The sequence below is a fragment of the Lacihabitans sp. CS3-21 genome, assembly GCF_024343675.1.
In the GTDB taxonomy this organism is placed as follows: Bacteria; Bacteroidota; Bacteroidia; order Cytophagales; family Spirosomataceae; genus Leadbetterella.
This window is the reverse complement of record NZ_RJUD01000114.1, coordinates 1-57,671: the sequence shown is the minus strand read 5'-3', so window position 1 is coordinate 57,671 and position 57,671 is coordinate 1. Positions and strand designations below refer to the sequence as shown.

Here is a 57,671-nt window from a genome sequence, read left to right as displayed (position 1 = left end):
TGCCCGGAAGAGTAATTGTACAAAAATATATGGTAAATGCATTTCCAACTTATCTTTTTTTTAGTCCAACTGGTGAATTGGTAAACAGACTAGAAGGTGTATTTCCTCCAAAACTATTGATGGACGAAGCCGATTATACGAAAGGATTACTGAAAAAGTAGGTTTCAAATGTTTAGTTTGTACCTAAAAAATGAAATGTGAATTCAATTTAAAAAATTGAACCACCCTAAAACAAATCCTCCGCCCTTTCTAAAAGCAAAATGGAGGCCTGCGGAACTATTACATATTTCTCCCCTTCATATTGAATTTCGATGGCGTGACGTTGTAAATAAATGGCTAAATCGCCCTCTTCAGCTTGCAGTGGCATATATTTTACTTTTTCTTCGGTTGCTTTCCAAGGTTCTTCCTCGGCTGTGTTGGGCAGTGGATAGCCAGGGCCAACTTTTACCACATAGCCAGATTGTACGTCTTCTTTTTCAGTAATTGTTGGGGGCAAATATAGTCCGGAGTTTGTCTTATCTTTTGGGTTTTTGGGCTTGATCAAAACCTTATCGCCCACCACCATCAATTTCTTCAGTTTGTTGTCTTTTGATACGCCTATCATATTGTTATTTTCCTTTTTCTAGCTTCTATTTTCCAAGTGTCTATCCACTTATCGTTTTCTAAAACGTGTGCTTCGTCGTAAAGATTTACTGTTGGACAAACGTGGTACGGAACACCCAAAAGGATATCTCCGACTTTATAATCATCCCAGTTTGAGGTTTCTATCACGCCATGTTCTTCACTCTGTGAAACCAATTTGAGGTCGTCATGGTTCAAAAATCTGATACGTTTGTCAATCGGATTCTCAGAAGAAATGGCTTTGTGGCCCATATCTGTGGTCAAAATCCCCCGTTTTGGTTTTGAAATGATTCTACTCATCACCAAAGCCGCAAACTCAAAGTTTTGTTCGGCAAATTTATCACCATAACCCCAATCCCACAACACACAAGTGCCAGGACTGAGTGTGCGAGAAGTTTCAGAAGCATGTGATGTAAACGCTGGAGTTCCACCAGCGATGACTTCTAAATCACCAATTTCAGGTTTTAATTCCGCAAGAATCTCGTAAACCTTTTTCATTCCAGCTTCTATTTTGGCTTTTCTATCACCGAAAGCATCGTCACGAATGTGGCCATCATAAACGTGTAATCCTGAAAGTTTTATGTGAGATTTTGACGAGGCATAAGTTAAATCATCTGCCAATTGGTCATCAATTTCGTGGCCCGACCTGTCCATACCATTGTTGATGTCGTAGTAGATTTTTGCTATTAGTTTTTTTAAGGAAAATTTCTCTGAAAGTTCGTCAACTACAGCATTGCAGTCTGCCAATGAGGCAAACTTTGTGTTTGGATACTTTTCAATTAAACTTAATAATCTTTCTATTTTTGGACCTAAAAGTTGGTGCGATATCAGTACTTTTTCTGCTCCTGCCATGGCAGCAAGTTCAGCTTCAGCAATGGTTGCGGCCTTGAATTTTTTAATGTCTTTGCTTATCATCATTCGCACCACATTTTCCATTTTGTTGGTCTTAATATGCGGCATCAATCGGCTGGAATCTCCACCAGCAATTGCTATCATTTTGTCAATATTGCCCTCAACTTTTTCTTTTAAGATGAGTAGGGATGGGGAGTCGATTTGGGTTAAGTTTGAGAATATCATTTTGGTTTTCGAATTACTATTTCTTTGAAAGAATTAAGAAGTTGTTTTAATAATATTGGGTTAAATATAATCTGAGAGTTACCTTTATTCGAACTTATCATTTAAGTCCATACTTTTATGCAAAATTCTAATTATTTCTATAATCCCAGAGTCTGATAAAAGATAAAATACAACATGTGATTTTACTCTTGAAGCACGATATTTTCTTTTAAGTTTCTTGTATTCTTTGTTTTTGAGGGGATCCTCGGAAATTAACTCTATGGCTGCGAAAATTATTTCCAAATACAAATTGGCTTGCTGCCTAGACCATTGTTTATCGGTGTATTCCCAAATGTTTTCTAAATCTTCAAGTGCTTTTTCGGAAATGTAATAATTATGCATTTTTTTTATTCAAATACTCCAAAAAACTCGTAGGATTGAAATCTTTTATCAATGGGCTATTTTTTCCAGTCTCCAATGCTGTATTTAGGTTTTCAATTTTATTATCCTCCAATTCTAATAATCTTAAACCTTCTTGAACTATTGATAATGGAGAATCAAAGGATCCTTTATTTAGTTTTTCGCTGATAAATTCCTCAAAATGTCCTTCTAATGAAACTGAAATGCTTTTTCCCATGAGATTTAAATTTTGATAAAAATACAAAAAAAGTTTAGATGCAAAAAATTATCAAATGCTCACCCCTCATAAATCTCCAATGGTAAACCATCAGGGTCTTCAAAGAACGTGAATTTTTTGCCAGTAAATTCATCAATTCTAATAGGTTCTGAAACGATACCTTTACCTTCTAATTCAGATTTAACTTTTTCTACATGCTCAACCGTAAAGGCTAAATGGCGTAAACCGCGAGCTTCAGGTCGACTAGGCCGAGCGGGTGGATTGGGAAATGAAAACAATTCGATGACATATTCGCCATTGAGTGCTAAATCGAGTTTGTAAGAATCCCTTTCTTTTCGGTAAAATTCGGCTAATATCTCTAATCCCAATTTGTTGACATAAAAATCTTTCGATTTTTCATAATCAGAGCAAATGATAGCGATATGGTGTGTTTTTTTTAACATTTTTATCTCAAATTTTCAATTATATCACTGGCAATCATTGAACGTTCAGAACGCATTTTGGCAGCCTGGTCTCCTGCTAAACCATGTTCATAAACTCCCTGGATAGCGGCTTGTTCTGGTGAATAACCTTGGGCTAAAAAGCCTAAAATGATTCCTGTTAAAACATCTCCACTACCAGCAGTAGCCATGCCCGAGTTACCCGTAGAATTAAAGTGAATTTCCCCATTAGGCAAGGCCACCGCTGTGTTTTTTCCTTTTAAACAAATGATTGCTTTATTTGAAATTGCAAATTCAGAAAGAATTTCTAATTTTTCAAAATCGTTTTTCCAATCTCTGCCTATCAAAGTCTTAAATTCCTTTGGATGAGGTGTAAGAATGGTATTTACAGGCAATAGCTTCAATAAATCTGGAGAATTCCCTAGCAAGGTTATTCCATCAGCATCTATGATTAACTTTTTGTTTTTTGCTTTTTCTAGAAATACCCTAAATCCAGTAAGGTTATTTAAGCCAATCCCTGGCCCGATTCCGACAGCATTGTATTTTTCCAAATCACCGTTTGTCGAAAAATGTTCATCATTTTGACTGATTTCCACAATTGCTTCCGGAACAGAAATTTGTAGAATATCTACACATTTCTTTGGTACTTGGCAAGTGATTTTTCCTATACCTGACCGCAGACAAGCTTTGGTTGCCAAAATTGACGCACCCATCATGCCATAACTTCCTGCTACCAAATATGCATGCCCAAAAGTGCCTTTGTGCGAAAAACTGGAACGATGAAATGGTTGGATTTCTTTTTCAGTAGTATAATAGAATTTGGAATCAATAGATTTTATGAATTCCTGGGAAAGTCCAATTTCTACCACTTCCCATTTACCCACAAAAAGCTCGTTTTCGGGCAAAAAAAAGGACAATTTTGGGTATTGAAAAGTGATGGTGTAGGTTGGTTGTATGATATTATTTTGTTCGGAATTAGTGTCTGAAAACAATCCAGAGGCAATATCTATGGACACTATAGGTAATTTTGAAGAATTTATTTTCTGAATTATTTCCGCTGGAAATCCCTCAATTTTTCGATTTAGCCCTGAGCCAAATAGTGCATCTATAATTACCGTATTTTGTTCTAAATGCCATTTTATTTGCCCTGAATCAGTTATGGTTTCATAAGTATTTTGATTTTTGAGTCTATCTAAATTTACTAAAAAATCATCTGAACCATTTTCGATATTGCCTAAAACAAAAGTTTCGATATCGTAGCCCAATTGATGCAATTTTCTCGACACCGCCAATCCATCTCCACCGTTGTTACCAATCCCGCAGAAAATCAATGTTTTATGTGTATTGTTGAATTTTGACACAAAAGAATTTACAAAAGCCTGAGCGGCTCTTTCCATTAAATCAATAGAAAGAATGGGTTCATTTTTGATTGTAAATACATCCAAAGCCTTTGTTTTTTTCGTAGATAGAATTTTCATTGTATCTTTTTTTTCAAAAATAGCGACATTGTAGTTATATTCAATAAATTATTCTTTTCCGATGACCATCAGTATTATTGTTCCTACATATAATGAATCCAAACATATTCACCGTTGCATGTCCTCTATTTTGAAGAGTAAAACTGCTGATATTGTGGAGGTTTTGGTTATTGATTCTCTGAATTCTACAGATAATTTAAATGATTTTTTGTCAGAAAATGGTGCCAAATACATCAAATCGAATTTTTGCACCCGGGCCAGTCAAATGAACTTTGGAGCAAGTATTGCCAAGGGCGAGGTTCTTTTTTTTGTACATGCCGACACCATTCTGCCACATAGTTATGCCCATGATATTCAAAACCAGCTTACAACTTGTGATTTAGGTTGTTTTAGAGCTAAAATTGATTCACCAAAGTTTCTTCTAAAAATCAATAGTTTCTTTACCCGATTCCCATTTTTATGGTGTCGAGGTGGAGATCAAACGCTCTTTATAACAAAAAAAGTCTTTCAAGATATAGGTACTTACGACGAAAGCTTTGTAATCATGGAAGAATATGATTTTTTAAGGAGAGCTTTGAGAAATTATAAGTTCGGTATTGCTAAAGAATCAGTAATTGTATCAGCTCGAAAATACGAAAATAATAAATTTTGGAAAATTCAATTGGCCAATTTGATGGCCATGAGAATGTTTTTTAAAGGCAGCTGTACTCCCAAAGAAATAAAAGCCAAATACACACAGATTTTAGATTTGGAGTACTAAATGCTCGAAAATATGAATCTAATGTAACAAAATAGGTATTCCACCTCTTCGATTATCCAAAACTCAGATTAATCTATTAATTTTAGGCCAAATTTTAATCTTCTCGATATGTCTAAAAACGAAAACTTGATTTCTGGTATTCAACAAGTGGGTATTGGTGTAGTGGATGCCGGCGAATCATTTAAATGGTACAATAAAAATCTTGGACTTGATGTGCCTGTTTTTGACGATATCGCGGATGCCAAATTGATGGTCAGGTACACAAATGGCAATATCAGAAAGCGTCGGGCCATTCTTGCCGTAAATATGGCTGGAGGCGGTGGAGCCGAAATTTGGGAGTCAAAAAATCCATTGCCTCTTGCTTGTTCTTTTGAACCCAAATTGGGTGATTTGGGTATTTTTGCTTTGAAAATCAAAAGTCAAGACCTATTGGCATTTTCAAAATCTACACCCATTCCACTTTTTAGAACTCCAGAAAACAAACCAACAGCTTGGTTGAAAGATAATTATGGTAATCAATTGCAATTGGTAGAAGATGACTCATGGTTTATAAACTCGTTATCAAACACCGGAGGCGTCTTGGGTGTTATTTTGGGGGTAAGCGATATGGAAAAAGCACTGAAGCTATACAAAGATGTGCTTGGACTTGAAACCATTGTTTATGACAAAACTGGATGTTTTGAAGATTTTTCAGGTTTGAATGCCGATAATAAACAATTTAGAAGAGTATTGTTAAGAAAAAGTCAATCTGATGAAGGAGCATTTTCAAGACTTTTTGGAAATATTGAGTTGGAGTTGGTACAAGCTCTTGAAATTTCTGACCGAAAAACCATCATGGAAGGACGGAGTTGGGGTGACTTGGGCTTTATCCATCTTTGTTTTGATGCCTTGAATATGGACAAACTTGGAGAAAAATTACTCGCTAATGGTTATACTTTTGTGGTAGATAGTGCCAATTCATTCGACATGGGCGATGCTGCTGGTAGATTTACCTATATTGAGGATCCCGACGGCACACTTATAGAATTTGTAGAAACACACAAAGTGCCAGTTTTGAAAAAAATTGGTTGGTATATCAATCTCAAAAAACGGAAAACACAAAATCCGCTTCCAAACTGGATGGTAAAGACTTTGGGATGGGGAAGGGTGAAATTGTAAAATAAATGCCCGAAATACGTAAAGTAAATATCACCCGATATGTAACACCACTTCGCGAGGGTGGTTCATTGCCAGCTATTGTGGAGGCCGATGACGGATTTTTGTATGTGCTAAAATTTAGAGGTGCTGGACAAGGAACAAAAGCACTGATTGCAGATCTAATAGGAGCAGAAATTGCTCGGAAGTTAGGTCTTTTGGTTCCAGAATTGGTTTTTGCAGAGCTAGCCGAAGGATTTGGACGTACCGAGCCCGACGAAGAAATTCAAGATTTATTGAAGTTTAGTACGGGCTTAAATCTTGGCTTACATTATCTTTCTGGTTCTATTACTTTTGATGCTGTAGTGAATACAGTTGATGCTGAAATAGCCTCAAAAATAGTATGGTTAGATGCTTTTTTAATGAATATTGACCGTACTGCTCGTAATACCAATATGCTTTTTTGGAACAAAAAACTTTGGGTGATTGATCATGGGGCGTCGCTATATTTTCATCATAATCCCGAAGCTTGGGAAGAACAATCCATTAAGCCTTTTATTCAAATTAAAGACCACGTGTTGCTTTCAAAAGTTATTGATTTGGAGGAAATAAAAGACAAGTCCAAATTCCTTATCTCAAAGGATTTTTTGGTAGAAATAGTAAATCTGATTCCAGATAGTTGGATTGCTGAGGGAGAAATAGCCAACAAGAAAATGTATATAGATTTCCTTCTTAAAAGATTAGAAAACGCCCATATTTTTGAAACTCAAATAGAAAATGCAAGAAAAGCACTTATATGAGTATGCGGTAATTAGGCTCGTTCCAAGGGTCGAAAGAGGCGAATATATCAATATTGGTGTGGTTTTATATTGCAAAAGCCTCAAAACACTCGACTTTGTTTTTCAAATAAACAAAAGTCGAATTTTGTCTTTGTTTCCCGAAGTTGATTTAGAAGAAGTTGAGAGTCATCTTTTATCTTTTCAAAAAATTTGCCAGGGTACTCCAGATTCAGGTTTGATAGGAAGTCAAGATTTGGCTTCAAGGTTCAGGTGGCTAACCGCACGCCGGAGCACCATCATTCAGGCCTCTGAAATTCATCCGGGTTATTGCCAGCAACCTACTGCTGCTTTAAATAAGATTTTTGAAGAAATGGTTTTAATGTAAGATAGATTACATTTTTATAAAATTTTATTTTTTTTCTTTGTCCGATAATCCGTTTCAAGTTTGTTTTCGTTAGTCTTTTAATAATTACTCAAACTCCTTATAATTTGTACCAATCGGTTGCCATATTGATTTTTGCTCGTGAACTCTCAAAGGAGGCATCGCTCAAAGTGTTGGCACCTAAAAATCAATTGGCGAATAAGCAGATTTTTCAAAATTTAAATATTCTTACTAAACAAAAAACACGGTCAACCCAAATTCCGGTTTTTATTTCTAATGATCTTAATCTAGATTCAAAAGCAAGTTTTGGTCAGAACATTACGGCCGCCATTTCTACTGTTTTTGATAAAGGATTTGAAAACTTAATCTGTATCGGCAACGACTGTCCGGCACTTAAAACTGAGCATATTCTCACTGCAGCTGAAGCCCTAAATACTTCTGATGCTGTTTTTGGCCCTGATTTTAGAGGAGGAACTTATCTTATAGGATTAACAAAAAAAGCCTACGATAATGTTGATTTTCAAGCTTTACCTTGGCAGACTCCTAACTTATTTCAAAGTATTTTGGCCAGTTTTTCTGAAAAGAAAATTCAAATATTAGATCAGCTTCAAGATATTAATACTTTTAAGGATTTAGTTTTATATTCAGGTGAAAGACATATTGTATCATTTTTACTAAAATTCACTAGCAGCTTTCAGTTTCTTACATTTTCATGGATTAATATTGCAAAATCTGAAGTTCTCCTATTTTCTTGCAGTTTCCGTGGTCCTCCTATTTTTGGATATTAATTTTTAGACTTCATTTTATTTTAAAGTAGATTCTTCAATTGCATTGAGGGACCTAATTGTTTTTTATTGTTTTAATTTTTACACTTTCATTTTTCTATGAAAAAATTATTACTGATTATATCGATATTTTATTCTTTTTCGAGTTTTGCTCAAAGTCAAATTGAGGTTAATGTAATTGACTTATTGACCAATAAACCCGTAAAAAGCGTTGAAGTTTATCTTGAAACGTATGGTGAAAAAACTATTTTCGGGCTTTCCGACAAAGCAGGAAAGGTAGTTTTTAAAGATCTTCAAACTACTAAAACATACAAGGCTTTTACATTTGCCAACGATAAATATGCAGAAGCATTTGTAGGTAGTATTACGCCGAAAGTGGGAGAGATAAGTGTTTTTAATCTAGAATTGCCAACAATCAGGGTTGAACTTTTGGAAGAAGTCAGAATAACCAATTCAAAAAGAGCAAAAATGAATACCCAAAACGCGGAGGTTTCTTACATCATTCCGAAAGAGGAGATTCAGGCACTGCCCGTGGAAGGTAGAGATATTACCCGAACCCTTATCAGATTACCCAATCTTACGGTTGCCACTTTGGGATACGCCGAAGCACCAAATGTTTCGATAAACGGACTTGGTGGTACTTTTACAAACTACCTTATTGATGGTATGGACAACAACGAGCGTTTTCTTGGAAACGCCAAATTCAACACGCCTATCGGATTTGCGGATGGTATTTCGGTTCTAACTAACAATTACTCGGTGGAATTTGGAAATACAAGTAATGGATTGGTTAATGTTACCACTAGATCTGGCTCAAACAAACTCACAGGCGAGGCTTTTTATTTGACACGTCCGGGTTCTATAATTGATTCTAAATCACCATTCGCAACTTTGGATCTTTCAGGAAATCAGGTAAAGGACGGTTTTCAAAGAAATCAGGCTGGTTTTGGATTGGGTGGTGCTTTGAAAAAAGACAAAACGTTTTTCTACCTAAATTTTGAACAAACGATTGATAAGAAAGACAACTTGCTGAATGTTCCGCAATTAGGTGTCAACGAAACCGTTACAGGCTTCAATAATTTCACTTACAGTTCGGCAAAAATAGATCAAGTTTGGAACCAAAGATTCAAGTCTTCTTTCAGAGTAAATCATGGAATTTTCGACATTGACCGTCAAGGTGGTGGCTTAGAAGGAGGAACACTTTTCCCTTCAGCAGCTTCCGCTCAGAAAAACAGAACCTATTTGGTAGCATTGAAAAATGCATACGTTTTTAGTTCATATCTTACGGGTGAAACTAATTTCCAAACTTCTTATTTCAGATGGAACTATCGTGAACCTGTAAATATCAATAGTCCTTCGGTAACCGTTCAAGACCCTAGCGGTGCGGTTATTGCTACTGTGGGCCAAAGCGGTGCTATTTTTGATAATAAAGAATATACCAATCAGCTTCAGCAAAAACTATTTTATAGACAAGGCAAGCACTCTCTCAAGTTTGGAGTGGAGTTTATAACTTCTGACTATGCCTTGCTTGGTGGAGGAAATTCTTTTGGTACTTACACCGTAAGGCTAAACCAAGCTCAGCTGGATGCTCTCAAAGCCAAAGGTATTAATTCAAGTTTGGATGTGAATGATATTCCAGTAGATGTACGAGTGATCAATTATGACGTAGAGCTTCAGCCCAATACTTTTGGAGCCAGACAAAATGTATTTAGTACCTATCTCGAAGATATTTTTGCGGTAAACAACAAATTAAACCTTATCATGGGTATAAGATATGACTATGACAATCTTACCAAAGGTGGTGGAAGTCGTGGTGACTTAAACAATTTTGCCCCACGGTTGGCTTTCAATTATAAAATTGATGATAGAAGTACTTTACGAGGAGGTTACGGAATTTTTACAGACAAAATAAAATATTCTATTCATAGTGACGCACTGCAGTTCAGCAGTACCTCTGCTGATTTTAAGAAACAGTTGAAAGAGTTACAAAAATTAGGAAAACTTGATCCAAACGCAGATATCGATAAGATTACATTTCCTGGAAATATCAGAGCAACTGCTTCTAACGTTACTTATCTTAATGGTCCGAGTTACACCGATTTGCAATCACGTCGAGATAGACAATTCGTGAACAATATGCGAATTCTAAATCCAAATGGTTTCCAAAATCCTTACTCTCACCAAGTTTCGTTAGGCTATCAGCACAAGTCAGACGAGGATCATTTGTTTTCTCTCGACTTAAATTATGTAGCAACCAACAATTTGTATTATATCAGAAACCTAAATGCACCATCAGCTTATCCTTTAAATGACCCTAAAAATGTAGTGGTAAGAAAAGTTGCGGAGGCAGATTTAACTAGACCTGTTCCGTTAAAATCGGACAGCCGTGGCCAATATGCAGTAGCAGGAAGCGACACCCTCAGAGGATTTGCAAGAAACGTTTTGATGAACGAAACCGACGGTAAAGCAAGATATTGGGCCATGAACATGGTTTATCAAAAACTGAAAGGGGAAGGGAAGTTTGCTTATAGAATGAGTTACTCTTTGGCCTTGATAAAAAGTAATACCAGCAGTATTAATACCAGAGCCAATGATGCTAATAATTATGATGTAGAATATACTTATGATGAAAACGACCGTCGTCATGTGGCCAGCTTTATGTTTTTCTGGTATCCAATCAAAAACCTTATTGTTTCACCAGCATTCCTAGTGCAAAGCGGTCAACCGATTACGCGAATTGCTGATGCCCGCATTTTTGGTACAACCGACCTCAATGGTGATAATGATTTTTTCAATCCTGGAGATTACAGTCCAGGGAATATCAGAAACAGCGACAGATTACCTTGGGCAAATACGCTTGACCTTTCTTTAAAATACACATTAATGAAGCATTTCGAGCTTTCGGCTGATATATTTAACCTTTTAAATGCCGTTAACTATTCGGGGTTCAATGTGGTAAGAGGTAACAGTAATCAGTTTATGGTAGGCGATAAAAGCACAAACACCTATACATGGAAAGCTGCTTCTGCTCCACGTCAGTTTCAGTTTGGAGCCCGTTACGTTTTTTAATATTTAATTCAGTTTGAAATGATTCTAAGTTTTGATAAAATTGATGAGCTCGAGGTTTATCTCAAATCCAAAGGATGGTTAGAGACGAATGAGGTTCTGATGAAGGTTGAAAAGCCCGGTGAAGGCAACATGAATTTTACAATGAGAGCATATACTTCTTTTGGTAGAACTTTCATTGTAAAGCAGTCGAGAGATTATGTAGAAAAATATCCTTCTATTCCTGCTCCTGCAAATCGGGCTGTAATAGAGGGTCGTTTTATAGAATTTATCCAAAATGATTCGGTTCTGAAATCATTCATGCCGAAACTATTGGGTTTGGATGAAGTAAACAATATTATAATTACTGAAGATCTCGGTCAAGCAAATGATTATTCCTTTTTATACAATTCTGGTCAAAGAATGAGCTCAGACGATTTGGCTCAAATGGTAGCGTATATAAGTCATTTGCACCATAGTTTTCGAGCCGATTCTCCAACGCCAGAGTTTGCCAATCGGGGAATGAGAGCTTTGAACCACGAGCATATATTTTTATACCCTTTTATGGAAGAAAATGGGTTCGATTTGGATAATATCCAGCTGGGTTTACAGTCAGAGGCTATGCTTTACAAAAAAGATCAAGAACTCAAATCTGTTGTGAAAAACCTAGGTGAAAGGTATCTGGCAGATGGACCTTATTTTTTACATGGCGACTATTATCCAGGAAGTTTCCTGAAAACAGACTCAGGTGTTAAAGTTATTGACCCAGAATTCTGTTTTTATGGATTTGCTGAGTTCGACTTGGGTGTTTTCATTGCACATTTAAAAATGAGCGAGCAAAGCGAAGCCATTATGGATAGCGTATTGTTGAATTACAAAAAAGGTGCTGATTTCGACGAGAAACTTCTTAATCAGTTTGTTGGGGTAGAAGTCCTACGGAGAATCATAGGATTAGCTCAGTTGCCCCTTTCGCTTAGTTTAGAAACCAAAAAAGAATTGTTAAAAGAAGCCAAAGGCTTAATAATGAATAATGTATAGTATGAAAAAGTTAGTTTTTGTTGGTTTGATTTTAGTAGGCTTCTCTGGTTTTTCGCAAAAAAAAATATGGTTTGATACCGACATCATGATTGGGAATCCCGATCGTGCCCCACGAGAAGTAGACGACGCCATTACGCTCATGATGGCCCTGAAGTTTCAGGACAAAATAAAAATAGAAGGTATTAGCCTTGTCACTTATGTGGATTACGCTTATGGGATTACCGAAAAAATGCTAAAATGGTATGCTCCAAATCTTAACATTCCTATTTATAAAGGGTCCAATACTTGTACCGACGTAGGTGAAGAAAATGACGCTACCATAGCCTTGGCGGCGGCTTTAAAAAAAGAAAAACTCACAATTCTGGCTCTCGGACCAGCCACCAATGTGGCTACGGTATTGAAGAATCATCCTGAATTGGCTTCACAGATAGATGAAATAGTTTTTTGTGCAGGACGTACTCCAGGTTTTCATTTTAAACCGGGTCTGGAACAGCAAATTGTTTCTGATTATAATTTCGAAAAAGACGTAGAATCTTTCAAGATTGTGTTTGACTCGGGCATAAAAGTTGTGTTATCGGGTTTCGAGGCGAGTGTTTATCTGTTTCTTGGAAAAACCGACTATGATTTCCTGAACAATAGCTTTGAAGGAGATAAGTGGGTTTACGATTTCTTAAGACCGTGGTCACTGCGTCACAAACAATTATTTGGCAATGACGGCTTTATTCCGTTTGATGTAACGCCTCTCGGTTATTTAACTCATCCACAGTATTTTAAATACTACGAAAACATTCCTGTGGACATTGTCAACATGGAAAATGATGCAACAATTCCTGCCAATAGACCAAAGGAAAAAGCCTTTTTGATAGCCTCCAAAGATTCAAAATCCAAGTGGAAATGCAAGTATGCCTATAAAACTCTTCCAGGTTTTGAAGAAATAGTGTTAGAGTCCTTAAAATATAGGTAAAATCGTAAAGAAGTGTATAACAATAGATTGAAAGCTTTTAATGATTCACATTTTCAGAAAATTTCAAAGCCAAAGTTTAGAATATTATAAAATATCACTATATTTGCACCTCGTTTCTGTAAACGCCTCTTTTAGCCTAAAAGAAGCCTCTTTACTTTCAATAAATTTTTTATCAATAATTTTTTTATTAAATGGATTTAATTAAGTTTGTAGAATCAGAATACAGCAGTTCAAGAGCTGGATTACCTGATTTCAAGGCGGGTGACACTGTTAACGTATTTGTGAAAATATTTGAAGGAAACAAAGAGCGTATTCAGTTGTACCAAGGTGTTGTTATTCAAAGAAAAAACTTCGGTACTCCAGGTGAGACTTTTACAGTACGTAAAATTTCTAACGGTGTTGGAGTAGAGAGAATCTTCCCAGTTTTGTCACCAAGTATCGACAAAATCGAAGTTCTTAGAAGAGGTAAGGTTCGTCGTGCTAAATTGTACTTCCTAAGAGGAAAACATGGTAAAGCTGCGAGAATCAAAGAACTAAAAAAGTAAGTAACATTGCTTAATAATTTTAAGTAATAGCTTTTTCATAATTTGTGCAAAAAACGTCATCTCTTTGAGATGACTTTTTTTTTGCCGCCAGAGTTTGTCTCCTCACAAATAAAAACCCATCAAAGTTCATCAACCATCGAACTTTTTCAATCAAAATAATATTACTTTTATAACTGAATAGCAAAGCTGCATTTTATGACCCAATTTTTTAAATATCAAGGAACAGGCAATGATTTCGTGATGATTGATAATCGTGAGGGAGGATTTGATGATTCTATAAAAAATGTGGAGTTTCTATGTCATAGAAGATTCGGAATCGGAGCGGATGGATTGATATTAATTGAAAATGCCGAAGGTTTTGATTTCAGAATGCGATATTTCAACGCTGACGGTAAGGAGGGAAGCATGTGCGGCAATGGGGGAAGATGTGCAGTGAAGTTTGCCTCTGATTTAGGTATTTTTGAAACAGCCACCAGTTTTATAGCAGTAGACGGCCCGCACCATGCCATGGTAGAAAATGATGAGGTTTCGTTGGGTATGATAGACGTAGAGGAAATAATTGATGAAACCAACGGGTATTTTCTCAACACAGGTTCACCGCACCTGGTTATATTTCAAGAAAATCTGGATAATTTGGATGTTAAAACGCAAGGAGCTGCTATTAGATACAGTGACTATTGGCTTTCAAGAGGTGGTGTAAATGTGAATTTTATCCAAATCATTGACAATGAAAATCTAAAAGTCAGAACCTATGAAAGAGGTGTTGAAGACGAAACATTTTCCTGTGGAACCGGCGTAACGGCAGCCGCTATAGCCTCATCAGTAAAGAAAGGATTGTCTCAAAAAATCAAAATACAAACACTTGGTGGCAAACTCGAAGTGAGTTTTGAAGGAGAACAAAAATTCTCTCAAATCCTATTGAAGGGCCCTGCATTGTTTGTTTTCAAGGGTGATGCATAGTATTTATTAATATTTTTAGCTTTTTTTTTGTTGGTAAAGATTTTAATGCTTAAAATTGCGAACGAAATCAAAAATTACTGCTAAGGGACTTCTTCCGATTCGTAATTTCAAAATCCGAAATATTCTAGATTTTTTCAAACCAAGCGTTTAATGTATTCATAAGTACTTTAACAACCCTCATTGTTTTTCCAAAACAAAATTTCTATGTACAATCAAGAAGATTTGAAGCTAAAACTTCTGTCAGAACTTAAAAGCATTTCAGCTGAACTAGGCATTGAATTAGACAAAGGTGCCGCAAAAAAAGACATTATTCAGAAAATCGTGGATCATAATCCACCAACCACACAGGAAGTTAAAACTGAAGAAAAGCCCATAAAATCCATCAAGGTTAAACCACAAGGACAAGCACTTCCGAATGTAAGGCCAGCTCAGAATCCGCTCTCAATGGAGCCAGAGGATAAAGGACCTCGCCTGAGAAAAAGAATTACTCGCGTAGTTACTGACGATACCATGTCTACGGATACTCCTGAATTGGTAAACGCCCCAGTTGTTGAAGAGAAGCCAGAAGAGCCTAAACCGATTATTGCGGAGTTTAAAAGACCAGAATTTAGAAAACCAGACAACCGTAAAACAGAGGCTCCAAAAGAGAACAAAATGGTTGACACCGATATTCAGCCAGATTCAAACGAAATTATAGATATAAATATATCAGATGAAATTGATATATCTGATTTAATAGAAGAGATTCCAGACATAACGGACGAGGATTTGGGATTGCCAGGTGAGGAAGTCCTAACCAATGAACAAAAACAAGATGCAAAAAAGAAAGAGGACTACGGTCGCTCTATAAAAAAGCAGTTTAATAACTTAGTAAAAGAGTTTGATGGGCTAATTGAGAACATTGGCGTATTAGAAATCATGAGTGAAGGAAGTTATGGCTTCTTACGTTCTGCGGATTATAATTACCTAGCCAGCCCAGACGATATCTATGTTTCGCCATCACAAATTAAACTTTTTGGCCTAAAAACGGGTGATACCATTCATGGGTCTATTAGGCCACCCAAAGATGGCGAGAAATATTTTGCTTTACTGAAAGTACTTTCAGTAAATGGCAAAACAACAGAGGAAATTCGTGACAGAATTCCTTTTGAATACCTCACACCATTGTTTCCACAAGAAAAACTTAACTTAAGTACAAGGTCAGATGTAATGTCTACTCGTGTGTTGGATTTGTTTTCACCAATCGGCAAAGGCCAAAGGGGAATGATAGTAGCCCAACCTAAGACTGGTAAGACAGTTTTGTTGAAAGAAATTGCCAATGCTATTACGATCAATCATCCAGAGGTTTATTTGATTATTCTTTTGATAGATGAAAGACCGGAGGAGGTAACGGATATGCAACGCAGTGTAAAGGCCGAGGTTATCTCTTCTACATTTGATGAGACTGCCGAAAAACACGTAAAAGTTTCGAATTTAGTTCTAGAAAAAGCCAAAAGATTGGTGGAATCAGGTCACGATGTGGTGATTTTATTGGACTCCATCACGCGTTTGGCTCGTGCCTACAACACTGTGATGCCTTCTTCAGGTAAGATTCTTTCGGGTGGTGTGGATGCCAATGCATTACATAAGCCAAAGAGATTCTTTGGAGCCGCTAGAAAAATAGAAAACGGAGGTTCATTGACGATTGTAGCTACAGCCCTGATTGATACAGGTTCTAAAATGGACGAAGTTATCTTTGAGGAATTCAAAGGTACAGGTAACATGGAACTTCAGCTGGATCGTAGATTGGCCAACAAGCGAGTATATCCTTCTATCGATATATTGGCATCAGGCACTCGTAGAGAAGACCTTTTAATGGACAAAGACGAGTTGCAGAGAGTTTGGTTACTAAGAAAATATATGGCGGACATGAATCCTATGGAAACAATGGAATTCCTGCTTTCTAAAATGAAAGGCACAAAAACCAATCAAGAGTTTTTGATGACCATGAACAGATAGTCTTATTTAAATATATAATGAGAAGGAAGTCAATTGTGACTTCCTTTTTTTATGGATTATAAGGCTGATTTCAATAGCGTAAATGCACAAGAATTAAGAAATAATTATTTAAAGTGTTGATTATTAATAGATATAAATAATATTTTTTAGTTACTTTTTTCAAAATAATCGTCCTAATTGTTGACTTTATTAATTTTTGTTTTAAATTGAACTATTAATTTGTTTATTAACTAACCCCTTGTCTTAATCATGAATAGATTATTGATTCCGCTATTGATTTTGTTAGGGTCATTACTTTTTAGTTGGTTTTGGAATTGTAACAGGAAGGACTATTGCCCTGATTGTCAACCAAAAGCTGCTGTAGCTGCTTCACCAATTTTGGCAGATACTGTAAATGTAGCCGTCCAAGCTGAAGATACGACTCAAGCAAATCTTACTCCTGAGGAAAAAGTCCTCTTTGAACCTCTCGATGTTTATTTCCAATCAGGCAAATCCTCTATCATTCGTACAGAGGAAATAGATACCTGGTTAGAAACCGCCAAAAAGTATTTGGAAAAAAATCCAAATGAAAAGCTAAGTTTGACTGGTCATACCGACAGTGATGGGGATGATGTCTCAAATATCAGCCTCTCAGAGAGAAGAGCCGCCATCGTAAAAGGAATTCTCGCAAAACAAGGTTTCAATTCAGACAATCTACAGCTGATTGGTAAAGGAGAATCTGAACCAATTGCCGAAAATGATTCGCCGGAAAACAAGGCAAAAAATAGAAGAGTTTCAATTAGACTTATTAAATAATACAATATCAAAAATCTTACGTATATGGAAAATCTTAAATGTTTATTCAACTGTTTCCCTTGGGATTTATTTCTTTTTCTTTTGGGAATGCTATTACTAATGTGGTGGCTTCTTTCAAAATTATTGGGAGACAGATTAAAATCTCACGCAAGTGAACTTCAAGACAGAATCAACTTCTTGGAAGGAGAATTAGAAGCTTGTAGAAAATCAAAAGTTTCTGCATCAGCAAATCTTGATTTAGGAACGACGGCGGCTGTTGTAGCACCTGTTGCTGCATTTGTTGCTGCTAGTGCTCCTGTCGCAAATAAAAAAGACGATTTGAAGATTGTAGAAGGCATTGGTCCAAAAATCGAAGAACTTTGCAACAATGCAGGTATATATACATTCGCTGATTTAGCTGCTACTCCGGCTGCTAGAATAAAAGAAATACTAGATGCAGCAGGTTCGCGTTTTCAAATGCATGATCCAACTACTTGGCCCGAGCAGTCGGCATTGGCTAGAGATGGCAAATGGGATGAATTGAAAAAGTGGCAAGACGAATTAAATAAAGGTAAGTCTTAATGATCAACCAATTTTATTGGAAACAAAAACGAGGGCTTGCCCTCGTTTTTGTTTAAATTGCGAACCAATTAAATTTTCAAATGGACATTAAGCTAAAATCAAAACTAAGTAAGATTACAACTTTCGTATTTGATGTGGATGGAGTTTTTACTGATGCTACACTGCTAGTAGGAGAAAGCGATGTTCAACGTGTATTTAATGTTAGAGATGGTTATGCGGTGCAGATTGCTTTAAAATCAGGCTATGCCATGGCTGTAATTTCAGGCGGGAAGCAAAAAAGCATTGCTACGCGACTGAGTGGTTTGGGTGTGCAGGATATTTTCTTGTCTGTTGGTACTGACCAAAAATTGCCAACTTTTCAGCAGTACATGTTAGCAAAAGGAAAAACAGAAGAAGAAATCCTATTCATTGGAGACGATATTCCTGATTACTTGGTGATGAAGTCAACGAAGGTATTGGCTTGCTGTCCTGCAGATGCCGTAGAGGAAGTCTTAGAGGTGAGTGATTATATTTCTCCAATTAGTGGAGGAAAAGGAGCTGTTAGAGATGTTATAGAGCTGGTGATGAAAGCTCAAGGAAAATGGATGAAGGTTTTTTAAGTTTCTTTTTTAAAAGATAGATAAACGCCATTGGTCCAGCCAAAACCGTCTTGATTGGGATATTCTCCACCTCCAGTTTCTTCATCCGAACTCGCAACGTTGTATTTTTCAGTAAACTTTCCGCTTTTATAAAATGTTGATTCGTTGAGTTTTATCCAATTGGTTTTTATTTGATCTGCTAATTTTTTGAACCCATAGTTTTTTAGTCCCACAAATGCTATCCACTGAAGAGGTGCCCAGCCATTTGGGGCATCCCATTGCTGTCCACTTTCAGAGGTGGTAGTTAATAATCCCCCAGTTTTCAAAAAGCTACTTTCTAATAATTTTGCAACGGATTCTGCTTGTACACTATTTGCCAAATTAAAATAAAGTGGAAAAACTCCTGCCAGAGAGAGATTTTGACGAACCAAGTTTTTAACCAAATCAAAGTCACAAAAAAACTTTTGTTCCTCATTCCAAAAGTATTTCTCGATTGCTCTTTTTCGATTTGTAGCTTTTTCTAGATAAGAATTACCTTCAGTAGGATGCATCTTTGCGAGTTGTGTTTCTAAAAAATACAAAAGGCAATTTAAATCAACCGGGATGATATTCGTCGTATTTATACTTGCCAAATCATGGCCTTTTTCCAGCCATCTACTGCTAAAATCCCAGCCAGACTCACATGCTGCTCTGATGTTTCTAAATAATTCATGGGGATTTTGATAAGATTTTTCGGCAAGCTCAATGTCCTCAATGTAAGATTCTGGCCTTGGCGTAGGATCTGTGTCATCATATCGATTCAATATTTCACCTTCAGGCATTACAATAGACCTGTTTGTCATCCAAAAAGTGTATTCTTTTTCTAATTGACTTAAGAAATCAATTGGCTTGATAGAAGTGTTAAAATCGTTCAACAAATCCAGCATCAGGCTAAAAAAAGGAGGTTGGCTTCTACTCAAAAAGTAGGTTCTATTGCCATTAGGGATAAATCCGAACTGATCTATTAAAAAGGCAAAGTTTTTAATCATGCCAATGACCAAATCATTTTTTTTTGAAATGATAAGCCCCAACATCGTAAAATAACTGTCCCAGTAGTAAGTTTCCTGAAATCGGCCACCAGGAACTACAAAGTCGTTTGGGAGCGATATATAAGTAGAGTTTAGAACTTCTGGCTCAGTTTTTTTTGTTAAATGATTCCATAGATTATGGATGTGTTGTTCTGGATAATTAAAATGTTGCGTTACAAATGTTTTATTATTGGGTATGACACTCCGAAAGTTTCTTTTTACAAATTCAGTAAGGTCAAAGTTTTTATTATTTTGTTCTTTGTTAAAATCTTCAGCTATATCTTCTATTTTTCTGAGAGCTACCATATCAGGAAACGATTTAGAATCCTCAAATATCCCTGAAAGCTGAACAGCCTCAAAAAGTGCCTTTTCTTCTACTATTGTTTTCATTAAAAGGGGTGATTTTCGGCCTGTTTTTTTATAATGGCTTGTATTCTAAGCACAAAAACAATCAAAAGGATAATCGGAATAAATAAAAAATAGAAGGCATTCACACCACCCATAACTTCAAAGAGCGTTCCGACAATTCTTGACCCAAGCGTGCCACCTAATGCTGAAAATATGATAATCAACCCAGACATGGAAGAATGGAGTTTTTTGGGTAAACTGCTCAAAACAGCCGAATTTAATAATGGATATATGGGAGCTATAAACAGACCGATTAGGGGTAAAACAAAACCCAGAAAGGGTACCTCTGTAATTGAACTAATCATTTTTACTTCTTCGCCGCTAGTTTTTAGTTGAGGAAGAACAAAAAATAAAATCAGGATAGACACCATTGAGCAAACAATTACAATTACTACCCAAGAGATTTTTTTTGCAACCATTCCCGCTAAAAATCTTCCTAAAGCCAATGAAACTGCTAAAATGGAAGCCATTTGAACACTTAATTTTTCTGAGAAGGCAAATATTTTTTGATTGAAGCGAGGAAGCCAAGTCATAATTCCTTGTTCTATCATTACAAAAAAGAATGCAGATGCGACAAAAACCAATACCAACGGAAGAATTATCAATTTGAAAGATGCTTGGAGGTCTTCCATTATTGAAGTTTCATCACTTGAAATTTCTTTGGGGATTTCTGAAAATAATAAAAAAACAAATGAAACGAATATCAAGCCACACAGCACCAAATAGACGTTTAACCATTGGTTTATGTCTGTTTCACTGTAAAAGTAGGGGAATAAGAAATATGCAGTAGCAATACCTATCATAAAAAAACCTTCAATTGAACTCATAAATGCGGTGTGTTCTTTTTGTGAATTAGTTATTTCTCCAATTAGGCTATAAACTGAAAGTTTGATGAGTGCAAAACTAACCCCAATGCTCAAAAACAATAACTTGGCACTTAGAAACGAATTACCCAAGTACATGCCTATGCAGCCAAAGAAAACTATCAGAAGACCAATTAACATGGCTTTTTTGTAGCCAAGTTTTGGTAAAAAAGAAGCAATCAACAAAGAAACCAAGGCAATAGGCAAGTCTTTAAAAGCTTCTAAAACAGATGCGTTGCTTTCTGTGATTTTATATACATTGATGGATTTCGAAATGACAATTCCTACACTGTTGAGTAAAATTGCAAAAACAAAGTAGTTAAGAAAAAGAGAAGCCTTGAGTTTCCAATTATTCATGGTTTTGGAGCTGTTTAGAAAAAAATAAAGCGAACCAAAATGATTCGCTCTAATATTTATCATAGGTTAATTCTTTGAAAGTATATTTATTTAATGCAAAATAATGGCAAAATAAATCTATATTTTATCAATATTTTATCTAATATTTGCACTGTATTAATATTTTGCAATTTGATTCCTTTAGAAAGAATATCGCCAGATCCTGCGTCATCTATTAAGATTTTGTATCACCATGTGATGCCTGAAGTTTTTTTGTGGAATTACCATTATCATCCTGAATTCGAGTTGGTTTTTGTCTTTGATGGAATTGGTAGGCGACACGTGGGTAATCATGTCAGTTATTATGAAAACGGTGATCTGGTTTTGATTGGGTCAAATCTACCTCATTCTGGTTTTGGATATGGGGCTCTCGGTAAACATGAGGAACTGGTTATTCAATTTAAGCGAGAACTTGTTCCAGAAATTGCAGAGTTTGAAATAGTAAATCAGTTACTTAAAAAAGCCCAATATGGCGTTTCATTTTCAAATTCAATAAAAAAAAGATTAGAAGGCGATTTTAGAAAAATAAAATCACTGGAGCCTTTTGAAAGATATATATGCTTGCTTAATATTTTAAAGAAGCTCGCAATTGAATCGGAATATCAAATTCTAAACAGTACGCAATATCAAACGAGTGATTTTACAAAAGATCAGAATAGAGTCTTGAAGATATTTCAATTTGTGGAAAAAAACTATTCGAATGATATTAATACACTGGAGGTTGCTGAACTAAGCAATTTGACTTTACCTGCTTTTTGCAATTATTTTAAAAAGAATTTAGGTGTATCATTTACAGATTTTCTAAACGAGTATCGTATAAACCAGGCGTGTATTCAACTTACCGAAGGACAGAGCGTTTCCAATGTGGCTTTTCTTTGTGGCTTTAATTCTCTTTCATATTTTAGTAGGACATTTAAACATTTCAAGAATATTTCTCCCAGCGAATTCCAAAATAAGGTATTCGAAAAAAAAGAGAGAAGATAACTCTCCTCTCTTATCAAAGAAATCAATATTGTTTTTTGTTACAGCTTTTCTATATTTTTCTTGAATTTTCCCGAAACTTTAACCATTTCGTTTACCCTTGCTATGGCTATATCATAGCCCCGTGCCGAGCCACTTATTTTTTGGATAGCATTGGTGTTCAGCATAATATTTTCAGAAAATTTTACAAATTGTGGGTGTCCAATGAGTTCATTCAGAACTTCTTTGCTATCTATCGTGATTACCGATTTGTCTATACCAAAAGGATTTTGATAGAAAAACTCCGATGTATTTCCATCAATTTTTGCATAAATCAGTTGGTTTGGGATAAGGCTTAGTTTCTCGTTATTTCCTTTGAATACCAATATTTTCAAAGGGTTGTCCGAATTCACCACACTTTTGTTTTTGAGGTCTGAGTTGAGATTTTCGGCTTTCCTTTTATATTTCGAGTCGTGCATCGTTTCTTGCACAAAAATAAAAAGTACTAAAGGGATGATGGTAAATGCAAAAAATACCAATCCATCAACTGGGAAACTTATGTTACCAATATTTTTTGAGGCTAAAAAATAGGATAATCCTAAGCTAATCATGATAGACATTAAAAGAGATTGAATAAGCTGCTTAGAACCATTCCAATGGTGTTCGTCGTAAAATGATTTTGCAACAAACGGAAATGCAAATTGGCAGACCAACATCGAAGCTAAGGCTATAACGCCACAAATTATCAAAATCATCATTTTTTCAGACTCCTCGATTTCTTTTATTCCAAATGGCTGAAACACGAAAAGTACTACAAAAACGCCAACTGCAATAGCCATAGAATGCAACAAACCTCTGAAACTCATTGAAGAAGAATGATACGGTTTTTTGAATTTGTTCAAAAACGCATTTACAAGATTTGCGATACCACGGAATATAGAGGCAATAAATGATGTAATTGAGCTAAGAATATTTTTTGAAAATGACATTTTACTAGGATATTAATTTGTTATTAGGAAATTTCAAAAACTATACCACAAATCTTTTAACCAAAAATTTGTTAATGGTAATGTTAAAAATGTTAAAATTATTATGTTTTTTTGTCTTTCTAACGTATTTCACAATAATAATTTAAATAATAATCAATTCATTTATGAGAATCAGTTCAAAAATAGCACTTACTTTATTAGTTTTCAATATTTTAACAGTTTTTAAAAGCCATGCACAAGTACTTAAAACATCTTTAGATTCTCTTAGTTATGCAATTGGAGTTAATGTTGGAGACAATTTAAGAAATCAAAAATTAAATGTTAATCCAGATATTTTGGCCAAGGCTATTAAAGATGCGATTGCAAATAGTAAAAGCGTAATGACTTCTGAGGCCTCTGGAGCTTTTATTCAAAATTATTTCCAGAACCAAGCCATGAAAGCTGGAAATGAAAACAAAGTAAAAAGCGATGCATTTTTGGCCCAAAATAAAACCAAGCCGGGTATTCAAACCACTGCGTCAGGCTTACAATATAAAGTGATAACTGCTGGAACAGGAGCAAAGGCTCTAGAAACTGACAAAGTAAAAGTTCATTATCATGGCACACTTATAGACGGTACAGTTTTTGATAGTTCAGTGAATAGGGGTGAACCAGCAACATTTGGTGTAACTCAAGTAATAAAAGGGTGGGTTGAGGCGTTGCAGATGATGCCGACTGGTTCTAAATGGACACTTTATATACCTTCTGATTTGGCATACGGCCCACAAGGTCCACCATCTATTGGTCCAAATCAGGCATTAATTTTTGATGTAGAATTGATTGAAATCGTTAAATAGTTTCTATTAAATAAGAAACAAACACAAGTTATGGAAATGAAAAAAAGCTTATTGATTACTTTTTTGGGACTTTCGAGTTTCTTGGCCTTTTCTCAGACAGAAACGCCTAAGTACAGTTATGACCCGCTGCAGCCTTCGGCTTCGCATTCTAAAGTTCAAGCATTTGTCACGCAATTCTTGAATAATTATCACTACAGAAAGTTCGTTTTGGATGATTCGCTTTCATCCAAAATATGGTCAAGCTTTATAGACAACGTTGATGGATCTAAGGCTTATTTTACAAAATCTGAAATAGAATCTTTCGAAAAGTATAGATTTACCATTGACGAAGCTATGCTTTCTGGAGAATTGGACGCCCCTTTTGAAGTTTTCAATGCCTACAGATTGAAATACAAAAACAGACATGCCTACATCAAAGCATTTTTGAAAAAACCAATGGATTTCACGACCAACGATACCTATGAGGTAAATCGTACCACTTCCCCATGGGCGAAAGACGAGAAAGAATTGGATAAAGTATGGGACAAAATTATATTGAGCCAAGCTCTAGGCCTGAAACTAAGTGGAAGTTCTGACAGTGCTATAGTGGCTACTTTGAGTAAACGTTACGACATGTACGAGTCTAGAGTAGTTAAATGGAGAGCAGAGGATATTTTTCAGACATTTATGAATTCTTTCACAGAAATCATTGATCCGCATACTTCATATATGATTCCAAGCAGTGCGGCTCAGTTTAATATAGAAATGAGTCAATCTTTGGAAGGAATCGGAGCAACGCTAAGAAACGAAGGTGACTATGTGATGATTGTGGATGTAGTTCCTGGTGGCCCATTGTTTAAAAGCGGACAAGGAAGCAAAAATGATTACATCGTAGGTGTTGCACAAGGCGACGAAGGTGAATTTCAGGATATCATAGGTTGGTTGACCGACGATGCAGTGAAGTTGATTAGAGGTAAAAAAGGAACAGTTGTTAGACTTAAACTTTTGCCTTCGGATGCTCCTACAGGAACAGAACCTAAACTTTTGAGAATTGTTAGAGAGAAAATTAAACTGGAAGAGGCAGTTGCTCAAGGCGAAATAATTGATATTAAACACGATAAAAAAGAATATAAAATAGGAGTAATTGACATACCTATGTTCTACCGTGATTTTGAAGACGCTCGTAAAGGTGGAGATTTTCAAAGTACAACTAAGGACGTTAAAAAATTCCTTTTGGATTTTGAAGAGAAAGGCGTAGACGGCGTTTTGATAGACTTAAGAAACAATGGCGGCGGTTCGCTAACAGAAGCCATCAACCTTTCGGGTTTGTTTATTCCTGATGGTCCAGTGGTTCAACGAAGAACGGGTCGTGGTAAAGTTGACGTAGAATCAGATACTGACAAAGAAACTGTTTATGCAGGTCCTTTAATGATTCTTCAAAATAGATTCAGTGCCTCTGCATCTGAGATTTTTGCTGGAGCCATTCAAGATTATAAAAGAGGTGTGATAGTAGGTGAAAGATCATATGGAAAAGGAACAGTACAGCAGTTGGTTGATCTTGATCAGTTTTTAAATTCACCACGTCAAGCTTCAAGAGGTAAAGACAATAATGGAGTTTCTACGGGTGTTGGTTTTGAAGCTAAAGAGCGTTTTGGTCAATTGAAACTTACCACTGAAAAATTCTACCGTGTCACTGGTAACAGCACGCAATTGAAAGGTGTGGAACCAGACTTGACTTTGCCATCTCCGTTTAATGCTGACGAAATGGGTGAGAGTTCACAGCCAACTGCACTTCCTTATGACGAAGTAGAAAATGCTGGTTTCTTGAAAACTAATAATATCAACGAAAAGATAATTAGTAAATTGGACGCGAAGTTCCAGTCGCGATTAAAAAGCGACGAAGCCTTGAAAGAGCTTGTAGTAGACTTGGAAGAATATAAATCGCAGAAAGATAAAAAGGAGTATTCGTTGAATTATGAACTTCGCAAAAAGGAAAAAGAAGAAAACGAAAGCAACAGAAAGGCTGTAAAGAAAACCACTAAGTCAAGTGGCAAAAGTGACAAAGAAGAAGATCTGTATCTGACAGAAACGGAAAAGATTCTTTGTGATTTGATAGGTTTGCTGAAATAATTTTCAAAATCTTCGAATGAATATAATAAGAAAAGCCTGCGAAAGCGGGCTTTTTTATTATTCTGAAGATTCTCCAGAAGCGACTCTGCGGATTAATTTCAATGGCTGAGTTTGGGCAATATATTATTTTGTTGTTCGTGTCCTCGAATAGGTGTCTTTTAATGGACAGTTCTTACGTTTTGTTCAATATAACCTTCATTCTAAATACTTGAATAGATTATATAATTCAGGAGTAAGTATTAGCTGTTGTTTTTGTTTTCAATAATTGTCTCATAATGTTCTACCGTTGGAAACGGATCATAATAATGATGAAGCATCTTTTTCCACTCTAAGTATTCTAGTGATTGCCTAAACCCAACTGTATGGTCTTCTAAATTCTCCCAGTCCACAAGAAGAATATACTTGTTATTCTGTTCCAAGCATTTTCGTAGTGAATGTTTTACATAACCTTTTATCGAGCTAATAAATTGCCCTGCAATATCAAAGTCGATTTCAAATTGCTTTTCTTGTCCACTCTTTACATTTAAAATAGCTACTTCTAATATCATGCTTCTTTAATTATTGATTATCCTTTTTTAGTTATGGTGAATTCAATTGGTAATATTTTTACTGGCCAAAGTCTTTGTAGCAGCATTCTGCTATTTTCCCAATAATGGTTTCGGCCTGCTGAAGGCTCTCAAAGTTTTCTACGAACACTGTAAGTATCAAAATATTTTTGGAGAAAATGATACCAGCATCGCCTCGGACATAGTCCAGTGTGCCTGTTTTGTGTGCTATGGGTACGTTTACGGGGATGTTTCTCGGAATAGTCGTTCTGTCCTCACAAGCCAACAAAATCTCCATGGCTTTTTTGCCAGATTTTTTGGAGAGCAATTGCTTGTTCAAAAGTTTAAGCAACAAACCATTGATGTCTTCACACGTGGTGAAATTTTGTTTTCCTGCCTTGATGGCCTCAAAATCCATCATTTTTCTATTGAGCTTGGTGTTGGTTAATCCCCAGTTATTTATGTCCTCCTGAATTTGCTCTGAACCAAGTTTTTCTATCAGAATATTGGTGGCAGTATTGTCACTTACACTTATCATTTTTTGTGCTAAATAATTGTAAGTGATTTTTTTAAATGGAACTTCATACTGAATATCTCCTGAGCCACCCACAATATCCTTTGGTTGGAGTGTATATGCATGTTTAAGGTTTATCCCTTTCGCTTTAAGCAAGGAGAAGAGTATTGGTATTTTTATAACACTCGCACTCGGCACCACTTTTTGACCGTTTCTTTCAAAAAGCAGCTTTCCAGTTTGATTTTGAAGTTTCATGGAAACCACTATCTCAGGATCAAGTTCTTTGAGATACTTTTCTAAAGATTGGGCAATTGACTTATTATCACTAGTCATTATCAATAAAGCGGTAAGTGCAAATAGAAATTTCATTTCCTGTTTTTTTGAGATTAAAATTAACAAATAGCCTTAAGATTTTGATAGGAATCTACATTTATTCTGGATAAGTGTGATTTTTGGGATTTTAAGAATTAGGCGAGGTTATTTGTTTATAATTTTTAAGCTGCGAATTAGAAAATTTTTGCCTATTGTTGGGGTTACTTGTTCATGCAGAAAGTATAATTAATTTCTCTGAAACTTTGCATGAATATTTTCGTTTGCCATTCTAGTGGTGTTAAGAGTTTCCAACAGACCTGTAATCGATGAAAAATATTTCCACCAAAAACCAAAAAATAAAACCGCAGAAATAAAAATAAAAAGGGAAATTTACTTCGTCCTCTCAATAGTAAACTGAACCAGATTTTTAAGCGAATTTTTGTGGGCGGATTCGGGGAAGGAGTCGAGGATATCGTAGGCTTGGTTTACGAAATTCTGCATGATTTTTTTGGTATAATCTATTCCTCCGGAGCTTCTTACAAAATCTATAACCTCCAAAACCTTGTTGGGCTTGTCTGATTCGTTTTTGATAAGGTTGATGATTTTTCTTTTAGTAAACCAACCAGTATTGTTGAGGGCGAATATCAGTGGTAAAGTCATCTTTTTTTCTTTGATATCTATGCCTGTAGGTTTACCTATCTCATCTGTGCCGAAGTCAAACAGGTCATCTTTTATCTGAAACGCCATGCCTATTTTTTCGCCCAAAAGTCTTGCTTTTTCAACCATGGTTTCGTCGGCACCCGTGGATGCCGCACCCACAGCACAGCAAGAAGCTATCAGTGAGGCCGTTTTTTTGCGGATTACGTCGAAATATATGTCTTCGGTTATGTCTAATTTTCTGGCCTTTTCTATTTGTAACAACTCACCTTCACTCATTTCTTTCACGGCATTGTTTACAATCTCCATGAGGTTGTAATCTTTGTGTTTTAGGCTGAGATCAAGGCCTTTGCTAAGAAGGAAATCGCCCACCAATACTGCTATTTTGTTTTTCCAAAGAGCATTTATAGAGAAAAAACCCCTGCGGTAGTTGGAGTCGTCCACCACGTCGTCGTGTACAAGCGATGCTGTGTGTACCAGTTCTATCAGAGCCGCTCCTCGGTAGGTAGAATCAGCGATTTGGCCAACCGTGCCGGCAGTCAGAAACACAAACATGGGTCTGATTTGCTTCCCTTTTCGGTGAATGATGTACTTCATGATTTGGTCAAGAAGCATCACATTCGTTTTCATAGAATTTCTGAATTTCTTCTCGAAACTATTCATCTCCTCTATGATGGGAGCCTGTATTTCATCAATTGAAATGGCCATTTATGATTCTGTTACTAATTGGTAACAGGGGAGTTTACAGGTTGTTTAAAATTGAGCAAATTTATTTATTAATAAAACAATTACCTAATTGCGTTTAAGATTAATGAATGCATTATTGTATTATTTCAATTTTTTAAGCCTGAAATGTTATTTTTTTGTGTATTAATTGAGAGAATATTTTGGAATTGGCTCAAGTATATTTTATTTTGCACAAATTATATATTAATAATCAATCCATTACACAAAAGATTTTTTCCTGACAAATTTAGCGAACAAATAGGCCCGACAAATTAGTCGGGTTTTATTTTTTATATTAAAATTATTCAGGCTCAAAAATGAGCCGTATTTTTGCAAAATGATTAAACCAGAGATTTCAATTATAAAATACAATGCAGGGAATATCATGTCTGTGATAATAGCCCTGGAACGTATCGGTGCTAGTTATGAACTGACAGACGACCCTGAGAAGATACAAAATGCCAACAAAATCATTTTTCCAGGTGTAGGAGAGGCTGGTTCGGCCATGAAAAGTTTGATTGAAACGGGTTTGGATAAACTTATTCCTACACTGAAACAGCCTTTTTTGGGTACTTGCGTAGGTATGCAATTGCTTTGTGAAACTTCTGAGGAAAGCGATACCCAATGCCTTGGTGTATTTGATATTCCGATCTTGAAATTCCCTAAAACACAGGGTTTTAAAATTCCTCAGACAGGCTGGAATAATATTTATGATTTGCAAACGCCTATTTGTGCGTCTGTTAATGCAAATTCTTATGTGTATTATAATCACGGATATTATGCTCCACTTTCAAAATACACAGTGGCCAAAACCGATTATGTTTTGGAATATTCAGCAATTTTACAAAAAGACAATTTCTTCGCCTGTCAGTTTCATTCTGAAATCAGCGGCGAGGTTGGACAACAAATATTTAAAAACTTTTTAGCTTTATGATTCAGGTAATTCCAGCTATAGATATTATTGATGGTAAGTGTGTTAGGCTTACGCAGGGTGATTATGAACAAAAGAAAATCTACAACGAAGACCCCGCAGAAGTAGCCAAAGAGTTTGAAGATGCTGGCATAAAAAGACTACACTTGGTTGACTTAGACGGTGCCAAGGAGAAGCGGATTATCAACCACAAAGTTTTGGAGAAGATTGCCAATTCCACTAAGTTAATTATTGATTTCGGAGGTGGAATTCAGTCTGATGAGGACATCCAAAAAGCATTTGATTTTGGTGCAAAAATGATTACTGGAGGAAGTATAGCCGTAAAAAACCAAGAAATGTTTTTGGGTTGGTTGGAAAAATTCGGACCAGAAAAAATTATACTTGGAGCAGATGCCAAAGATGAAATGATAGCCATTTCTGGATGGCAAGAATCTACCAAGGTTTCGGTATTTGATTTTATTGAAGAATACCTCAAAAAAGGCATAAAATACACCATAAGCACCGATGTAGCCAAAGATGGGCTATTGCAAGGGCCGTCTTTTGAGCTTTATGAAAAAATGCAAGCGAAGTTTTCTGATTTAAAAATTATAGCCAGCGGTGGCGTAAGTGAGATGAAGGATTTAGAAAAACTAAATGACCAAGGGGTGTTTGGTGTGATTGTAGGTAAGGCCATTTATGAAGGAAAAATTGGTTTGAAAGAGCTGGAGAAATTTATATGTTAACAAAAAGAATTATACCTTGTTTGGATATCAAAGAAGGCCGAACTGTAAAAGGAACCAACTTTGTGGATTTACGTGATGCCGGTGACCCAGTGGAACTGGCGGCTATTTATGCCCAACAAGGTGCCGATGAATTGGTGTTTTTGGACATTACCGCCACTGTAGAAGAACGAAAAACTTTGCTGGATTTGGTAAATAAAGTGGCTCATGCAGTCAATATTCCTTTTACCGTCGGTGGAGGCATCGGCAGTATTTCAGATGTGTCCAAATTATTAAATGCGGGTGCTGACAAAGTGTCTATAAATTCATCGGCGGTTAATAATCCACAACTGATTTATGAATTGGCTAAAGAGTTTGGTAGTCAGTGTATTGTGGTAGCCATAGATACTCGCCACGTGGATGGTGAGGATATTGTGCATACGCATGGTGGCAGAAAGCCAACCGATCTACGCACTCGCCACTGGGTAAAACAAGTAGAGGAGTTGGGAGCAGGAGAAATTTTGCTCACTTCTATGGATGCAGATGGTACAAAGAACGGTTTTGCACTAGATATTACCTCTTTCGTGTCTGAAAATTTGCATATTCCAGTAATAGCTTCTGGAGGTGCTGGCAATATGGAGCATTTTTATGAAGTTTTTACGGCTGGAAAAGCCGACGCCGGGCTGGCTGCTAGTATTTTTCATTTTAGAGAGATTCCTATTCCAGATTTAAAACATTATTTGTCTGAAAAGGGAATTCCAATGAGAATTGTTTGACAAAAATCAACATTAAATACCTTTAAATCGGATTATTGTCAAAATTTATCTGGTTTAAATTTTCGTTTGTATATTTACCTTTACTAAAGTCTGCCATTTTGCCATGAAATCCTATGGTGGCATAAGGTTTGACTAACAGAACTATACCTTTTAGAAATAAAACAGTCAAATATTGAGTTTGACATATCATACATGCTAGATTTCGAAAATTTTAATAATATAGGTCTTTCAGGAAAAAATATTGAAAGTGTGGAGATGATTGAGATTGCTCCGCCTGACGAAGTCATGGAAGATGATAATAATTTACCTGAATTTCTTCCAATTTTACCACTTAGAAATACCGTTTTGTTTCCTGGAATTGTAATTCCGGTAACTGTTACTCGTACCAAAGGTACTAAACTGGTAAAAAAAGCTTACAAAGGGGATAAAACACTGGGAATAATTTCTCAGGTCCGTCAAACCAACGATGAACCTTCCGAAGACGATCTTTACAAAGTAGGGACCATTGCTCATATCATCAAAATGATTGTTCTGCCAGACGGTAATGTAACCATTATTTTGCAGGGTAGAAGAAGGTTTAAAGTGGATGAGTTTACCAAAACCGACCCCCATTTGATGGCCAAGGTTACTTATATCGAGGATCATTTTCCAAATCCAAAGAAAAAGGAAACCAAAGCCTTGATATCCAGCCTTAAAGAAGCCGCCTTGAATATCCTTAATCTCAATCCCGAGATTCCGAGAGATGCTCAGATTGCTATAAATAACATAGACACACCTAATTTTCTAACACATTTTCTTTCTTCCAATCTCAACATTGGCATTTCTGATAAGCAGTTGCTTTTAGAAACATTTGATGGCTACGAGCAAGCTACCAAGCTACTCGAACACATGATGAAGGAAGTGCAAGTGCTTGAAATAAAGAAAGATATACAAAGTAAGGCTTCGTCGGACATAGATCAGCAACAGAAAGAATATTATCTTCGTCAGCAAATAAAAGTGCTTCAGGAAGAGCTTGGAATGGATTCTCCGGACCAAGAAGTGGAGAAGCTACGGGCCAAAGGGGCGAAGAAAAAATGGTCGCCAGAGATTAATGAGCATTTCAATAAAGAACTCAATAAAATCATGCGTATGAACTCAATGGCACCAGAATATGGTGTTTCGGTAGGATACGCAGAGTTATTGGTAGATTTACCTTGGAACGAATACAGCAAAGATAATTTCTCTTTAGCGAGGGCAAAAAGAATACTTGATGGTGACCACTTTGGGTTGACTAAAGTGAAAGAGAGAATTCTTGAGTACTTGGCAGTACTGAAACTCCGTAATGACATGAAGGCTCCTTTACTTTGCCTTTATGGCCCTCCTGGAGTGGGTAAAACGTCTTTGGGGAAATCTATAGCGAAGGCCTTGGGTAGAGAATATGTAAGAATGGCCTTGGGCGGTGTACATGATGAGGCCGAAATTCGTGGACATAGAAAAACCTACATCGGTGCTATGCCTGGCAAAATCATCAACAATATTCAGAAGGCTAAGAAAAGTAATCCTGTATTTATCTTGGATGAAATTGATAAAATTTCAAGAGACCATCGTGGCGATCCGTCTAGTGCATTGCTGGAAGTGCTTGATCCTGAGCAAAATAATGCTTTCAAAGATAACTATCTAGAAGTAGATTATGACCTTTCGAAGGTGTTGTTTGTAGCCACCGCAAATGCTTTGGATACCATTCAACCAGCTTTGAGAGATAGAATGGAAATTATCGAATTGAGTGGGTACACAGTAGAAGAGAAAGTAGAGATTGCTAAGAGACATTTGTTGCCAAAACAAATTGAGCTTCACGGACTTACTCCGGGCATGTTCAAAATCACAAACGGAGCTATTGTTAAGCTTATAGAGGGTTACACCAGAGAGTCTGGCGTGAGGAGCTTAGAACATAAATTGGGTAGTTTGGTCAGAAAAATTGCCAAGTTTGTGGCCATGGAGGAGCAATACAATCCAAACGTCAAAGAAGCTGATGTGGAGCGATTATTGGGTCAGCCTATATTTGACAAAGATTTATATGAAGGAAATGACCTAGCAGGTGTAGTGACTGGCTTGGCTTGGACGCCTGTTGGTGGTGATATTTTGTTCATTGAGTCTAACTTAAGCAGAGGCAAAGGAGCTCTGACACTTTCTGGCCAACTGGGCGATGTAATGAAGGAATCTGCTGTAACGGCACTTTCATATTTGAAATCTCACGCTGAAGACTTGGGAATTGATTACAGAGTATTTGGAAATTATGACTTGCATATACACGTTCCGCAGGGAGCTGTGCCTAAAGACGGTCCATCTGCTGGTATTACGATGTTGGTTTCTATGGCCTCTATTTTTACCCAAAGAAAAATAAAGAAAGATATGGCCATGACGGGCGAAACCACACTACGTGGCAAGGTGTTACCGGTGGGAGGTATCAAAGAGAAGATATTGGCGGCCAAAAGAGCCAATATCAAGGAGATAGTGATGTGTTACAAAAATCAAAAAGACGTAGAGGAAATAGGGGAGGAGTATACTAAAGGTTTGACTTTCCATTATGTAAACTACGTTGAGGAGGTTTTGGAAATAGCCCTTCTTGAAGAAAAAGTAAAAAAGCCGATTGTTTTTAATTTTCCTGAAGAAACCAAGAAAGAATTAGTATAATGAAAAGGCCGAGAGGCCTTTTTTTATGAGTTTTTTGAAGTTTAGTAGAATGTTGTTACACAAAGTCACACAAAGAATTCACGAAGTTTCACAAAGAATTTGTTTGAGGAAATCATGGATTTAAAGATTTTAAGAATTGAACTTTGTATCTTAAAGATTTAATAATCAGTTCGTTGAATATTTTTTTCTTTATCTGACAACTTGTATTCCCTTTGTGAAACTTCGTGCTTCCTTCGTGAACCTTTGTGTAATAGCCAAGCCACCTATAACTCCTTTTCTAAGAAAAACTTCCCATTGGTAGTTTCCAAAAAAGCTTCAAAAGGAATTTCTTCTTGTTTAATAAAACCACTGGTTGGCAAAGTTTTCTGAGCCACCATTTCTACCACAGCAGCTATGGAAGCGGCAGTAGTCCATGAAATAGCTCGCCAATGCTCTCCATCTATAACTATGGGTTGAAATGGTCGATAATACTCCTCCCGCTTGATTTTGTCGTACTTCCAACCTTCCACCACTGCATAAACATAGACCACGTCTTCTTGAACAGGAGGTTTTGCGTTTGTAAGGATTTGTTCCAATTGTTGTCTGTCATCTTTCATGATCAATTCATAAAGCAAGAATTTCATGAGTTTACAATGTCCTGGATATCGCATGGTTTTGTAGTTTAGTGTATCCACTTTGCCTTCGAATGTCTCACACATGGTTCCTAAGCCACCAGAAGTACTAAAAGCCTCAAATTCCTCTCCGCCAATGTATATTTTCTCGAGTCCGTCCAATGCGGGCACCATTTTCTTTTTGCCATTATGAATCACCTCGCAATCATTGATGTATTCGTTGATAACTCCAGCAGGTGACCACGTAAACGAGTATCCCAGCAATCCATTCGGAAATTGTGGCAAAGCACCTACTCGAAGCTCAATATCTCGAATTTTATCAAATCTTTTGCACAAATCTGCACCTACTATACCTATAAATCCAGGAGCTAAACCACATTGCGGTGCCATCACCGCTTGGGCCGTTTCTGCCATTTGCCTGATAGCTTGGGTAGTTGGAACATCTTCCGTAAGATCAAAATAGTGAATGGCATTTTTGTGACAAATTTGAGCGATGGGGAGATTTAAGAAGTAGGGCATACAAGAAACTACCGCTTGAAATGCCGGGATGGTTTTTTCTAGGAAATCTATATCTGAGCAATCACCTCCAATAACTTCAAAAGGTAAGTTTAGGTCGTAATGTGGTGGATTTTTGTCTAAGCCTGTTACTTTGAATCTGTTGTTGAGTAATATCCCTACCAAAGAGCCAACTTTTCCCATGCCAATAACAAGGATTTTTGACCCATCTCTGAATGTGTTCATGATTTTTTTTATTTATGTTGAAATGTAAATGCGACGGCTAAAAAAATAGATGGTATTAAGCCGCAAAATCAGGAACAAACGAGCAAGCACTACGTAGGTAGGCCAGTCGGGCTAGGAGGAAGTTTAAATCGTTAAACAATGTGATTCTGTTTTACGAATCTAATTTACTGTAAAATTCTAAAAACTTAGACTTTTACACAAAAAAAAGGCGAAGAAATTCTCCGCCTTCTGATAATGTATTTTATGGAAATTAAACCGAAAAACTCTCTCCGCAGCCACAAGTACGGCTGGCATTGGGGTTTTTAAATTGAAATCCTTTGCCATTTAGGCCGTCGCTATAGTCTAGTTGGGTTCCAATTAGATATAGAAGACTCTTTTTGTCTACAAATATTTTTACGCCTTGGTCTTCATATATATGATCGTTGGGCTGTTGTTCTGCATCAAAAGCGAGGTCGTACATCAATCCAGAGCATCCGCCGCCTTCTACTGCTACGCGTATGCCGTGGTTTTCGTTTTTACCTTCCTTGCTTTTTAATTCCAAAATTTTATTTTTTGCCTGCTCTGTTACCGTAATCATTTCGAAATTAATTTATATTTACTCCTATTAAAACTTTAAATATAAATCAAAAGTTTCATGGCGAGACAAATAAAGTCAAAAAGGATACTGGACAAAATATATGAATATCAATCCTTAGGGACAAATTTGCGTTTTTATGAGGCCATGCGAAGTGAGTTTAAAACCGGCGATTTGCTATTTTTTTCAGGGGATCATTGGCTCTCAGGCTTGATTCGTTGGCGTAGTAAGTCGGCTTGGAGCCATGTAGGCATGGTGGTTAGGATCGAGGAATTGGACAGAGTTTTTTTGATTGAAAGTGTGTTGGAAGTTGGAGTAAGAATGTTGCCTTTGTCGTTTATTTACAAAGATTATGACGGAAAAAATAAACCCTACAAAGGCAGAGTTGCTTGGGCAAAGCATGAACTTTTGGCCAGCGACTTAGTCAAACAAAAAGCCGTCAAGGAGTTTTGCGTGGACAATCTCTCGAAACAATATGACAGAAAAGAGTATTGGCGAATACTCTGGCGAAGCTTTTGGGGTTTTGATAATTTCTTTCATGACGAAAAATATACCTGTGCAGAATACATTTATGAAGCATTCAAATATGCCAATATTGAACTACCCAAAGAGAAAGGAGTTTTTATCAGTCCAGGAGCTTTTTGGCGACAGAATGCCTTGGAAATGAAGGCTATACTTATTTGAGGGTGATTGTTTTTGGTTCTTTTAACAGGCGGATTTTGTTTCAATTTGGAAGAGTTCGAATCTGAATGAGCATTGATTTTCTGCTGGTGAAATCCGCATTTTACACCCACAAAGGGATTAGCCTTCTTATAGCTCGTGTCTTCGACCAGAGTAAAATGCAATACTATTTATTTCAATCTAACCTATTCACTCAATCATACAAAACATACTTCAATCTCATTTTTTTGTATGCTGAAAGACCCGGTTCCCACGATTTTTGAATTTCTTCGGCGGTTTTTCCTTCTTCTATTTGCTTTCTGAATTCATAAACGCCAGCCAGAAAATCTATGTTGCCCATTTGTTTGCTTTGGGTTCTGTCAAAAAACTTGGCTTTGTCTGGGTAGGCTTGGTATAGGTCAATCATCCATTGGAGGTTGATTCGCTTGGTTTTTCTCAGGTTTTTGATGTCATAATTCATCAAATCTATGCCGTAGCAGGTTTCATTCATGTGCAGGGGCGACTCACTCATACCTGGGATGCTTTTGGGTGTAAAGTTGAAAGTGTATTTGCCTTTTAATAACGGAGCTCCCAAAACCGTAAAGGGTACTTGAGTGCCTCGGCCTTGGCTCAGAATGGTGCCTTCAAACATACAAGTGGTTGGATAAAGCATAATGCTCTGTTGGGTATTGAGGTTTGGAGATGGTTTTATCGGTAAAACATAGTCCATGTCGTGCCTATAATTAGCGACTTTTACGATTTCAAGCTTGCATTTGGCTTGGTTGGGCAGCCAGCCTTCTCCATTTATCATCTGGGCAAATTCAGCTATGGTCATGCCGTGGGCTATCGGAATTGGAAACTGCCCGATGCCCGATTTTAGTCGCATATCCATGATGGGGCCGTCGATGAGGTAGCCATTGGGATTGGGTCTGTCGAGAATCAAGAGCGTTTTGTTGTGTTCAGCACAGGCTTCCATTACATCTCGCAAAACATTGATGTAGGTATAAAAACGACAGCCAACGTCTTGAATATCAAACATCATGAGGTCCACCTTGGCCAAGTCTTCGGCAGATGGTTTGCGTTTTTTGCCGTAGAGAGAAATGATTTTTATGCCTGTGGCTGGGTCGGTTTCGTCACTGACTTTAGCACCGTTGGAGGCATTTCCTCTAAAGCCATGCTCAGGTCCGAAAACCTTTACGATGTCGATTCCCAATTTTTGCAGACTATCTACCAAGTGGCTTTTGCCTATTATCGTGGTAGGATTTGCCAAAATTCCAACTCGTTTGCCTTTTAGAATCGATAAGTATTTGTCAGTTTGTTCTGCACCAGTTTTGATGGGTTCCGCTGCCGAATGGTAAATCTTCGGAGTACATTTAAAGCCAAGGGTAAAGGTCAATGCTACAAAAATCAAAAATAGGTGCGTTTTTTTCATAAAATGACGGCTATGAATTTTGAAAAAGGATTTTGAAAAACGTGACTATTGGTACTCCAATATGTCATCGATGAGGAATGAATCACCTGATTTAATGACCTTTATATCTCTTTTGTATTTTGCTTTGGCTTCTTTGTCCTCTATCATTACATCAAAAACCATAGTAGAGTCGGTCGACAAGTCGCTTTTGAGGGTACAGTTTGTTATACTGATTTTTACCCAATCCTGACCAGAAATCAGAAAACCCGTCCCAATTCCAGCGTATTTAGTGTCGTATTTGCTACCCCATTTTTTCTTGAAGGCCTCTTCGGTCATGCCGCCGTCGTAATCAATACTTATGGCGTCTGTTTTGTATTCTTCGTAGCTCTTGGTATAAATGCTTGCTTTTTTGTCTTGGTTTTCGTCTTCAAAAAGTGGGTCTGCAAACTCATTTTCGATGCTTTTAATCAACCAAACTTTGGCATCTTCACTCATCAGTCTTTTTACATTGTTGATGGAATCAAGTCTTAATGAATCTTGAATGGCAAGTGTATCGAGGGTGTCTTTTTGAGAATTTGTACAAGAAAAAATAACGAATAGTACGAATAGAAAACCAAGTATTTGTTTCATTTTTGAAGAAGAATTTTTAAAATTTGAGGTAAAGCAAAAGTAAACCTTATTTTTTCTTTTTCAAAAAATCTTCTTCTATTCGGAATCTTAGGATGTCTTGAATCAGTTCTTTGGGAAGTGGTTGGTCTATTGGGAACTGAATGGCTCCTTTGGAGTATTTGTAGTTTGTAAGTTGGGATTCGAAAGTCGTAATTCCGTTAGGCGTTGGGTAAAAACCAATGTGGTTTTTGTTGGCTGCAAAATACACCACTATGCCATTTTGTTTGTAAGCGGGCATGTTATAGCTAATGATTTCTTTGCAATTCGTGGCAATGGATGCTATGATTTCTCGCAGCTCTTGCATTTTGATTTGAGCAATTTCAGGGAAATCCAAAATGTACTCTTCAACGTTGGTGTATTTTTTCATTTCATTTTTTTAGGTTTTCGCTAATACGAAATTCTAAAATTTCTTTGATAAAATCTAGCGGAAGTACTTTGCTATGAGGAAATTGAACTGAACCTGTACCTGTTTTGTAAGGCTTAAATTTTTCTAAAAAATCAGGATGAAGATTGGGTACAGAGTATAAACCTATGTGATTTTTAAAAGCTGAAAAGTAAATTAAAATGCCATGATAGTTGTATGAAGGCATGGCATAGCTGATGTATTCCTCTACTTCAGGAACGGTAGATTTTATGAGATTTCTTATTTGAAGCAGTCTATTTTTTACTTCATCAGGAAAATCCGCAATGTAATCATCTACATTTTCCGCTACTTTATTACTTGCCGTCATGATTTTTAGGCGTTTATGAGCTTTTCAATATCCATTTTCCTCATTTGCATAAAGGCGTTGGAAACTCTTTCGGCTTTCATAGGATCCGACATGAGACTTCCTAAAATACTTGGGACTACTTGCCAAGAAACGCCAAATTGGTCTTTCAACCAGCCGCACATGCTTTCCTCCCCGTTTTCGGTGAGTTTGTTCCAGTAATAATCTATTTCTGTTTGGTCGGCACAAGTAATCACAAAGGACACAGCCTCATTGAACTTAAACATCGGACCGCCGTTCAGTCCCATAAACTTCTTGTCGTTGAGCTCAAAGTTTACAACCATTGGATTTTCGGAAAGGATTTTGGAGTTTTTGAAAATTCCACAGTAAAATTCTGCAGCTACCTTAGCTTTTCCGTCAAACCATAAGCAAGGAAAAATGTCTTCAGTCATATTAGTATCGGGTTATTTTTCACAAAGATTTTTAAGAGATTCTAAAGCTCGTGGCCACATTTCCTCAAACATAGGGGCATATTCTGGAGAAGTTTCCATTTCTATCAAAAGCTCGGTTTGATTTTCTTTCGGAAGTAAAATGTAGTTCTCAAAAGCGGGAGTCCATTTTTTCACTTCCTCGCTTGTGGTGTCAATAATGCCATTGCTGATAAATCCAAGATGCTCAATCGAAATAAATTCATGTTCCACATGCTCTTTAATTTTTGAATACATGCCTCCTATTCCGCCATCTTCATTGGGTCCGAGAAAGTGTATTTCGCTTCCCTTTTCCCAAGAACCCTCAAAACAAGAACCTTCATGAAATTCGCTCGCCCAGATTCTGTAGGTGGTATCTTGAAGCATGTTGTCCCATACTTTTTTTCGAGGAGCATCAATAACTATTGAAAATTTTAGCGTTTTCATAATTTGTAAAAAATTGAAATTTTTACAAATGTATCAAAAATGTACTGGCATTTGGCGAGTAGAATAAGACAAAATGAAGGTCTAATGCGTCAATTTAAATTAACAATTAGATATCTATGATAAGTATGTGCCTATGTGTTTATTTTTTTACACATAGGCACATAGAACACATTAGAAAATTCACTGATATGTTTTGATTGGTAAATTACTTGGCGTTTTTAGCGTCCACCCATTTTTTTGCATTCACAAAAGCTTCTAACCATGGGCTTACTTCATCGTTTTTGCGGTCAGCAGGGTAATGTGCCCAGTTCCATGGGAAAGTTGAACGCTCAATGTGTGGCATCATCACCAAGTGTCTTCCAGTAGCATCGCACATCATGGCCGTATTGAAATCTGATCCGTTTGGATTAGCTGGGTAGCTTTCGTAACCGTATTTTCCAACGATATTGTATTTTTCTTCTGAATAAGGAAGATTGAATTTCCCTTCTCCATGTGATACCCAAACACCCAAAGTAGCTCCTTCTAAAGTCGAAAGCATCACCGAGTGGTTTTTCTGAACTTTTACGGAAGTAAAAATACTTTCGTGTTTATGGGATTCATTATGAAGCATTTTGCCATGTATTTCATGCTCAGGATTGATTAATTCCAACTCCATAAACAACTGGCAACCATTGCAAATTCCTACCGAAAGTGTGTCTTCTCTGGCAAAGAATTTCTTCAAAGCTGTGTTGGCTTTCTCGTTGTACAAAAATGCCCCAGCCCAACCTTTTGCAGAACCCAAAACGTCTGAATTGGAGAATCCACCCACTGCTCCAATGAATTGAATATCTTCTAAGGTTTCTCTTCCAGAAATTAAATCTGTCATGTGCACATCTTTTACATCGAAACCAGCAAGAAACATGGCATTGGCCATTTCTCTTTCGGAGTTACTGCCTTTTTCACGGATGATAGCGGCTTTTGGCCTTTCGATGCCACTTATTATAGTTGGTTTTTCTCCAGAAAAATGCTGAGGAAAAGTATATTTTAAAGGCTGGCTTTTATAGTTTTCATAACGTGCCTCAGCTCTTTGGTTTTTAGATTGACGGCGATCTAGTAAAAATGAAGTTTTGAACCAAACATCCCGTAATTCGTTGATATTCAATTTTAATTCGTCAGAATTGTGTTTTATAGAAACTGTATTTCCTTCAACAACTTCACCTATTTTAAATAATTCTATTCCCTTATTTTTAAATTCAGATTCGATTTCAGCATCTGCTTGTAAAACCAATCCGATGTTTTCAGCAAAAAGAATTTGAACGAAATCGTTTTGAACGCCCCCTTCAGTGATTAGTGGGCTTAAATCATAATTTGCTCCCAAGTTTACATCTGCAAAACTCATTTCCAGCAAGGTTGTGATTAAACCACCGCTTCCGATATCATGACCAGCTTTTATTTTGTTGGCTATTATTAAAGCTTGGATGAGATTAAATGCGGTTGCAAAGTATACTGAATCTGTGATAGTTGGTACCGCTTTCCCGACTTTGTTTAAAACTTGTGCAAACGAACTTCCGCCCAATTTAAACGCATCTTTTGAAAGATTTACGTAATAAATGTTTCCTCCATTTCTTTGTAGAACTGGCTCTACAACTTGTTTGATATCTGAGCAACTGGCACCTGCCGAAATGATGACCGTTCCTGGAGCAATCACCTCGTCGTTGGGGTATTTTTGCTTCATCGAAAGGGAGTCTTTTCCTGTTGGGATATTGATGCCTAGCTCGATTGCGAAGTCTGAACAGCCTTTTACGGCTTCATACAATTTGGTGTCTTCACCCTCGTTTTTACATGCCCACATCCAGTTGGCCGAAAGCGAAACTGATTTCAAACCGTCTTTCAAAGGTGCCCAAACGATGTTTGAAAGAGCCTCACCTATGGCATTTCTAGAACCTGCCACAGGGTCAACCAATGCAGAAACTGGTGAATGACCGATAGTGGTGGCTATGCCTTCTTTTCCTTTGAAGTCTAGGGCCATTACACCCAAATTGTTAAGTGGCAATTGTAACGGACCAGCACATTGCTGCTTCGCCACGCGACCTCCAACGCAACGGTCCACTTTGTTGGTCAACCAGTCTTTACAAGCAACGGCCTCTAATTGAAGCACTTGTTTCAAGTAGGTTTCTATATTTTCTGCCGAATAACTGATCTCAGAGTAATTTCTGTCAATGGTTTTATCGGCCATGATGGTTTTTGGCGAACTGCCAAACATATCTGCAATTGCAAAATCCATTGGTTTTAAGCCAGTTGATTTCGACTCAAACGTAAATCTATGGTTGTTGGTTACCTCGCCAACCGTATACATAGGTGAGCGTTCGCGGTCAGCTATTGTTTTTAAAGTTACCAAATCTTTTTCGCCAATTACCAAACCCATACGTTCTTGCGACTCATTTCCGATGATTTCTTTGGCCGAAAGTGTCGGATCACCAACAGGCAATTTGTCTAAATCTATCAGACCTCCTGTTTCTTCTACCAATTCAGAAAGGCAGTTCAGGTGACCACCTGCTCCGTGGTCGTGAATAGATACAATTGGGTTATTCTCCGCTTCCACCAATCCTCTGATGGCATTAGCAGCTCTTTTTTGCATTTCTGGATTGGACCTTTGGACGGCATTTAGCTCAATGCCTGAGCCAAAAGCACCAGTATCTGCTGATGAAACTGCGGCTCCACCCATACCAATTCGATAGTTTTCTCCTCCCAAAATCACCACTTTGTCTCCTTCTTTGGGTGACTGTTTTATGGCTTGACTGGCTTTCCCATAACCAATTCCGCCTGCCATCATGATTACTTTGTCGAATCCTAGTTTTCTTGCATCTTCTTCGTGTTCGAAGGTAAGTAGAGAGCCAGAAATCAAAGGCTGTCCAAATTTGTTTCCAAAATCAGAGGCACCGTTTGAGGCTTTTATCAAGATGTCCATCGGTGTTTGGTACAACCATGGACGAGCCTTCATTGCATTTTCCCAAGGTCTTTCGTCGGCTAATCTTGAGTAAGATGTCATGTAAACTGCAGTTCCAGCCAAAGGCAAAGAACCTTGTCCACCAGCCAAACGGTCACGGATCTCGCCACCTGCACCAGTAGCTGCACCATTGAAAGGCTCAACGGTAGTTGGGAAATTATGGGTTTCGGCTTTTAAGGAAATCACCGACTCGAATTCTGTTTCCTGATAGAAATCTGGTTTATCTGCAGATTTTGGGGCAAATTGAGTTACAATCGGGCCTTTTACGAAAGCCACATTGTCTTTGTATGCCGATACGATATCGTTTGGATTTTCTTGGGAAGTTTTCTTTATAAGTTTGAAAAGAGAACTTGGTTTTTCTTCTCCATCGATCACAAAAGTTCCGTTGAAAATCTTGTGACGACAGTGTTCAGAGTTCACTTGTGAAAAACCAAAAACTTCAGAGTCAGTTAGTTTTCTTTCTAGTTTTGAGGATAAGTTTTCCAAATATTCAACTTCATCTTGGCTCAATGACAAGCCTTCTTTTTTGTTGTATTCGCCAATGTTTTCGATCTCTAGAATTGGCTCTGGTTGAATATTGATGGTGTAAATTTCTTGATTTAGCTCGCTGTATTTCTGCGAAAGCATTGGATCAAAGTCCTTAAAGTTAGCATCTACTGCATGAAATTCTTCGATTCTGATAATGCCAGAAATTCCCATGTTTTGGGTTATTTCTACCGCATTTGTACTCCAAGGTGTAATCATCGCTGCTCTTGGTCCTACGAAAACTGCACTCAGGTGGGCATCGCTTTGATTAACCTTAGTGTATTGATTATCAACTTCGGCATTAAACAACCAAAATAACTTTGGGAGATTTTCAGGTGCTAAATTGTCGAGAGTTTGAACGGCAAAAACGGTATCAGATAGGCTTCCGAAGAAATGAATCATTTTATCTTTGATTGGAATGAACTGCAAATTTAATTTATTAAAATAAAGAATACCAGAAAAAAATGGGGTAAAAACAATTTTGTAATAGCATTAAAAAATTTACTTCGGGAATTGAAAAATAGGTATATGCTCTTCTTCGAAAAAGAATATTTATTACAAGAATACTTCAATGATTTTCACCAGATCGGGTTTTTCGGCTTTGCTTTGTTTGAATATTTTCAATGTTTATATTTTATTGTTTATCTTGATTTTATTTCCCGAAAAAAACATGAACCGAAGAGATTTCATTCAAAATATTGCGATTGCACCCGCCCTTGGGCTCAGACTGGATGATAATAAAATATTAAAACCAAAAAGGCTTAAAGCTGGTGACACCATTGGACTGGTTTGCCCGGCGGCTCCTGCTTACAGCAAAGAAACATTTGAAGTAGTTGCGGAATCGATGCAGGCCTTGGGATTTAAGGTAAAATACGGTAAAAACATTTGGAAAAGATACGGATATTTGGCTGGCAATGATGCTGAACGTGCATCTGACATCAATGAAATGTTCGCTGATCCAACAGTTCATGGGATTTTATGTGTACATGGTGGATGGGGCTGTGCTCGTATTTTACCTCTACTTGACTATCAATTAATAAAAAAGAATCCGAAAGTAATTGTTGGATACTCCGATGTAACGGCCTTGCTGTTGGGCCTTCATGCTCAAACCGGTTTGGTGACTTTTCACGGACCAGTGGGTGGATCTACTTGGAATGATTTCTCGGTGAAATATTTTAAAAGTGTGTTAATGAATGCCGATAAGGTAAAGTATGAAAATCCTATAAATAAAGGCGACAATCTTACGCAGGTAGAAGATAGGATTTCAACAATAAATAGCGGTATTGCCAAAGGGAAATTGATTGGAGGTAATTTGACGGTTTTGTGCCATATTTTGGGTTCTAAATTTGTTCCAAATTTTAAAAATGCGATTGTTTTTTGTGAGGATGTACAAGAACAGCCATACAGTGTGGATAGAATGATTAACCACATGAAACTTTGTGGAGTTTTTGAAGAAATGAATGGTTTTGTTTTTGGAAAATGTACAAAATGTGAACCAGGTGAAGGAAGCTACGGTTCACTCACGCTAGAAGACCTTTGGGAGGACCACATAAAACCAACAAAAAAACCAGCCTTTGTTGGTTCCATGATTGGCCATATCAACAATAAATTTACAATCCCCATAGGTATAGAGGCTGAAATCAATGCTGACCAAGGCATAATTCAGTTTTTGGAGAGTGCGGTAGAATAAGGGATAAAATTGCCAAACTTCCACATAACTGAATAAGGGCTGAAAATGAAAGAACATTTAAACAGCCTCTAGGTATTTTTCTTACAACTTCACCTTATAAATCAACCCAAAAACTGGCCCTGGTGCATCTGTGCCTACCAAGTCAACATCATTAAATACACTCAAGTCAATTGAATTTTTCTTGTTGATTTTGTAGTTTATACCAACCTTTGGTCTAAGCTGATCTAGCGTGCCGCCGATTTGGAAGAAGAAATCGTTGGATAAGTACGGAGTAAAGTTCGATTTGTTATCGTAAGAAAGTTCAATTTTGTTTCTGATATAGCTTGCGTCAAATTCCGTTACACCGTCGTTGTCTTTAAATTGGTGTTGATACCTGAGTCTATTTTGAAACTTGATAACTCCAAATTTTTTGTCATAACTCAAATCGGCATAAAATCTGTGTCTTTGATTGAAATTCTTAGTTTCGTCCTTTTTTCTATTTACAAATCGGTAATAAATAGCAGCATCGAAGGCTTTGGATAATTTGTATTCACCTCCAAGTTCGAAAAGATAAGTTTGTAAGTAGGAAATATTATTATTAAATCTTGCTTGACCGTTGAGGTTTAAAGTGACTTTTTTTGTGACTTTCTTCTGTAAATTAATTCCTGATCTTAGCCCAACACCGTCTTGAGCATATACCGATATTATCCCAAAAAATAAGATTGTTAATAAAAGAAATTTTTTCATGTTGTTGTTTTTTAGTTTTCGTAATAAAAAATGGTGATATGAGCAGCATCCTTCAGGAAATCAATCTCTTGGATAATCACTCTGTGGATATTTAAACCAGTCCTTTGTTTCAAATCTAGTAAAAGTTCTTCCCTTTTGTCTGGTGTGATAAGTTGAATTTTATCATAATTAATCACTTTGGTGTGCTCTTTTTTAATAATCCAGCCGCCCTCTAATAAGGCTGTAAGTGCTAAAAGAATCATACACATGATGGCCAAGTCGTCCCATGAACCTTTGCTGATGGCAGTAATTAAACCAAGAGCAATTGAGAAAAAGAGATAAGTCATATCTTTTGCCGAGATATTTTCAGTTCGGTATCGCAGCATAGAGAAAACGGCAAAAAGACCAAAGGCTGCTCCCATACTCATCTCTACTTTATTCAGCAAATATGTAATCAGGAAAATGATGATGTTGAAGCCAAAGAAGGTTAAAAATAGATCTGTTCGCCGATAATGGCGAAAATAAATAAACCTAATAAGTAGGAATACCGCAGCGATATCTACCAAAAAACGTGAAATAAACTTAAAGGAAACCTTGTCAAACCATTGGAATGCTTCGGTGTTAGATACCAGTTCTTGCAAAAGAATCATATTGGGTTATTATTTTTTTTAAATGTAAAAATTTGGTTTTAAATCGATTGTGTTTAACATCTCTGTCCGTACTCATCACGCCTAAACAATACTTGCTGATTGAACCTGCTCTCAAATTGTATTTTTTAAAAACATCGATAATCGGAGAAGCTCCTAGTTTTTCTTGTTTCACCTCGGCCACCACCAGTTGATTGTAGATTACCTCATTTTGGTCTTTAATGAAAGTTAAATCCAAGTCAAAGGTGAGTCTTTCTTTGGATGTTTTGTTAACCAAAGTCATTCTCTTATAATTTACCATAAGATTACCCTTAAGTTCGACGGCAGACAAAGGTGTAGTTTTTTCAAGAAATTCTGCTTTTTCATTATTCAAAATTTCCTCAAAATTGTTAGGTTGTTTTATTCTCGTTTTTAACGTTCTACCCTTATTGTTTTTGTGTTTTATTTCAAAAAAAGACAGATTAGAACCCACATAATTTCTAAATCTTACTTTATATCTATTCAAACGTCCAGACTGGTGGGAGTGATACAATTGATAATCTTCGGTGTCATAATAAAGTGTCTCATACGTACAAAGTCGCTCATTGTTGATTTCCAGTAATTTATAAAATTCTCGGGCGTCATTCAAAATGTATGGAAGTAAATGAAGTGGTATCAAATACTTTACATCCATTCTATCCATTAGTTTCACACTTTCCATTTCACCCAGGGTTATTTTCTCAAAGAGCTGGGCTTCCTCATTAATTTTGTTTAGGAGGATTTCAGTATTCATATTGGTATGTTTTGGTTTGAATTAGGGTGCCTTTGGCATCGAAAGTCTTCTTGTCCTTTCTCAAACCTTTGTTATTAAAACTATATACGGACCTGCTTACCAAAATGTTATTGCCATTGTAAATATTTTCCTCTGATTTTTCTTCGTCATCATTATACTTGAAAGTCTCCTTGGCTGTTTGTTTGCCTGTAGCGTCAAAGCTTACTTTTTCGCTTTTCTCGTTGATATTGTTGTACTTATAAGTAATCCTTTCTTTGATTTTACCTAGATCATCATAGTTTATTTCTTCAAGAATATTGCCATTTTTGTCATACCGATAAAATGCATCTTTTATAGTTTTTCCTTCTTTAGAGATATTTTCCGTAACCGTTTTTATTTTGTTATTTTTAATATCTTTTTTTGACTGGGCAAAAACCAAGACTTGCGGGATAAAAACTAATATTAATAGGATACTTTTCATGACATTATTTTGATAAATATACATTAACTGACTGATTTCGTGATGCAACATGCTGTTTCAGTTGGGCAACAGCGGTAGTAAAGTTAGTATAATTTGACAAATAACTATAGGGTGCAGCTTCTTGAGATACCGCCGCAGATATCAGATTTGCTTCTTTGTCTATAATTCCACTCATTCTATTTGCTTGAAAATATTTTTCATTAAACTCTTTTACATAGGTCTTATATTTTGCTAAGTACGTTGCGTCGTCTGCTAAATATCTGATTAATGGCCAACTTGACCCTACTTCAGTCATTTCCAGTGACACTCCTCGCATTCCTCCCATTGGTGCATTACCTATTCCATTTGTGGTGGTTTCTGGCATGGAAAGGTTAAAGTCCCATGGAATCCAAGTTACTTTTCCAGTCTTTAACGGTGTATAAAGATAATAATTATGTGCCATTAGACCATAAGAGTCCCAATTTACAATAGTATTGTTGATGGCGAGGTACTTTAAGAAATGTTCGACATTGAAGGATTTCTCCAATGTTGTTCTCCATAATTCAGGATTTGTAGTTCTATTTGTAGCATTAAGAGCAGTGATAACCGCCTGAACATCAGAATAGTCACCCATGGTTTCGTTGGACTTTTTTTCGAAAAGACTTTGTGAGAATGTTGTAAAGTTTGACTCAGGTTTGTAAATATTGCCAGATTTTTCCCCGAATTGAGATTTTACCATGCTGTCGTCAATAACTTCTAACATAGTATAAACGCCACAATATTTCTGACCATCTCCAAAATCTATAAAAAGTTTATAAAAGGCCGTTTTTGCGGTAGGTATTCCCGCATCTCTGAACAAATCGTTCACTATTTTGTCTCTCATCAGCGAGTTGTCGCTATAGCCTGGCGACATAGAGAATTCCTTGAATCCATAAAATCTCTGGTCTTTTACCGAAGGAATTTCGTCTTCAAATTGATCAAATTCAAGCTTAAAGGGTAATTTATAAATACCAGAACCCCAAGCACCTTGTAAGCTAGAATTGCCTTTTAGTCTAAAGCCAACATTTTTCCATTCTTTTCCATTGAGTTTTACTGTTGATTTTACCCAAATTGGGTCACCCTTTATTATATCAACGGCTCCACCACCTCCATTTCCTCCGGGTTGTACCCCTCCATTACCGTTTGGTGGAAGGCCTGCATTACCACCTGGGAAGCCAGTAGGAGGTACCCCTACAATGCCCCCTGAAATAGAGTCTAATGGAGGGAAACCTCCCATTCCTCCTTGGATTCGGGTGGAATCTATCATTCCGCCACCTCCACCGATATTACCACCGCCGATTTGATTGCTTCTCGTACCAAAATCATAACCTGCCTTTGTTACCATGTCAGCCTTTATTGAATCCCATACGGCCTTGGTGAGAGTGATTTCAAGGGTGTTGATTTTGTCTTGCGGAAATACCGTTGCGTAGTCTGGTTCGGTTTCGTTCGAAGTGGCGGGGTCGGTATAAATTCGCTCGTTGAAGACATTGCACGACAATACTAAGAAAAGGGCAGTAACCGAAAAAACGGTTTTTAGGAATCGTTTCATAAAATTAATTTTTCATATTGGTAAATTGAACAAGAACAGTTTCACTAATGGCTCTCTACAGTTATATAGTAAGGCATTCGTGAGAAAATACTTTCAGAAATTTGTGTAAATAGAGCTAGAGCGTAATCTATAGTGAGCGTAAAAAATAGTCCTCATTTGGTAGTCTAAGGACTATTTTATTTGGCAATCAATTTAACCTACTGCTTCTTTTTAACATTTAGAATTAGCGTATCGGCGTTTATTCCAGTAAATATTCCCAGGCCATTTGTAATTGTACTTACTGGCGTAGCTATGTTTTGCGATGTTGTACTCGTGTTTTCATATAGTGCTGCATAATCTGGGTTTAATCGGTACAAAATGATAGCATACCGACCAAAATATTCAAAACTCTGTCCATTTATACTCGAAGAGTTGGTGAGTACTGGCTGATTGTTAAATCTTCTGGCTGGCCTTGCGGGAAAATTTCCATTCGAAGGAGGCGGAATCAAAATTTGCGTAGGATTACTTTCTATTGATTGTGCCGCTACAAAATGATAGACATTATCGGGGTTATCCCAAGTGATATTTATTGTTGAATTGGTTTCTTGCTGAAAACCCCCTCCAGGACCACCTTGCCCCGGTGTAAATCCTGCACTAAAGTCTCTTGCAATTCTTGCAATCTCTGTTAAATCTATTTTGAAATTTTCAGGAGCTTGGGGCAGGGTTGTTTCAGCTGATATTGTTCTATTGTTATGTGAAAATGACATTTTGTAGGTTGTGCCTGCTTTGCCTAGTTTCTGGGTAGAAACATAAGTGCCTTCTTCCTTTTCAGTTAAAATAACATCAAGTCCATCATCACCAGTAATTTTGATTTTAAGACCCTCGACAGGTTTTGAGTATGCCGAGTCTTCAGAGGTGTATGGGATTTCCGTATAAACTTTCATGCTTACAGTACTTCCAGGGGCCAAGTAAGCTTCAATAACTGGTCTATCTCCAGGTGTAATAATATTGTTTACTTCAATGCAACTCATTTGAGATAAAGACATTAATAGTATTTGTAAATATTTATTTTTCATTTTATTTCAATTTTAAGCTTAGTGTTAAATTAGGTGTAATTCCAAGATAAGTTACATCTGTGGTTTGCAACACAGATACGCCATCTTCTCTGATTACTTCAAATCTTTTATACCAAATATTGGTGCGGTTGTAAAGGTTAAAGACAGAAAACCCTATACTTCCATTTTTGAAATTATAGGTAGCAGAAGCATCCATTCGGTGATAATCGATAAATCTATTTGCGTTTTTGTCGGAAGGATTGGTGAAAGATTTGGTAGTTCCGTCGAGTAAAGTGAGGTCATATGCACCAATTATTGAAGTATAGGGTCTGCCGGTAGAATAAATCCAAGTGGCAGATAAATCCCAGTTTTTTACACTGTACGTGGCAACGGCTTTGAATTGATTTCTTACGTCTTGGTCTGAGTAATAAGGTAAATCGGAAAACGCACTAACATTACGCACAGCTTGGGAATATGTATATCCCAGCCAACCAGTAATTTTTCCAAATTTCTTTTGAGCCATTACATCCATACCTCTAATAGTTTCACTTCCATTGAAAAAAGTCTCCTCCGTGGCCAATCCTCCACCAGTAGGTCCTCCTGGTCCACCGGGGCCTCCTCCAGGGAACCCACCGCCACCAGTATTAAAACTAGGTACAAACCGCAAGGTATATTCTGTAATTCCAGTATTCTGTTTTTGATAGAACTCTACATCAAACAGGTAATTTTTGGTTTCATACGCGGCACCCAATATCAAGTGTTTTGATTGTGTAACAGGCAATGTTGAGCCGTTGGCCAATATCCAAAAGTTTCTATTACCTTGTGAAATGTCTTCTCTGTTAATTTGTTTAATAAACTGGTTATAGATGCCTCCACCACCTTTTATTTTTAGTTTGTCGGTTAATTTGTAATTGAATGTCAGCCTTGGTTCAACATATATTTTATTGGTTATATCAAAATGATTGATTCTGACCCCTGGAATAAGTTCAAGTTTATAATTTAACAAATTGAATCGATCTTGTAAATAAACAGAACTCAAAAATCCAGAATCGCTACGATTCAGAATAGTTGTGGTGTCATTTTGGGTATAATTAAAATCAATGCTGTTTTTGGTTATCATCGTCCCGAATTCTATTTGGTGATTTTTTGCGATTTTCCATTCCCAATCTGATTTCAATGAGAAGTCCTTTAGGTTATTCGACTCCACCCGACCTAGTCTATTATTGATTGTAGAGTCGCCTCTGGTGATAGAAATATTTCTTGAATTGTCCCTGTCGCTGTAATAATTCGAGTAACTAAGCAGCGTATTACCATAAAGTTTATTGTTCCACTGCCTCGACCATTTTAAGCTTGCTCCAGTATTTCCCCATTGTGACACATCGTTAGTTGTACTCCCCAAGCTGTTACCATTCCCTTGGAAAGGCCCGAATCCCGCGAAACTAGTTGTACTGCTATTGTCCATATTGTCGGTTCCGTTAAAAAAACTAAGTGACAATATGTCTTTTTTTGTAGGCTTAAAAGTAAGTTTTGTGTTCAAATCATAGAAGTAAGAGGAGGCCTTTTGTTCAGTTTGGAGGTTATTAAATCCACCTCTTCCACCAATGGGACCTTGTGGAGCATTCGTTTCAGAGGCTTCATTGTCAGTAAATTTTTTAAAAATTTTGTTGTAAAGTGGTCCTTTGTAAGACCTTCTACCTGCTACCAAAAAAGTGAATTTTTTACCAATTGGACTTTCAATGTAAGCGTTTGTACTCAACAAGTTGAGGTCAACTCCACCATTGAAAGTTTTGCTATTTCCTTCTTTTCCTGTTATTTCTGCAACCGCCGAAATTCTGCCTCCAAACCTTGCATCGAAGCCGCCTTTATACAGTTGGATGTCTTTGATGGCGTTGTAGTTGAAAGCCGAGAAAAAACCGAAAAGGTGATCAACGTTGTATACCGTAAAACCATCATAAAGCACCAAAGTTTGGTCAGGGGTGCCGCCTCTTACATACAAACCCGATGAAGATTCGTTAGATGCACTCACGCCCGGCATAAGCTGAAAAGCTCTAAATGGGTCTTTTTCACCTACATTTGGTAGTTTAGCTATATTTTTTGGAGTCATTTTTATCATACCCACCACTTGATTTGCCTGAACCATCTCCGTTTTTTCACCACTTACTACCAGTTCCTCCAAGCTTTTGGCATCACTTTGAATTTCTATAGTTAAGTTTTTAACTGGGGTTTGCGGGGTTATTCTAAATGTTTTATTGATATAACCCACATAGCTGGTTTTCAATAAAACAGTATCGGAGGGGACGTTTTGAAGTGAAAAATAGCCGTCGACATTGGTTTGTGTAGAAATTCCGACACTTCCCAAAACACTTATTGTCGCAAAAGGCAGCGTTTCACCCGAGTTACCATCTTTGACAACTCCAGAGATTGTAAAATCCTTTTTGGTTGGTTGAAATGGTGAAAAGGTAGGTTCTTTTTGACTTTCAATAAATACCGATTTCTTCAACAATTTTGCAAAATTCGGATTTTCCATTTTGTAAATTAGGTCCAAATTGTTTTGCTTAATTAAAGTTTCTAAAAACTCCTGAAGGTTTTGATTATCAACCCAAATGGTGATTTTTTTTGGAGGAATTTCTTGGTCATCTACCGCCACTTTTACCCCATATTTCCATTGGATGTCCTCCAAAATATCCTTTATGGACATTTCATTATATTTGGCACTTTTTATTTTCAGGATTTTTTGTTGGGAAAATCCAAACGAAATGGAAATAAGAAAAACAGCAAAAATAAATATAGATTTTTTTGTCATAATAAAGGTTACTGATAAGTGTTAAAAAACTAATAGAAAGAGCGATTTTATATGTAAAGGTGTTCTTAAGGCATTTTGAAAGTGTTTAAGTTTATATTCAAAAGTCTTTACGATAGGCTATTTTTTTTTGTTGCCTGAAATATAAAGGGTGTATATCGATAAATTATTTGTGTAGATTTCCATCTACACTTTTGGCCTGTGTTTATACAAATGATAGGCTATTTGTGGTTTTTAATTGAAGTTTGCGTATTGATATAAAAAGGATTCTATAATGAAGTTGACAGGCAAATATTCAATACTCATACAAGTTGTCGCATGGATGATGTATTTCATCATTCCATTTTTAATGATGCCAAATTTTGGGCATATTTCTAGTAATGGTTTCAAGTTCCTGTTACTACATTCTTTACAGCTTAATTTATTTTCTGTTGTTTTATTTTATGTCAATTTTTTGTATTTGGTGCCGAGGTTATTATTCACTAACCAAATCAAAAAGTATATTTTAGTCCTTTTTGTGTTTTTGTTTTCACAATTATTGATGAATTATACATTGGACTTGTTCTTTTTGCCCAAAATGCAATTTCCTAAAGTTCCATCTAACAATTTCAATGGAATTGCTCCTCCTAAAATGCCAAATGGCTTCTTTAAACCTCAATTAATAGGCACGCTATTTTCGTTTTTTTTGATAACGATATTGAGTACTTTAATGGCTCTTTTTTTCGAGCGAATAAAAAATTATGAAGAAAAAAAGCAAATTCAATTTGAGAAAACAGCTGCTGAACTTTCGGCATTAAAACTCCAAATAAGCCCACATTTTTTGTTCAATACCCTCAATAATATTCGCTGGTTGGCCCGTAAAAAGTCAGATTTAACCGAAGATGCAATAGTGAAATTAGCAACCTTGTTACGGTATATCATTTACCAAGCGAATGAGCAGAAGGTAGCCTTGGTCCTGGAAATTAATAATTTAAAGGATTTTATAGGTCTTCAAGAAATGAGAATTGGCAATAATACCAATGTGAGTTTTGAAGTAAGTGGTTTAGTTGAGGATTATGAAATAGAACCTTTGCTATTTATTCCTTTCGTTGAAAATGCGTTTAAGTATGGCGTAAGTGATACAGCAGATTCTGATATTACGATAGATTTAAAATTGGTAGGGAATGTGTTGATATTCAAAGTGAGTAATTCAATTTTTAGAAATCAATATTTTGAAAATAAAGAGAATACAGGCCTCGGAATAGAAAACGTGAGACAAAGGCTTTGTTTATTATATCCGTATGCTCATACGCTGAATATTTTCGAAAATGATAATAAGTTTACTGTAAGTTTAAGAATCGAATTGATAAATGGAGAAAATTAAGTGTATCGCCATAGACGATGAACCCTTTGCTTTGGAAATCCTTTCTGAAGATATTGGCAAAGTGCCATTTTTAGAACTGAAAGGTAAATTTTCGAGCCCAATTTTGGTCAAAGATAATCTTGATAATATAGACTTGATTTTTTTAGATATTCAAATGCCAAACATTTCTGGTATACATTTTTTAAGAAACCTTGAAAATCCGCCAATGGTCATTTTCACCACTGCGTTTCATCAATATGCCATGGATGGTTTCGATTTGAAAGTGATAGACTATCTACTAAAACCTATTCCCTATGAGCGTTTTCTTCAGGCTGTAGAACACGCAAGAGAACTATTTGAACTTAGATTGCAAAGGCAAAAAAAAGAAAAACATTTTCTTGTAGTTTATTCTGAATATAAGCAAATTAAGGTTTTTTCTGAAGATATTGTTTATATAGAAGGGCTCAAAGATTACGTAAAAATTTACCTTCATAATCAGCCAAAACCAATACTTACAAGACTCAATTTGAAAGGTATTTTGGAAAAATTACCTCAAAACCAATTCTCTAGGGTGCACAATTCATTTATTGTTTCTATGACTCAAATTCAATCCTTCCAGAAAAACTTTATTTTTTTACAAAATGGGCAGCAAATACCTGTCGGAGCCAAGTTTTTGAAAGGTTTTTTTGAAAAAATCAAACAAATATAGAATTATGCCTTTGCCAAAATTTTAACTGCTGCTACAAAGGCATCCAGCTCAGCAATTGAAGTATAGATATTTGGCGTAATTCTACAACCAAACACACTTTGGCCTTCTATTCCAACCGTCCATATTTTGTGATTGGACAATAGTTTTTCTGCCATTTCAGTCGGTTTCATATTTTTAAGTCCAACATTTCCGATTCCGCAGGCTCTATCTGCATCAAAAGGCGTGTTGATGACTACATTTGGCACATCTTTTAGCCTTTCCATCCAATAGTTTCTAATATATTTAAGTCTTGCTTCTTTGCGTTTTATGCCTATTTTTTGCAAATATGCTAGCGAATTCATGATACTTATATCGGTATGAACTGCCGGCGTACCCGTGTGGTTGAGCCTTCTAATGTCATCTTGAGCTAAGCCACTTTCACCAAAAATTGGCCAGAGGTTTTTGATTTTATCTTTTCTTACATACAAAAAACCAACACCAAGAGGTGAACTGAGCCATTTGTGAAGGCTAGTGCCATAGTAGTCGCAGCCTAGGTCAGATAGTTTGTAATCAAAATGTGCAAATGCATGGGCTCCATCTACCAAAACATCTACTCCATGGCTATGAGCCATGTCTGATATTTTTTTAATGGGCAAAATTTGCCCAGTAATGTTTATGATATGGCTGACCATCAGAAGCCTAGTTTTAGAGGTAATGGCGGCCTCATACATTTTTACTATTTCTTCATCGTTTTTGGGATGCAGAGGTACTGATAGAATCCTATTTTTCATGCCATACCTTTCGGCCATCAATTCAAAGTGCTGAATCATAGAGCCATAGTCTTGTTCTGCCATAATAGCTTCGTCTCCAGGTTTCCAGTCATAGCCAGATATTACAGAATCTAGCGATTCTGTAGCATTTCTTGTTACTACTATTTCATCTGTTCCACAGCCTGCTACTTCGGCCAATTGTTTTCTTACTTTTTCATTATCTGCAAACCTGGTTTTCCTCATGTAGTAAGATCCCAAGAGGTTTACTTCTTCTATATTTTTAAGAAATGCCTTGTGGATTGGACTCGGAGTGATGCAATAATATCCGTTTTCAAGGTTGATATATGCTGGATTGAGTTTATATTCTGCTCTTATTTGTTTCCAAAATTTTTCGTCTTCAGCGAGTATTTCTGGACTAACGTTTTCTGCATCTTTTAAGGTTGTTAGAAATGTTTTGCTAAAAACTGGAGTTGATAGAGCCGAAAGTCCAATAGTTTTCAAGAATTGCCTTTTGTTCATAAGAGAAGTTTTATAAGGCAATTTAATGAAAAATCTAAAATATTCTTGAAATAATCGACTGAACTTTATAGAACTAATTTTAAGAGCGATATTTTATTTCTATTGAAATACGGCCATATAGGATTAAATCTATTTTGATGGAACAAAAAGGATTATTTTCAGATTTAATGAACTCAGTAATTCTAAACTAACTTTTCATTAACCAATTAACCAATTAACCAATTAACCAATTAACCAATTAACCAATTAACCAATTAACCAATTAACCCCCTTCGACTTCGCTCAGGGCGAAATTAACCAATTAACCAATTAACCAATTAACCAATTAACCAATTAACCCCCTTCGACTTCGCTCAGGGCGAGAATTAACCAATTAACCCCCTTCGACTTCGCTCAGGGCGAGAATTAACCAATTAACCCCCTTCGACTTCGCTCAGGGCGAGAATTAACCAATTAACCCCCTTCGACTTCGCTCAGGGCGAGAATTAACCAATTAACCCCCTTCGACTTCGCTCAGGGCGAGAATTAACCAATTAACCCCCTTCGACTTCGCTCAGGGCGAGAATTAACCAATTAACCCCCTTCGACTTCGCTCAGGGCGAGAATTAACCAATTAACCCCCTTCGACTTCGCTCAGGGCGAGAATTAACCAATTAACCTCCTTCGACTTCGCTCAGGGCGAGAATTAACCAATTAACCTCCTTCGACTTCGCTCAGGGCGAGAATTAACCAATTAACCCCCTTCGACTTCGCTCAGGGCGAGAATTAACCAATTAACCCCCTTCGACTTCGCTCAGGGCGAGAATTAACCAATTAACCTCCTTCGACTTCGCTCAGGGCGAGAATTAACCAATTAACCTCCTTCG

55 protein-coding genes (1 of these 55 running past the window's edge) are annotated in these 57,671 nt (G+C 36.7%); 26 read left to right on the top strand and 29 right to left on the bottom strand.

The genetic code is table 11. The features are described 5' to 3' along the window. A protein-coding gene (locus EGI24_RS21280) for a DUF255 domain-containing protein (protein ID WP_255050660.1) crosses the window boundary here: on the top strand, positions 1-161 show its final stretch. It extends 277 nt beyond the left edge of the window; the window shows 161 of its 438 coding nt (coding positions 278-438); the start codon falls outside the window, past its left edge; it ends in the stop codon at positions 159-161. 65 nt (positions 162-226) lie between these two features. Here EGI24_RS21280 and EGI24_RS21275 read toward each other — a convergent pair whose 3' ends face one another. The 6 genes from EGI24_RS21275 to EGI24_RS21250 form a co-directional block, all read right to left on the bottom strand. Next, on the bottom strand, positions 227-604 hold the full coding sequence (locus EGI24_RS21275) for a co-chaperone GroES family protein (RefSeq protein WP_255050659.1): 378 nt from the start codon (positions 602-604) through the stop codon (positions 227-229). Further along, complete coding sequence (locus EGI24_RS21270; protein WP_255050658.1) at positions 601-1,698, bottom strand: D-TA family PLP-dependent enzyme; 1,098 nt, start codon at positions 1,696-1,698, stop codon at positions 601-603. The genes EGI24_RS21275 and EGI24_RS21270 overlap by 4 nt, the downstream gene beginning before the upstream one ends. Positions 1,699-1,782: 84 nt before the next feature. Continuing rightward, on the bottom strand, positions 1,783-2,079 hold the full coding sequence (locus tag EGI24_RS21265) for a type II toxin-antitoxin system RelE/ParE family toxin (RefSeq protein ID WP_255050657.1): 297 nt from the start codon (positions 2,077-2,079) through the stop codon (positions 1,783-1,785). Continuing rightward, positions 2,072-2,314: a type II toxin-antitoxin system ParD family antitoxin gene (locus EGI24_RS21260; RefSeq protein ID WP_255050656.1), complete on the bottom strand. Its 243-nt coding sequence runs from the start codon at positions 2,312-2,314 to the stop codon at positions 2,072-2,074. The genes EGI24_RS21265 and EGI24_RS21260 overlap by 8 nt, the downstream gene beginning before the upstream one ends. Before the next feature lie 59 nt (positions 2,315-2,373). Further along, complete coding sequence (locus tag EGI24_RS21255; RefSeq protein WP_255050655.1) at positions 2,374-2,757, bottom strand: VOC family protein; 384 nt, start codon at positions 2,755-2,757, stop codon at positions 2,374-2,376. Positions 2,758-2,759: 2 nt separating this feature from the next. Further along, entirely contained in the window at positions 2,760-4,232 is a 1,473-nt protein-coding gene (locus tag EGI24_RS21250; RefSeq protein ID WP_255050654.1) for an NAD(P)H-hydrate dehydratase, read from the bottom strand. Between the two features lie 61 nt (positions 4,233-4,293). Here EGI24_RS21250 and EGI24_RS21245 point away from each other — a divergent pair, with 61 nt between their 5' ends. From EGI24_RS21245 to EGI24_RS21180, 14 genes are all read left to right on the top strand, one after another. Next, positions 4,294-4,992 carry a TIGR04283 family arsenosugar biosynthesis glycosyltransferase gene (locus EGI24_RS21245; RefSeq protein ID WP_255050653.1) on the top strand — a complete coding sequence of 233 codons (699 nt, stop codon included), beginning with the start codon at positions 4,294-4,296 and terminating at the stop codon, positions 4,990-4,992. A 108-nt stretch (positions 4,993-5,100) separates the two neighbouring features. Further along, positions 5,101-6,150 (top strand): VOC family protein, encoded by a 1,050-nt coding sequence (locus EGI24_RS21240; protein WP_255050652.1) that lies wholly within the window; start codon positions 5,101-5,103, stop codon positions 6,148-6,150. A 5-nt stretch (positions 6,151-6,155) separates the two neighbouring features. After that, positions 6,156-6,926: a HipA family kinase gene (locus EGI24_RS21235; protein WP_255050651.1), complete on the top strand. Its 771-nt coding sequence runs from the start codon at positions 6,156-6,158 to the stop codon at positions 6,924-6,926. After that, a complete protein-coding gene (locus EGI24_RS21230; RefSeq protein WP_255050650.1) occupies positions 6,904-7,290 on the top strand; it encodes a DUF3037 domain-containing protein in 387 nt (128 codons plus the stop codon). The genes EGI24_RS21235 and EGI24_RS21230 overlap by 23 nt, the downstream gene beginning before the upstream one ends. Positions 7,291-7,394: 104 nt before the next feature. Beyond that, positions 7,395-8,075 carry a DUF2064 domain-containing protein gene (locus EGI24_RS21225; RefSeq protein ID WP_255050649.1) on the top strand — a complete coding sequence of 227 codons (681 nt, stop codon included), beginning with the start codon at positions 7,395-7,397 and terminating at the stop codon, positions 8,073-8,075. 96 nt (positions 8,076-8,171) lie between these two features. Beyond that, positions 8,172-11,141 carry a TonB-dependent siderophore receptor gene (locus EGI24_RS21220; RefSeq protein ID WP_255050648.1) on the top strand — a complete coding sequence of 990 codons (2,970 nt, stop codon included), beginning with the start codon at positions 8,172-8,174 and terminating at the stop codon, positions 11,139-11,141. Positions 11,142-11,159: 18 nt separating this feature from the next. Next, positions 11,160-12,155, top strand: coding sequence for a phosphotransferase (locus EGI24_RS21215; RefSeq protein WP_255050647.1), 996 nt, complete (start codon positions 11,160-11,162; stop codon positions 12,153-12,155). A 1-nt stretch (position 12,156) separates the two neighbouring features. Then, complete coding sequence (locus EGI24_RS21210; protein WP_255050646.1) at positions 12,157-13,119, top strand: nucleoside hydrolase; 963 nt, start codon at positions 12,157-12,159, stop codon at positions 13,117-13,119. Positions 13,120-13,310: 191 nt separating this feature from the next. Next, a complete protein-coding gene (gene rplS / locus EGI24_RS21205; RefSeq protein WP_255050645.1) occupies positions 13,311-13,664 on the top strand; it encodes a 50S ribosomal protein L19 in 354 nt (117 codons plus the stop codon). 195 nt (positions 13,665-13,859) lie between these two features. Continuing rightward, positions 13,860-14,624, top strand: a complete 765-nt coding sequence (gene dapF / locus EGI24_RS21200) for a diaminopimelate epimerase (protein ID WP_255050644.1) — start codon at positions 13,860-13,862, stop codon at positions 14,622-14,624. A 204-nt stretch (positions 14,625-14,828) separates the two neighbouring features. Next, complete coding sequence (rho, locus tag EGI24_RS21195; RefSeq protein WP_255050643.1) at positions 14,829-16,622, top strand: transcription termination factor Rho; 1,794 nt, start codon at positions 14,829-14,831, stop codon at positions 16,620-16,622. A 249-nt stretch (positions 16,623-16,871) separates the two neighbouring features. Further along, complete coding sequence (locus EGI24_RS21190; protein ID WP_255050642.1) at positions 16,872-17,417, top strand: OmpA family protein; 546 nt, start codon at positions 16,872-16,874, stop codon at positions 17,415-17,417. 24 nt (positions 17,418-17,441) lie between these two features. Beyond that, positions 17,442-17,978 (top strand): hypothetical protein, encoded by a 537-nt coding sequence (locus EGI24_RS21185; RefSeq protein ID WP_255050641.1) that lies wholly within the window; start codon positions 17,442-17,444, stop codon positions 17,976-17,978. A gap of 80 nt (positions 17,979-18,058) precedes the next feature. After that, positions 18,059-18,577, top strand: coding sequence for an HAD family hydrolase (locus EGI24_RS21180; RefSeq protein ID WP_255050640.1), 519 nt, complete (start codon positions 18,059-18,061; stop codon positions 18,575-18,577). Here EGI24_RS21180 and EGI24_RS21175 read toward each other — a convergent pair. Both EGI24_RS21175 and EGI24_RS21170 read right to left on the bottom strand, forming a co-directional pair. After that, positions 18,574-20,013 (bottom strand): alpha,alpha-trehalase, encoded by a 1,440-nt coding sequence (locus EGI24_RS21175; protein WP_255050639.1) that lies wholly within the window; start codon positions 20,011-20,013, stop codon positions 18,574-18,576. The two genes, EGI24_RS21180 and EGI24_RS21175, sit on opposite strands and share 4 nt — an antisense overlap. Then, on the bottom strand, positions 20,013-21,251 hold the full coding sequence (locus EGI24_RS21170) for a sugar MFS transporter (protein WP_255050638.1): 1,239 nt from the start codon (positions 21,249-21,251) through the stop codon (positions 20,013-20,015). The genes EGI24_RS21175 and EGI24_RS21170 overlap by 1 nt, the downstream gene beginning before the upstream one ends. Before the next feature lie 171 nt (positions 21,252-21,422). Between EGI24_RS21170 and EGI24_RS21165 the strand changes: the two genes are divergently transcribed. Continuing rightward, positions 21,423-22,274, top strand: coding sequence for an AraC family transcriptional regulator (locus EGI24_RS21165; RefSeq protein ID WP_255050637.1), 852 nt, complete (start codon positions 21,423-21,425; stop codon positions 22,272-22,274). Between the two features lie 38 nt (positions 22,275-22,312). On the opposite strand, the gene EGI24_RS21160 is transcribed toward EGI24_RS21165, so the two are convergent. Beyond that, a complete protein-coding gene (locus EGI24_RS21160) occupies positions 22,313-23,239 on the bottom strand; it encodes a hypothetical protein (protein WP_255050636.1) in 927 nt (308 codons plus the stop codon). 164 nt (positions 23,240-23,403) lie between these two features. Here EGI24_RS21160 and EGI24_RS21155 point away from each other — a divergent pair, with 164 nt between their 5' ends. After that, positions 23,404-24,075 (top strand): FKBP-type peptidyl-prolyl cis-trans isomerase, encoded by a 672-nt coding sequence (locus tag EGI24_RS21155; RefSeq protein WP_255050635.1) that lies wholly within the window; start codon positions 23,404-23,406, stop codon positions 24,073-24,075. Between the two features lie 36 nt (positions 24,076-24,111). Further along, positions 24,112-26,184 carry a carboxy terminal-processing peptidase gene (locus EGI24_RS21150; RefSeq protein WP_255050634.1) on the top strand — a complete coding sequence of 691 codons (2,073 nt, stop codon included), beginning with the start codon at positions 24,112-24,114 and terminating at the stop codon, positions 26,182-26,184. 239 nt (positions 26,185-26,423) lie between these two features. Here EGI24_RS21150 and EGI24_RS21145 read toward each other — a convergent pair whose 3' ends face one another. From EGI24_RS21145 to EGI24_RS21135, 3 genes are all read right to left on the bottom strand, one after another. Then, positions 26,424-26,732, bottom strand: coding sequence for an antibiotic biosynthesis monooxygenase (locus tag EGI24_RS21145; protein ID WP_255050633.1), 309 nt, complete (start codon positions 26,730-26,732; stop codon positions 26,424-26,426). Positions 26,733-26,790: 58 nt separating this feature from the next. Continuing rightward, entirely contained in the window at positions 26,791-27,612 is an 822-nt protein-coding gene (locus EGI24_RS21140; RefSeq protein ID WP_255050632.1) for a serine hydrolase, read from the bottom strand. A 333-nt stretch (positions 27,613-27,945) separates the two neighbouring features. Then, on the bottom strand, positions 27,946-28,920 hold the full coding sequence (locus tag EGI24_RS21135; protein ID WP_255050631.1) for a polyprenyl synthetase family protein: 975 nt from the start codon (positions 28,918-28,920) through the stop codon (positions 27,946-27,948). A gap of 355 nt (positions 28,921-29,275) precedes the next feature. Here EGI24_RS21135 and hisH point away from each other — a divergent pair, with 355 nt between their 5' ends. The 4 genes from hisH to lon all read left to right on the top strand — a co-directional run bounded on the left by hisH (position 29,276) and on the right by lon (position 34,013). Next, positions 29,276-29,872, top strand: a complete 597-nt coding sequence (gene hisH, locus EGI24_RS21130) for an imidazole glycerol phosphate synthase subunit HisH (RefSeq protein WP_255050630.1) — start codon at positions 29,276-29,278, stop codon at positions 29,870-29,872. Then, on the top strand, positions 29,869-30,591 hold the full coding sequence (gene hisA, locus EGI24_RS21125) for a 1-(5-phosphoribosyl)-5-[(5-phosphoribosylamino)methylideneamino]imidazole-4-carboxamide isomerase (RefSeq protein WP_255050629.1): 723 nt from the start codon (positions 29,869-29,871) through the stop codon (positions 30,589-30,591). The genes hisH and hisA overlap by 4 nt, the downstream gene beginning before the upstream one ends. Then, positions 30,585-31,343 carry an imidazole glycerol phosphate synthase subunit HisF gene (gene hisF, locus EGI24_RS21120; protein WP_255050628.1) on the top strand — a complete coding sequence of 253 codons (759 nt, stop codon included), beginning with the start codon at positions 30,585-30,587 and terminating at the stop codon, positions 31,341-31,343. Before hisA ends, hisF begins: the two co-directional genes overlap by 7 nt. 192 nt (positions 31,344-31,535) lie before the next feature. Further along, entirely contained in the window at positions 31,536-34,013 is a 2,478-nt protein-coding gene (lon, locus tag EGI24_RS21115) for an endopeptidase La (protein WP_255050627.1), read from the top strand. Positions 34,014-34,276: 263 nt separating this feature from the next. On the opposite strand, the gene EGI24_RS21110 is transcribed toward lon, so the two are convergent. Both EGI24_RS21110 and EGI24_RS21105 read right to left on the bottom strand, forming a co-directional pair. Next, positions 34,277-35,365, bottom strand: coding sequence for a saccharopine dehydrogenase family protein (locus EGI24_RS21110; RefSeq protein WP_255050626.1), 1,089 nt, complete (start codon positions 35,363-35,365; stop codon positions 34,277-34,279). Between the two features lie 250 nt (positions 35,366-35,615). Next, entirely contained in the window at positions 35,616-35,942 is a 327-nt protein-coding gene (locus EGI24_RS21105) for an iron-sulfur cluster assembly accessory protein (protein WP_255036851.1), read from the bottom strand. Between the two features lie 57 nt (positions 35,943-35,999). Here EGI24_RS21105 and EGI24_RS21100 point away from each other — a divergent pair, with 57 nt between their 5' ends. Then, positions 36,000-36,623 (top strand): YiiX/YebB-like N1pC/P60 family cysteine hydrolase, encoded by a 624-nt coding sequence (locus EGI24_RS21100; RefSeq protein ID WP_255050625.1) that lies wholly within the window; start codon positions 36,000-36,002, stop codon positions 36,621-36,623. Between the two features lie 190 nt (positions 36,624-36,813). Here the strand turns inward: EGI24_RS21100 and EGI24_RS21095 are convergent, their stop codons facing one another. The 7 genes from EGI24_RS21095 to purL all read right to left on the bottom strand — a co-directional run bounded on the left by EGI24_RS21095 (position 36,814) and on the right by purL (position 44,213). Beyond that, positions 36,814-38,031 (bottom strand): exo-beta-N-acetylmuramidase NamZ domain-containing protein, encoded by a 1,218-nt coding sequence (locus tag EGI24_RS21095; protein ID WP_255050624.1) that lies wholly within the window; start codon positions 38,029-38,031, stop codon positions 36,814-36,816. Between the two features lie 45 nt (positions 38,032-38,076). Next, positions 38,077-38,640, bottom strand: a complete 564-nt coding sequence (locus tag EGI24_RS21090; protein WP_255050623.1) for a hypothetical protein — start codon at positions 38,638-38,640, stop codon at positions 38,077-38,079. Between the two features lie 46 nt (positions 38,641-38,686). Next, complete coding sequence (locus tag EGI24_RS21085) at positions 38,687-39,046, bottom strand: iron chaperone (protein ID WP_255050622.1); 360 nt, start codon at positions 39,044-39,046, stop codon at positions 38,687-38,689. A 1-nt stretch (position 39,047) separates the two neighbouring features. Next, positions 39,048-39,410: an iron chaperone gene (locus EGI24_RS21080; protein ID WP_255050621.1), complete on the bottom strand. Its 363-nt coding sequence runs from the start codon at positions 39,408-39,410 to the stop codon at positions 39,048-39,050. 5 nt (positions 39,411-39,415) lie between these two features. After that, complete coding sequence (locus EGI24_RS21075; RefSeq protein WP_255050620.1) at positions 39,416-39,838, bottom strand: VOC family protein; 423 nt, start codon at positions 39,836-39,838, stop codon at positions 39,416-39,418. Positions 39,839-39,850: 12 nt separating this feature from the next. Next, on the bottom strand, positions 39,851-40,300 hold the full coding sequence (locus tag EGI24_RS21070) for an SRPBCC domain-containing protein (protein ID WP_255050618.1): 450 nt from the start codon (positions 40,298-40,300) through the stop codon (positions 39,851-39,853). Positions 40,301-40,505: 205 nt separating this feature from the next. After that, positions 40,506-44,213 carry a phosphoribosylformylglycinamidine synthase gene (gene purL, locus EGI24_RS21065; RefSeq protein WP_255050616.1) on the bottom strand — a complete coding sequence of 1,236 codons (3,708 nt, stop codon included), beginning with the start codon at positions 44,211-44,213 and terminating at the stop codon, positions 40,506-40,508. A gap of 268 nt (positions 44,214-44,481) precedes the next feature. Between purL and EGI24_RS21060 the strand changes: the two genes are divergently transcribed. Further along, positions 44,482-45,501 carry an LD-carboxypeptidase gene (locus EGI24_RS21060; protein WP_255050615.1) on the top strand — a complete coding sequence of 340 codons (1,020 nt, stop codon included), beginning with the start codon at positions 44,482-44,484 and terminating at the stop codon, positions 45,499-45,501. Positions 45,502-45,582: 81 nt separating this feature from the next. Here the strand turns inward: EGI24_RS21060 and EGI24_RS21055 are convergent, their stop codons facing one another. From EGI24_RS21055 to EGI24_RS21025, 7 genes are all read right to left on the bottom strand, one after another. Then, positions 45,583-46,227 carry a DUF2490 domain-containing protein gene (locus tag EGI24_RS21055; RefSeq protein ID WP_255050614.1) on the bottom strand — a complete coding sequence of 215 codons (645 nt, stop codon included), beginning with the start codon at positions 46,225-46,227 and terminating at the stop codon, positions 45,583-45,585. Positions 46,228-46,238: 11 nt separating this feature from the next. After that, positions 46,239-46,856, bottom strand: a complete 618-nt coding sequence (locus tag EGI24_RS21050) for a DUF4956 domain-containing protein (protein ID WP_255050613.1) — start codon at positions 46,854-46,856, stop codon at positions 46,239-46,241. Then, positions 46,828-47,625 (bottom strand): polyphosphate polymerase domain-containing protein, encoded by a 798-nt coding sequence (locus EGI24_RS21045; RefSeq protein ID WP_255050612.1) that lies wholly within the window; start codon positions 47,623-47,625, stop codon positions 46,828-46,830. The genes EGI24_RS21050 and EGI24_RS21045 overlap by 29 nt, the downstream gene beginning before the upstream one ends. Beyond that, the gene (locus tag EGI24_RS21040) at positions 47,615-48,085 is read right to left on the bottom strand and encodes a hypothetical protein (RefSeq protein WP_255050611.1); all 471 of its coding nucleotides are present in this window, start codon (positions 48,083-48,085) and stop codon (positions 47,615-47,617) included. The genes EGI24_RS21045 and EGI24_RS21040 overlap by 11 nt, the downstream gene beginning before the upstream one ends. A 4-nt stretch (positions 48,086-48,089) precedes the next feature. Beyond that, positions 48,090-49,652, bottom strand: a complete 1,563-nt coding sequence (locus tag EGI24_RS21035; RefSeq protein WP_255050610.1) for a CotH kinase family protein — start codon at positions 49,650-49,652, stop codon at positions 48,090-48,092. Positions 49,653-49,849: 197 nt separating this feature from the next. Further along, the gene (locus EGI24_RS21030) at positions 49,850-50,707 is read right to left on the bottom strand and encodes a DUF4249 family protein (RefSeq protein ID WP_255050609.1); all 858 of its coding nucleotides are present in this window, start codon (positions 50,705-50,707) and stop codon (positions 49,850-49,852) included. A gap of 1 nt (position 50,708) precedes the next feature. Next, complete coding sequence (locus EGI24_RS21025; protein ID WP_255050608.1) at positions 50,709-53,384, bottom strand: carboxypeptidase-like regulatory domain-containing protein; 2,676 nt, start codon at positions 53,382-53,384, stop codon at positions 50,709-50,711. Between the two features lie 679 nt (positions 53,385-54,063). Here EGI24_RS21025 and EGI24_RS21020 point away from each other — a divergent pair. Further along, the gene (locus tag EGI24_RS21020) at positions 54,064-54,849 is read left to right on the top strand and encodes a sensor histidine kinase (RefSeq protein WP_255050607.1); all 786 of its coding nucleotides are present in this window, start codon (positions 54,064-54,066) and stop codon (positions 54,847-54,849) included. Continuing rightward, complete coding sequence (locus tag EGI24_RS21015; RefSeq protein ID WP_255050606.1) at positions 54,836-55,537, top strand: LytTR family DNA-binding domain-containing protein; 702 nt, start codon at positions 54,836-54,838, stop codon at positions 55,535-55,537. The genes EGI24_RS21020 and EGI24_RS21015 overlap by 14 nt, the downstream gene beginning before the upstream one ends. A gap of 2 nt (positions 55,538-55,539) precedes the next feature. Here EGI24_RS21015 and EGI24_RS21010 read toward each other — a convergent pair whose 3' ends face one another. Continuing rightward, a complete protein-coding gene (locus tag EGI24_RS21010; RefSeq protein ID WP_255050605.1) occupies positions 55,540-56,805 on the bottom strand; it encodes an aminotransferase class V-fold PLP-dependent enzyme in 1,266 nt (421 codons plus the stop codon). Between the last annotated feature and the right edge of the window lie 866 nt (positions 56,806-57,671).

Coding starts and splice junctions, on each gene's coding strand:
- EGI24_RS21275 (WP_255050659.1), bottom strand. CDS start 604: ATGATAGGCGTATCAAAAGACAACAAACTGAAGAAATTGATGGTGGTG.
- EGI24_RS21270 (WP_255050658.1), bottom strand. CDS start 1,698: ATGATATTCTCAAACTTAACCCAAATCGACTCCCCATCCCTACTCATC.
- EGI24_RS21265 (WP_255050657.1), bottom strand. CDS start 2,079: ATGCATAATTATTACATTTCCGAAAAAGCACTTGAAGATTTAGAAAAC.
- EGI24_RS21260 (WP_255050656.1), bottom strand. CDS start 2,314: ATGGGAAAAAGCATTTCAGTTTCATTAGAAGGACATTTTGAGGAATTT.
- EGI24_RS21255 (WP_255050655.1), bottom strand. CDS start 2,757: ATGTTAAAAAAAACACACCATATCGCTATCATTTGCTCTGATTATGAA.
- EGI24_RS21250 (WP_255050654.1), bottom strand. CDS start 4,232: ATGAAAATTCTATCTACGAAAAAAACAAAGGCTTTGGATGTATTTACA.
- EGI24_RS21245 (WP_255050653.1), top strand. CDS start 4,294: ATGACCATCAGTATTATTGTTCCTACATATAATGAATCCAAACATATT.
- EGI24_RS21240 (WP_255050652.1), top strand. CDS start 5,101: ATGTCTAAAAACGAAAACTTGATTTCTGGTATTCAACAAGTGGGTATT.
- EGI24_RS21235 (WP_255050651.1), top strand. CDS start 6,156: ATGCCCGAAATACGTAAAGTAAATATCACCCGATATGTAACACCACTT.
- EGI24_RS21230 (WP_255050650.1), top strand. CDS start 6,904: ATGCAAGAAAAGCACTTATATGAGTATGCGGTAATTAGGCTCGTTCCA.
- EGI24_RS21220 (WP_255050648.1), top strand. CDS start 8,172: ATGAAAAAATTATTACTGATTATATCGATATTTTATTCTTTTTCGAGT.
- EGI24_RS21215 (WP_255050647.1), top strand. CDS start 11,160: ATGATTCTAAGTTTTGATAAAATTGATGAGCTCGAGGTTTATCTCAAA.
- EGI24_RS21210 (WP_255050646.1), top strand. CDS start 12,157: ATGAAAAAGTTAGTTTTTGTTGGTTTGATTTTAGTAGGCTTCTCTGGT.
- rplS (WP_255050645.1), top strand. CDS start 13,311: ATGGATTTAATTAAGTTTGTAGAATCAGAATACAGCAGTTCAAGAGCT.
- dapF (WP_255050644.1), top strand. CDS start 13,860: ATGACCCAATTTTTTAAATATCAAGGAACAGGCAATGATTTCGTGATG.
- rho (WP_255050643.1), top strand. CDS start 14,829: ATGTACAATCAAGAAGATTTGAAGCTAAAACTTCTGTCAGAACTTAAA.
- EGI24_RS21190 (WP_255050642.1), top strand. CDS start 16,872: ATGAATAGATTATTGATTCCGCTATTGATTTTGTTAGGGTCATTACTT.
- EGI24_RS21185 (WP_255050641.1), top strand. CDS start 17,442: ATGGAAAATCTTAAATGTTTATTCAACTGTTTCCCTTGGGATTTATTT.
- EGI24_RS21180 (WP_255050640.1), top strand. CDS start 18,059: ATGGACATTAAGCTAAAATCAAAACTAAGTAAGATTACAACTTTCGTA.
- EGI24_RS21175 (WP_255050639.1), bottom strand. CDS start 20,013: ATGAAAACAATAGTAGAAGAAAAGGCACTTTTTGAGGCTGTTCAGCTT.
- EGI24_RS21170 (WP_255050638.1), bottom strand. CDS start 21,251: ATGAATAATTGGAAACTCAAGGCTTCTCTTTTTCTTAACTACTTTGTT.
- EGI24_RS21160 (WP_255050636.1), bottom strand. CDS start 23,239: ATGTCATTTTCAAAAAATATTCTTAGCTCAATTACATCATTTATTGCC.
- EGI24_RS21155 (WP_255050635.1), top strand. CDS start 23,404: ATGAGAATCAGTTCAAAAATAGCACTTACTTTATTAGTTTTCAATATT.
- EGI24_RS21150 (WP_255050634.1), top strand. CDS start 24,112: ATGAAAAAAAGCTTATTGATTACTTTTTTGGGACTTTCGAGTTTCTTG.
- EGI24_RS21145 (WP_255050633.1), bottom strand. CDS start 26,732: ATGATATTAGAAGTAGCTATTTTAAATGTAAAGAGTGGACAAGAAAAG.
- EGI24_RS21140 (WP_255050632.1), bottom strand. CDS start 27,612: ATGAAATTTCTATTTGCACTTACCGCTTTATTGATAATGACTAGTGAT.
- EGI24_RS21135 (WP_255050631.1), bottom strand. CDS start 28,920: ATGGCCATTTCAATTGATGAAATACAGGCTCCCATCATAGAGGAGATG.
- hisH (WP_255050630.1), top strand. CDS start 29,276: ATGATTAAACCAGAGATTTCAATTATAAAATACAATGCAGGGAATATC.
- hisA (WP_255050629.1), top strand. CDS start 29,869: ATGATTCAGGTAATTCCAGCTATAGATATTATTGATGGTAAGTGTGTT.
- hisF (WP_255050628.1), top strand. CDS start 30,585: ATGTTAACAAAAAGAATTATACCTTGTTTGGATATCAAAGAAGGCCGA.
- lon (WP_255050627.1), top strand. CDS start 31,536: ATGCTAGATTTCGAAAATTTTAATAATATAGGTCTTTCAGGAAAAAAT.
- EGI24_RS21110 (WP_255050626.1), bottom strand. CDS start 35,365: ATGAACACATTCAGAGATGGGTCAAAAATCCTTGTTATTGGCATGGGA.
- EGI24_RS21105 (WP_255036851.1), bottom strand. CDS start 35,942: ATGATTACGGTAACAGAGCAGGCAAAAAATAAAATTTTGGAATTAAAA.
- EGI24_RS21100 (WP_255050625.1), top strand. CDS start 36,000: ATGGCGAGACAAATAAAGTCAAAAAGGATACTGGACAAAATATATGAA.
- EGI24_RS21095 (WP_255050624.1), bottom strand. CDS start 38,031: ATGAAAAAAACGCACCTATTTTTGATTTTTGTAGCATTGACCTTTACC.
- EGI24_RS21090 (WP_255050623.1), bottom strand. CDS start 38,640: ATGAAACAAATACTTGGTTTTCTATTCGTACTATTCGTTATTTTTTCT.
- EGI24_RS21085 (WP_255050622.1), bottom strand. CDS start 39,046: ATGAAAAAATACACCAACGTTGAAGAGTACATTTTGGATTTCCCTGAA.
- EGI24_RS21080 (WP_255050621.1), bottom strand. CDS start 39,410: ATGACGGCAAGTAATAAAGTAGCGGAAAATGTAGATGATTACATTGCG.
- EGI24_RS21075 (WP_255050620.1), bottom strand. CDS start 39,838: ATGACTGAAGACATTTTTCCTTGCTTATGGTTTGACGGAAAAGCTAAG.
- EGI24_RS21070 (WP_255050618.1), bottom strand. CDS start 40,300: ATGAAAACGCTAAAATTTTCAATAGTTATTGATGCTCCTCGAAAAAAA.
- purL (WP_255050616.1), bottom strand. CDS start 44,213: ATGATTCATTTCTTCGGAAGCCTATCTGATACCGTTTTTGCCGTTCAA.
- EGI24_RS21060 (WP_255050615.1), top strand. CDS start 44,482: ATGAACCGAAGAGATTTCATTCAAAATATTGCGATTGCACCCGCCCTT.
- EGI24_RS21055 (WP_255050614.1), bottom strand. CDS start 46,227: ATGAAAAAATTTCTTTTATTAACAATCTTATTTTTTGGGATAATATCG.
- EGI24_RS21050 (WP_255050613.1), bottom strand. CDS start 46,856: ATGATTCTTTTGCAAGAACTGGTATCTAACACCGAAGCATTCCAATGG.
- EGI24_RS21045 (WP_255050612.1), bottom strand. CDS start 47,625: ATGAATACTGAAATCCTCCTAAACAAAATTAATGAGGAAGCCCAGCTC.
- EGI24_RS21040 (WP_255050611.1), bottom strand. CDS start 48,085: ATGAAAAGTATCCTATTAATATTAGTTTTTATCCCGCAAGTCTTGGTT.
- EGI24_RS21035 (WP_255050610.1), bottom strand. CDS start 49,652: ATGAAACGATTCCTAAAAACCGTTTTTTCGGTTACTGCCCTTTTCTTA.
- EGI24_RS21030 (WP_255050609.1), bottom strand. CDS start 50,707: ATGAAAAATAAATATTTACAAATACTATTAATGTCTTTATCTCAAATG.
- EGI24_RS21025 (WP_255050608.1), bottom strand. CDS start 53,384: ATGTCCATAAAGGATATTTTGGAGGACATCCAATGGAAATATGGGGTA.
- EGI24_RS21020 (WP_255050607.1), top strand. CDS start 54,064: ATGCAATTTCCTAAAGTTCCATCTAACAATTTCAATGGAATTGCTCCT.
- EGI24_RS21015 (WP_255050606.1), top strand. CDS start 54,836: ATGGAGAAAATTAAGTGTATCGCCATAGACGATGAACCCTTTGCTTTG.
- EGI24_RS21010 (WP_255050605.1), bottom strand. CDS start 56,805: ATGAACAAAAGGCAATTCTTGAAAACTATTGGACTTTCGGCTCTATCA.